Origin of the sequence: Lujinxingia vulgaris, from assembly GCF_007997015.1 — a bacterium.
Classification (GTDB): Bacteria; Myxococcota_A; Bradymonadia; order Bradymonadales; family Bradymonadaceae; genus Lujinxingia; species Lujinxingia vulgaris.
This window is the reverse complement of the sequence record NZ_VOSM01000005.1, coordinates 57167-114837: the sequence shown is the minus strand read 5'-3', so window position 1 is coordinate 114837 and position 57671 is coordinate 57167. Positions and strand designations below refer to the sequence as shown.

General features: G+C 65.4%; 38 protein-coding genes, 1 tRNA gene and 1 pseudogene (2 of these 40 running past the window's edge). 17 read left to right on the top strand and 23 right to left on the bottom strand.

Features of this window, described 5'->3' with window-relative positions; genetic code table 11:
* Window positions 1-3631: the 3' portion of a VIT domain-containing protein gene (locus tag FRC98_RS11890; RefSeq protein WP_230467533.1), read on the top strand. 113 nt of this gene lie to the left of the window's left edge; only the last 3631 of its 3744 coding nucleotides appear in the window; the start codon falls outside the window, past its left edge; its stop codon occupies window positions 3629-3631.
* A 105-nt stretch (window positions 3632-3736) separates the two neighbouring features.
* On the top strand, window positions 3737-4288 hold the full coding sequence (locus tag FRC98_RS11885; protein WP_146981660.1) for a hypothetical protein: 552 nt from the start codon (window positions 3737-3739) through the stop codon (window positions 4286-4288).
* A 23-nt stretch (window positions 4289-4311) separates the two neighbouring features.
* On the opposite strand, the gene FRC98_RS11880 is transcribed toward FRC98_RS11885, so the two are convergent.
* The 3 genes from FRC98_RS11880 to FRC98_RS11870 form a co-directional block, all read right to left on the bottom strand.
* Window positions 4312-5424 (bottom strand): Gfo/Idh/MocA family protein, encoded by a 1113-nt coding sequence (locus FRC98_RS11880; protein WP_146981659.1) that lies wholly within the window; start codon window positions 5422-5424, stop codon window positions 4312-4314.
* A 114-nt stretch (window positions 5425-5538) separates the two neighbouring features.
* Window positions 5539-6150, bottom strand: coding sequence for a hypothetical protein (locus FRC98_RS11875; protein WP_146981658.1), 612 nt, complete (start codon window positions 6148-6150; stop codon window positions 5539-5541).
* 122 nt (window positions 6151-6272) lie between these two features.
* Window positions 6273-7991 (bottom strand): hybrid sensor histidine kinase/response regulator, encoded by a 1719-nt coding sequence (locus FRC98_RS11870; protein WP_230467532.1) that lies wholly within the window; start codon window positions 7989-7991, stop codon window positions 6273-6275.
* Window positions 7992-8558: 567 nt separating this feature from the next.
* On the opposite strand from FRC98_RS11870, the gene hflX reads away from it, so the two are divergent.
* The 6 genes from hflX to FRC98_RS11840 all read left to right on the top strand — a co-directional run bounded on the left by hflX (window position 8559) and on the right by FRC98_RS11840 (window position 14523).
* The gene (gene hflX, locus FRC98_RS11865) at window positions 8559-10799 is read left to right on the top strand and encodes a GTPase HflX (RefSeq protein WP_146981656.1); all 2241 of its coding nucleotides are present in this window, start codon (window positions 8559-8561) and stop codon (window positions 10797-10799) included.
* A 362-nt stretch (window positions 10800-11161) separates the two neighbouring features.
* Window positions 11162-11434, top strand: a complete 273-nt coding sequence (locus tag FRC98_RS11860; protein WP_146981655.1) for a hypothetical protein — start codon at window positions 11162-11164, stop codon at window positions 11432-11434.
* Window positions 11435-11611: 177 nt separating this feature from the next.
* Window positions 11612-11953, top strand: a complete 342-nt coding sequence (locus FRC98_RS11855; RefSeq protein ID WP_146981654.1) for a type II toxin-antitoxin system RelE/ParE family toxin — start codon at window positions 11612-11614, stop codon at window positions 11951-11953.
* Entirely contained in the window at window positions 11950-12252 is a 303-nt protein-coding gene (locus FRC98_RS11850) for a helix-turn-helix domain-containing protein (protein ID WP_146981653.1), read from the top strand. Before FRC98_RS11855 ends, FRC98_RS11850 begins: the two co-directional genes overlap by 4 nt.
* 187 nt (window positions 12253-12439) lie before the next feature.
* The gene (locus FRC98_RS11845; RefSeq protein WP_146981652.1) at window positions 12440-13090 is read left to right on the top strand and encodes a hypothetical protein; all 651 of its coding nucleotides are present in this window, start codon (window positions 12440-12442) and stop codon (window positions 13088-13090) included.
* Entirely contained in the window at window positions 13087-14523 is a 1437-nt protein-coding gene (locus tag FRC98_RS11840) for a golvesin C-terminal-like domain-containing protein (RefSeq protein WP_146981651.1), read from the top strand. Before FRC98_RS11845 ends, FRC98_RS11840 begins: the two co-directional genes overlap by 4 nt.
* Window positions 14524-14596: 73 nt before the next feature.
* On the opposite strand, the gene FRC98_RS11835 is transcribed toward FRC98_RS11840, so the two are convergent.
* The 4 genes from FRC98_RS11835 to FRC98_RS11820 all read right to left on the bottom strand — a co-directional run bounded on the left by FRC98_RS11835 (window position 14597) and on the right by FRC98_RS11820 (window position 18815).
* Window positions 14597-14668 (bottom strand) — tRNA-Gly (locus FRC98_RS11835).
* Window positions 14669-14725: 57 nt separating this feature from the next.
* Window positions 14726-17515, bottom strand: a complete 2790-nt coding sequence (locus FRC98_RS11830; protein ID WP_146981650.1) for a tetratricopeptide repeat protein — start codon at window positions 17513-17515, stop codon at window positions 14726-14728.
* Between the two features lie 208 nt (window positions 17516-17723).
* Entirely contained in the window at window positions 17724-18287 is a 564-nt protein-coding gene (gene efp / locus FRC98_RS11825) for an elongation factor P (protein WP_146981649.1), read from the bottom strand.
* 171 nt (window positions 18288-18458) lie between these two features.
* Window positions 18459-18815, bottom strand: coding sequence for a roadblock/LC7 domain-containing protein (locus FRC98_RS11820; RefSeq protein ID WP_115605807.1), 357 nt, complete (start codon window positions 18813-18815; stop codon window positions 18459-18461).
* Between the two features lie 292 nt (window positions 18816-19107).
* On the opposite strand from FRC98_RS11820, the gene FRC98_RS11815 reads away from it, so the two are divergent.
* On the top strand, window positions 19108-21723 hold the full coding sequence (locus FRC98_RS11815) for an ArnT family glycosyltransferase (RefSeq protein WP_146981648.1): 2616 nt from the start codon (window positions 19108-19110) through the stop codon (window positions 21721-21723).
* 44 nt (window positions 21724-21767) lie between these two features.
* Window positions 21768-23777 carry a proline dehydrogenase family protein gene (locus tag FRC98_RS11810; protein WP_146981647.1) on the top strand — a complete coding sequence of 670 codons (2010 nt, stop codon included), beginning with the start codon at window positions 21768-21770 and terminating at the stop codon, window positions 23775-23777.
* Between the two features lie 42 nt (window positions 23778-23819).
* On the opposite strand, the gene FRC98_RS11805 is transcribed toward FRC98_RS11810, so the two are convergent.
* From FRC98_RS11805 to FRC98_RS21525, 4 genes are all read right to left on the bottom strand, one after another.
* Window positions 23820-24692, bottom strand: coding sequence for a beta-keto acid cleavage family enzyme (locus FRC98_RS11805; RefSeq protein WP_146981646.1), 873 nt, complete (start codon window positions 24690-24692; stop codon window positions 23820-23822).
* Between the two features lie 17 nt (window positions 24693-24709).
* Window positions 24710-25588: a mechanosensitive ion channel family protein gene (locus tag FRC98_RS11800; RefSeq protein WP_146981645.1), complete on the bottom strand. Its 879-nt coding sequence runs from the start codon at window positions 25586-25588 to the stop codon at window positions 24710-24712.
* A 192-nt stretch (window positions 25589-25780) separates the two neighbouring features.
* Entirely contained in the window at window positions 25781-27262 is a 1482-nt protein-coding gene (ahcY, locus tag FRC98_RS11795; protein WP_230467577.1) for an adenosylhomocysteinase, read from the bottom strand.
* 307 nt (window positions 27263-27569) lie between these two features.
* Window positions 27570-28124, bottom strand: a complete 555-nt coding sequence (locus FRC98_RS21525; RefSeq protein ID WP_230467531.1) for a hypothetical protein — start codon at window positions 28122-28124, stop codon at window positions 27570-27572.
* A gap of 376 nt (window positions 28125-28500) precedes the next feature.
* Between FRC98_RS21525 and FRC98_RS11785 the strand changes: the two genes are divergently transcribed.
* The 3 genes from FRC98_RS11785 to FRC98_RS11775 are packed head-to-tail and all read left to right on the top strand — an operon-like array spanning window position 28501 to window position 33516.
* Complete coding sequence (locus FRC98_RS11785; RefSeq protein ID WP_146981643.1) at window positions 28501-30435, top strand: serine/threonine-protein kinase; 1935 nt, start codon at window positions 28501-28503, stop codon at window positions 30433-30435.
* Window positions 30436-30483: 48 nt separating this feature from the next.
* Window positions 30484-31482, top strand: a complete 999-nt coding sequence (locus FRC98_RS11780; RefSeq protein ID WP_230467530.1) for a PEGA domain-containing protein — start codon at window positions 30484-30486, stop codon at window positions 31480-31482.
* Between the two features lie 6 nt (window positions 31483-31488).
* Window positions 31489-33516 carry an Eco57I restriction-modification methylase domain-containing protein gene (locus FRC98_RS11775; protein WP_146981640.1) on the top strand — a complete coding sequence of 676 codons (2028 nt, stop codon included), beginning with the start codon at window positions 31489-31491 and terminating at the stop codon, window positions 33514-33516.
* A 14-nt stretch (window positions 33517-33530) separates the two neighbouring features.
* Here FRC98_RS11775 and FRC98_RS11770 read toward each other — a convergent pair whose 3' ends face one another.
* The 11 genes from FRC98_RS11770 to FRC98_RS21520 all read right to left on the bottom strand — a co-directional run bounded on the left by FRC98_RS11770 (window position 33531) and on the right by FRC98_RS21520 (window position 45375).
* The gene (locus tag FRC98_RS11770; RefSeq protein WP_146981638.1) at window positions 33531-34271 is read right to left on the bottom strand and encodes a hypothetical protein; all 741 of its coding nucleotides are present in this window, start codon (window positions 34269-34271) and stop codon (window positions 33531-33533) included.
* A 68-nt stretch (window positions 34272-34339) separates the two neighbouring features.
* A complete protein-coding gene (locus tag FRC98_RS11765; RefSeq protein WP_146981637.1) occupies window positions 34340-35179 on the bottom strand; it encodes an OmpA/MotB family protein in 840 nt (279 codons plus the stop codon).
* Window positions 35180-35355: 176 nt separating this feature from the next.
* Window positions 35356-36774 (bottom strand): SDR family oxidoreductase, encoded by a 1419-nt coding sequence (locus tag FRC98_RS11760; protein ID WP_146981635.1) that lies wholly within the window; start codon window positions 36772-36774, stop codon window positions 35356-35358.
* The gene (locus tag FRC98_RS11755; protein WP_146981633.1) at window positions 36749-38509 is read right to left on the bottom strand and encodes an ATP-binding protein; all 1761 of its coding nucleotides are present in this window, start codon (window positions 38507-38509) and stop codon (window positions 36749-36751) included. Before FRC98_RS11755 ends, FRC98_RS11760 begins: the two co-directional genes overlap by 26 nt.
* 164 nt (window positions 38510-38673) lie before the next feature.
* Complete coding sequence (locus FRC98_RS11750) at window positions 38674-39483, bottom strand: CheR family methyltransferase (RefSeq protein ID WP_146981632.1); 810 nt, start codon at window positions 39481-39483, stop codon at window positions 38674-38676.
* Complete coding sequence (locus FRC98_RS11745; RefSeq protein ID WP_146981630.1) at window positions 39483-41132, bottom strand: amidase; 1650 nt, start codon at window positions 41130-41132, stop codon at window positions 39483-39485. The genes FRC98_RS11750 and FRC98_RS11745 overlap by 1 nt, the downstream gene beginning before the upstream one ends.
* Complete coding sequence (locus FRC98_RS11740; protein ID WP_146981629.1) at window positions 41132-41923, bottom strand: enoyl-CoA hydratase-related protein; 792 nt, start codon at window positions 41921-41923, stop codon at window positions 41132-41134. Before FRC98_RS11740 ends, FRC98_RS11745 begins: the two co-directional genes overlap by 1 nt.
* 105 nt (window positions 41924-42028) lie before the next feature.
* A complete protein-coding gene (locus FRC98_RS11735) occupies window positions 42029-43138 on the bottom strand; it encodes a tRNA-queuosine alpha-mannosyltransferase domain-containing protein (protein WP_146981627.1) in 1110 nt (369 codons plus the stop codon).
* 6 nt (window positions 43139-43144) lie between these two features.
* Window positions 43145-43729, bottom strand: coding sequence for a hypothetical protein (locus FRC98_RS11730; RefSeq protein ID WP_146981626.1), 585 nt, complete (start codon window positions 43727-43729; stop codon window positions 43145-43147).
* Window positions 43730-43849: 120 nt separating this feature from the next.
* Window positions 43850-44461 carry a 30S ribosomal protein S4 gene (gene rpsD, locus FRC98_RS11725; RefSeq protein ID WP_146981624.1) on the bottom strand — a complete coding sequence of 204 codons (612 nt, stop codon included), beginning with the start codon at window positions 44459-44461 and terminating at the stop codon, window positions 43850-43852.
* A gap of 257 nt (window positions 44462-44718) precedes the next feature.
* Window positions 44719-45375, bottom strand: coding sequence for an NAD-dependent epimerase/dehydratase family protein (locus FRC98_RS21520; protein WP_230467529.1), 657 nt, complete (start codon window positions 45373-45375; stop codon window positions 44719-44721).
* 192 nt (window positions 45376-45567) lie between these two features.
* Between FRC98_RS21520 and FRC98_RS11720 the strand changes: the two genes are divergently transcribed.
* From FRC98_RS11720 to FRC98_RS11705, 4 genes and pseudogenes are all read left to right on the top strand, one after another.
* On the top strand, window positions 45568-46968 hold the full coding sequence (locus tag FRC98_RS11720) for an NERD domain-containing protein kinase family protein (protein ID WP_230467528.1): 1401 nt from the start codon (window positions 45568-45570) through the stop codon (window positions 46966-46968).
* Window positions 46969-47487: 519 nt separating this feature from the next.
* The gene (gene rpoB / locus FRC98_RS11715; protein ID WP_146981621.1) at window positions 47488-51705 is read left to right on the top strand and encodes a DNA-directed RNA polymerase subunit beta; all 4218 of its coding nucleotides are present in this window, start codon (window positions 47488-47490) and stop codon (window positions 51703-51705) included.
* A 90-nt stretch (window positions 51706-51795) separates the two neighbouring features.
* Window positions 51796-55896, top strand: a pseudogene (gene rpoC / locus FRC98_RS11710) (DNA-directed RNA polymerase subunit beta'); the annotation flags it as partial.
* Between the two features lie 330 nt (window positions 55897-56226).
* Entirely contained in the window at window positions 56227-57282 is a 1056-nt protein-coding gene (locus FRC98_RS11705) for a hypothetical protein (RefSeq protein ID WP_146981618.1), read from the top strand.
* Window positions 57283-57357: 75 nt separating this feature from the next.
* Here the strand turns inward: FRC98_RS11705 and mtnC are convergent, their stop codons facing one another.
* A protein-coding gene (mtnC, locus tag FRC98_RS11700) for an acireductone synthase (protein ID WP_146981617.1) crosses the window boundary here: on the bottom strand, window positions 57358-57671 show its 3' portion. The gene runs 433 nt beyond the window's last position; only the last 314 of its 747 coding nucleotides appear in the window; the start codon falls outside the window, past its right edge; its stop codon occupies window positions 57358-57360.

Sequence of the window (57671 nt, the reverse complement as noted above, 5' to 3'; positions counted from 1 at the left end):
CGTGGTCAGCATTCCGGCCCGCGGGGAGGTGGATCGCGCGCGCCTTGTCCCCCGAAGCGTGGCGCCTGGCGAGCAGGTGGACGCGCCCTACGGCTCCACACAGCATCTCACCCTTCCCGGCGCTCAGGAGGTGGTGCTCTCGCCAGGGGCCACGGTGGTGCTGGGTAACAAGAAGACGCCGTCAGTTGAGGTGCTCGACGGGGGCGTGTGGGTCGAGGCTTCCGACGCCCCGCTTGAGGTGAGCCTGGGCAAGAGGCGCACGCTTCGGCTCGAAGGCCGCGTCAAGATCGTGCGCAATCACGACATCGCCGAGCTGACCCTTCGCGAGGGGCAGGCCACCGTGCGCACTACAGACGAAGAACGCGCGCTGACGCGCGCACTCCCCCTGCGCATCGAGGCTGATGGCACCCTGGTGGAGCTTCCGCCTCTGCACCTCGATCATATCTTCGCCGGGCAGACGCGCGAGGAGCCCCTGGGCTCGCCAGTGCGACGCCTCGGTGAGCTGCGCACCCACCGGGCGGGTGAGGTGCTCGAAGAGCCCCCCGTCGAGCATCTGAAGATGGAGGTGCGCGCGGGCGTCCACGGCCCGGTCGCCTACACCGAGGTCGAAGAGACCTTTGCCAACCGCGGTCGCGTCTCGCTCGACGCCACCTACACCTTTGCGCTTCCCCCCGGTGCCGTGCTCACGCGCATGGCGATGAAGGTCGGCGCCGATAACGCGTGGCGGGAGGGGCGCATCGAGACGCGCGAGGAGGCCAAACGGACCTGGGAGGCCGCAAAAGCCCTCGGCCTGCAGCAGGCCCAGCTCGACCAGGGCACCACCGCGCGCGGGGAGCTTCGGCTGGGCAGCGTGCCACCCGACGCTCAGGCCAGCGTGCGCATCGGGTACTACCACCGCCTGGAACCCTCGGCCGGAGGCTACCGTTACGCCTACCCGATGGGCATCGCCCAGGATCCGATCGATAAAATCGGCTTCAACCTCAAGTTCTACGACGTGCCCACCGACGCGGTGATGGTCTCCGGCTATGAGGCCGCGCTCGAAGCCTCCAAAACCCCGGGCGACGTGGCCTACGCGCATGTGACGATGGAAGAGGAGCGCTTCTGGGCGGAGGGGGATTTTGTGGTGGAGGTGCAGCACGCCGAGCGAAGCGAGGCGCTCAGCGCCCAGATCTTTGTGGAGCCGCGCCAGCCCGACGACGACGCCTACATGCTCCTGCGCGTGCGTCCGCCCCTTCCCTTAAGCGCGGCGAACGATCCGGATGATGTGCTGCTGGTCTTTGACACCTCCTACCGCAGCGGTGAGGCTCTGCTCAACGTCCAGCGACGCCTCGCGCGCGCCATCCTCACCGAGATGGAGGCCCCTCGCCGCGTCGCCGCGCTCAGCTGCGCGGAGCAATGCGAGGTACTTGGAGATGGGTGGACGACCGCGGCCGACGCGACCCTGCGCGATGCCCTCTCAGCCATGGAGCAGGGAGGCGCCCAGAACACCCTGGAGACGCTCCGCGCCATCCTGGAGGTGGCCCACGCGCGCGCGGCTCAGGGGCAGGGCGAAGCCCCCCCGATGAGTGTGGTCTATGTCACCGACGGCCACACCAGCGTGGGGCCTCTCGATATGGCCACCATCGTCGACGAGCTCGCGCCGGCCTTCAACGCGCTGGGCGTGCGCCTGCACGTGGTCGACCCGGGCGGGGCGGCCAACCGCGACGCCCAGCGCTTGCTCGCGCGCACCCTGGGCGGCACCGAGCCCGTGGTGCTCGACCCCACCCGCGGTCCCACCGCCAACGCCTGGCGGGTGCTCGAGCGCCTTATCTCCGAGTCACTCCGCGACATCGAGGTTCACGTCAGTGCTCCGGCTGAGATGATCCCCTTGCCCGCGCCCCCCTCGCTGCGCAGCGGCGAAGAGCTCTTGCTCTACGGCCGTCTCCCGCTGAAGGCGTTGCAGGAGGATGTGCCCCTTGAAGTGCGCGTCACTGGCCAACATCGCGGCCAGCCCTGGGAGTGGACCTCCCAGCTCCGGCCGGCCTCCTGGCAGAAATCCGATGCCCTGCACCTGCCCGCCCTCTGGGCCAGCGAAGAGATCGCCCGCCTCAGCGCCATGCGTCCCGACGACCCCGAGCGCAGTGATGCGCTGACCATCGAGCTCTCCAAATACCACAGCGTGCTCAGCCCCCTGACCACCTGGGTGGTCCTGGAGAGTGAGATCGAGCACCTCGATCGCCGGCGCGAGCACCCAAACGCAATCCAGGCGATCGAGCTTGTCCGCGGTGACACATCTCGCGCGCCACGGGGCCCCTTGCCGCAGGTGGAATCGCGTACCCACACCCTCGATGTCTTTCCTGTCGAAGATGTGTTTGCGACACGTGACCTTCCTCATGGCATCCCCATGTCTGGCGAAGGCCCCGCCGACCTCGGCATGCGCGGCGGCTCCGGCTCCGAGCCGAAGGAGGCCCGCGCCGAGCCGCAGCAGGCCGCCCCGGCCCCGGTGCCCTACAAAACGATGCAGGCCCGCCGCGCCCGCAACGCCCCCAAACCTCGGGCGCGCCGTCGCGCCTCAAGCTCTGTCATGCGTGGCCCTTCGCCCGAAGAGCCCCTCGCTGGAGATGACGAGGGCGTCGAGTTCATCCCCCTCTTTGGCAACGCCACAGCCCGCCCCCGTCGACCCACCCCTCGCCGGCCCGCACCGGTACAACGTCCTCCCGAGCTCTTGTTGCCGGTCTCCGAGGTGACCCTGAACATCGATCGACGACTCCGCGCCGGCGGTGATCCTCGCCACTGGACCTCACAAAAGGCCCGCTCCTACGCCCGACTCTCCCGAGACATCACCCGCGACCGCAGCCGCCGCGACCTGCGCCGTCGCCTGATCGACGACTACGCCCCCTACACCGGGGGTCGCGCCCGCATGGAGCTCGAAGACTGGCTGGAGTACGACCGCCTCGACCCCGATGCGCTCCTCTTCTACAGCCACCACCTGACCTGGGCTGGCGAGGACGAGCGCGCTCGGGTGGTGCTCTCAGGCGTGATCGACAGTGCCCCGGAGAACGTTGAACTCCAGGAGTTGCTGGCACGCGGTCTGCTGTTTAGCGAGCAGCCCGCCCGGGCCTGCGCGCACCTCCAGAGCGTGCGCAGCCTGCGGGAGCGGGCCGGCGAGTATGCCCGCTCTCGGGCTGAGGCAATTCCGGAGCCCGGAGTGGCCGACTGCCCGCTCGTCAGCGATCTGAGCGCGCTGGGCGTCGATCCGCCCTCACACGAAGTCTCACTCGACGCCTACGCGCCCCCCTCGCCAGCCGAGCACACCCTGACCGAGACCCAGGTCCGCATCACTCTGCGCGCGCCGACCGCCAACGCGCCCGCTCCGCAGCTTCTACTTGTCTCCAGCGACCATTTTCAGATCAGTCGCTCCTCCTACCCCCTTCACCTCCTGGCTCTGGAGCGCTCCACCGACGCCGAGGGCTACGCCGTGCTCGACGCCATCGTCGAGGTTAAAAGGGGCGATGATCTCCACCTTTATGCCCGCGCCCCCGAGGGAACCCGGGCGCAGGTGCGTACGGCTGGCACGGCGAATGAGCAGGTCATCCTGACGGAATCCCTGAGCGGGTTGGCCTACGCCTTGACGGCGCGTCGGAGTTGGTGAGGCCCGGGGAAGGTCCGAACGCTGGCGCGCAGCTGGCTCCCTGCGCTAGAGTGCGCCCGCTTCTACGGCGTCGTCATGTCGCTTTACCCTGTCCCGAGACCGACCATGCTTGAACACGCTCAGCGTCAAAAAAAGCGGCAGGCCCGTGTGCTGTGGATCTGGTCCTTCGCCATGACCCTCTTCAGTCTGCCCTGTGTGACTTTCGCGCTTTACGAGGTCATCATCGGAGCACCCAACGTTGAGGGTAATCTGATGATGGCCCTCTTCTTCGGTGTCATCCTCGCAGCGGCAATCACCCTGGGCGTCAAAGCCCGCAAGACGGGTCTGCAGGCCAACGAACTCCACATCCCCGAAGACCTGGAACGCTTCATCCTGCAGCTGGCCCAGAAGGGCGGCGGCGAGCTCAGCGCGGCCACCCTGGCCCTGGAGAGCAAGCTCAACCTGGACCAGTCCGCCCACGTGCTCGCTGAGTTCGAAAAACGCGGCCATGCCTACTCCGTCGTCGTCGGGGAAGGCTCGCGTCGCTACATCTTCCCCGATCTCAAAGCCAGCGCGCTACCCTCCGACCCGCACGCCGCCGGGACCGACGACTTCATGCGCCGCCTCTCCGAGCGAGAGGTCGTCGAAGAGCCGCACTACCACAACCACGAGAGCTGAACCCCGCTCGTTGGGGGTGTGCCTTAGCTGGCGCTCGGCCCGGAGGTGTTCACCTCCTCGGGCTTCTCCACCGCCGGGCGCACAATGATCTGGGAGACCTCCGGCCGCTCGCGCTGCTCCACCGGCTCAAGCTCTACCGCCTCGCCAAGCTCTGCGGCATGGTAGATCGCCTCGATGATGCGCACGTCCGCCAGCCCCTCATACCCGTCGGGCTCCGGGGGGCGATCCTTCGCGATGCAGTCGGCAAAGTAGGCCAGCTCCGCCCCGAACTGGTCGTGTTTGGGAAAGGTCCGCTCAAAATGCTCCGGCGTCTCCACCTGCATCGTGATGGGCTGGGCGTAGCTAAAGGCCGGACTTAAGCTCAGCCGCCCATCCTCCCCCAGCAGCTCCAGCCGGCTCACCGACGCGCTCCCCAGGCTGGAGATAAAGGTCGCCAGGCGATCCCCCTCAAAGCGCAGCGTGACACTCGTAGACTCATCGCAATAATCAAATCGCGCATCCCCCGGGCGCCGCTGGCTTGTCGCGATCACCTCAATCGGCTCCCCCCCGAAGAGGTAGCGCGCCGCGTTGATGCAGTAGATCCCCATGTCGTACACGCTGCCTCCCCCCTTATCGAGCGGAGAGAGGCGAATATCCCCCTCGACCACATTCTGCCCGAACGCAGCGCTGATGTAGCGCAGCTCCCCCAGATCGCCGCGCTGCGCGATGTCGACCGCGTGCAGGTGCGCCGGATCAAAGTGCAGCCGATACGCCGTCATCAGGTGCACCCCGGCCTCCTCGCAAGCCCCGATCATCGTGCGACACTCCTCCTCGGTCACCGCCAGAGGTTTCTCGCAGAGCACGTGCACGCCGGCACGGGCCGCTCGTACGACATAGTCGCAATGCAGGTGGTTGGGCAGGGCGATGTAGAGGGCGTCGATATGCCCCCCTTCGATAAAGTCGTCAAAATCGTCGTAAGCGATGCAGTGGGCCACATCGTAACGCTCCCCCAGCACGCTGAGCTTCTCGGCATCGCCGGAGATCAGGGCGTTAAGGCTGGCGTTCTCGGCGTTGGCAAACCCGGGCAAGACCGCGACCTGGGCGATATGCCCGAGCCCGATCACTCCGTAACGGATCGGTGTGCTGGTGGTGCGCATAAACTCCTCGGCGCTTTGGGTTGAGGTCGGCTGGCGAGCGTTGCCTCAAATCTGCGCACACCTCGCCAGGCGCGAAACCCTCCTCCCCCACGCCCCGAAGGTCAGCCTGACGCCTTAGAGCATCCCCACGATCAGCTCCACATCCTCATCGCCCAGCGCCGCCTCAAAGCTCTGGCAGACCATGTCTTCTCGCGAGATGAGATTGTCCTCTTCGCTATCCAGCGCCGTGGCATAGCAGAGCTCCGCGCTGAACGACGCCTCGCCAACCGAGCTGGCCTGCGTGCACGACGGCTCCTGCGTGAAGTCCACACGGTAGTAGATGCCCTCCCACGTATGTCGAACCTCCTCGCCAGGAGCCAGCGCGATCACCGAAGGCAGCGGCGCATCACAAACCCCGCAGGGCTCCGGATCCCCGCAGCTACAGGGCATGCACGTATCGCTGAGCGCCAGCTCCTCGCCATCAAACCTCACCTCCAGCCACGCCAGCCCGTAGTCGGCATACGAGTTATCCTGAACGTAAATCGTCGACTCGCCAGCGTTGCGAATCACAAAACGCACCGGCTCGCCAGGCTGGACATCGGCATCGCGATCCGCATCAGGCTGCTCCGAGCTGTCTTCCACCCCGACATCGTCCGAGCCCTCTTCCGGATCGCTGCTGCAACCCGCCAACCCCAACCCGCTCGCCAGCACGAGCACCGCCATCCACCTTCCCATCCACATCCTCATCTCAACCTCGTCGTAGAAACTCGATTCCAGAACGACCGCACCACCACGATCGCCCCTGGTCGTTCTCTGCTCCCCAGAGAGAGCACCTCCCCAGCCTGACAGAAGGTGCGGGACGTTTAAATCTACCCCGACACCATCCGCCCCCGCCCCTCGCCAGAGCGCATCACGCGCTCAACGGCATCCTGAAGCGCCTCGCCATCAAAAGGCGCCGCGATCACCTGTGGCCTCTCCGTAAAGGTCGCGGCGATCTCGGCGTCGTCCGCAGACCCTCCCACCAACACCAGCCCCAACCCCGGCCGCACCTTCATCAACTCCGAGGCCAACTCCACCCCCGAGGCATCCAGCAGGTGCTGCGCGCAGATCAACACGTCCAGCGGCGCATCGATTTGCACAAGGCAGCGCGCCTCATCGGCAAGCGCACAGTCGATCACCCGAAAACGCCGCCGCTCCAACACTTTCCTCACAAGCCGCCGATCCCGCTCTCGCCCCAGCACGACCAACGCCGTGGGCTGACGCCGCCGCAGCGGTGAAAGACTTCCCGAGGGACGCTTCGTCTCCCGGGGATGCGTCTGGACCTCCTCCTCCTGAGGGGCCCCTCCCACCTCGGTCGTCTCCTCGTCCAACCCCTGCGCCTGCCCCTCCAACATCTCTCCGGCCCTCAACCACACCAGCACCTCCGTGCCCGCCCCGGGGGCCGTCTCCAACTCCACTCGCCCCCCCGACTGCGACACCACCCCGTACACCGTCGCAAGCCCCATCCCCGAGCCCTGCCCGGGGGCCTTGGTCGTGAAGAAGGGCTCAAACGCCCGCTGCGCCACCTCCGGCGTCATCCCCCGACCCTCGTCGCGAATGCTCAGCAGGAGCACAACCTCCCCCTCAGTCTTCACCTCCTCGGTGCGCACCACCACCCGACCCTTGCCCTCCATCGCCTCGCTGGCGTTGATCATCAGGTTGAGCACGATCTGCTCCAGCTGGCTGCGGTCCGCACGCACCCCGTAGCTGAGCGTCCCCGGCCGCCAGTCCACGCTCACCCCCGGCATCAGCACCCTGGCCAACCCCGTGAACTCCTCCATCAACCCGTTCAACGAGAGCGATACCGGCGCCTGATGCTGCACCTTGCCCACCGCCAGCAGGTTCTGCGTCAGCTCGACCGCCCGCTCCGTCGCCTCCCGAATCTCCAGCAGGTCGGCGCGCAGCCCCGGATTCCCCCCGTAGTCGGCCAACACACAGTCGGTCTGACTCAACACCACGCTGAGCAGGTTGTTGAAGTCATGCGCGATCGCCGCAGCCATCCGCTCCACGGCCTGCATCTTATGCTGCTCCCGCAGCCGGGCCTCCACCTCCGCCAGCGCCTGACGCGTGAGCTGTAAGGCCGAAACATCAATGAGCGTCGTGAGCAGCCCGATGGCCTCATTCCCGTGAAAAATCGGGTGGCAGACCAGACTCACCCACACCGGCTCCCCCTCCGCCAGCGCCACGCCCACAAGCCCCTCCTGCACTCGCCCCGTCATAATCGCCCGTCGACCCGGCAGCTCCTCCGGCGCAAACGCTCGCCCCTCCTCATCGAGAAGCCGCCAGGTGTAGCTCTGCGGCGCAGCATCGATAAGCTCCGTGGCCGGCATTCCAAAGAGTCGATCCGTATCCCCCACGCAGTCGCGAATGGTGCCGTGCATATCCTGCACCAGCACCACCGCACGCTTATGCTCGCACAGCCGCTCCACCGTCGAGCGTTTCTCCAGATACGCGCGCAGTACGTTGATGTCTCGCTCGCTCACATTCACACCGCTCTCCCCATCCTCAAAGACCCGGGAGACAACCCCCCACGTAACTTCATGTCGCATAACCTCCGCCCCCGACGATAAAGACCACCCTCCCCGCGAGCAAGCCCACCCCCTCATCTTCACACCTTCACTCGCCAGCATCTTCGCCGACTTGACATCCCCTCCCCCCCATCCCTACCTTTCTGCAGGTGCGATGCTTTTCGATGGCATCCCCCTGAGGGGCCCTGTGGCCCTCCACGCCGCGCGCGTTGAACGCCCACCCCGGCCCAACGCCCCGCGCCCACCTGATGACGACGATGATCGATCTCTTCCACATCCGCTTACGCTGAGCGCGCCCCCGCCTTGAGCGGGCGCCTCACCCTTCGTTCTACACCCTCGCCGCAGAGCAGGGCGTAGCAATGAGGATTCTGTTTAGCGCGCTGCGCCCCTCTCAGGGCGACGTCACCCGGCACCTTTGCCCGGACGTCCGCCCTCACGGGCGCCGATGTGGACGTTTTCGCTGTCACGATGCCGGCACTCCCCTGTGTTGCCAGGCTCGCGTCGCTCCAAAACTCCCACCCGCGACTCGCCAGAAGTCCTCGTCCCGCTCCGCCCCTCGGCCGGTGATATCACCTGCAAGGAGGCCCTATGCGCCATCGAGATAACGCCACACCCGATGCCACCGAGCATCGCGACGCACCTTCGATCCACGACACCACCCCGACCCCTGAGCGCGCCCTGATCATCGCGGTGCAACTCTCGGGCACCGACGACGCAGAGCTTCACAGCTCCGCCCGTGAGCTCGAACGCCTGGCCAACACTTTGGGCATCGAGGTGCTCGGCTTTCACTCCCAGCGCCGCAGCAGCGGGAAGTCCGCAAAACTCCTCGGCTCCGGAAAGCTCGAGGAGGTCGCCCACGCCATCGAAGAGCTCGGCATCACCCGCGTGCTCTTTGACGGGGAGCTCACCCCCCGCCAGCACGAGAACCTCGAAGACGCCCTGGGCGTGAAGGTTACCGACCGCTCCGGCGTCGTGCTGCGCATCTTCGAAGAACGCGCCCAGACCCGTCAGGCCCAGCTGGAGGTCGACATCGCCCGCATCGAATACGAACTCCCCCGGGTGCGCCGTGGCCACGTCGCCGATGACCGCCGCGGGGGCGGCGGCCGCGGCGAAAAAGGCCACACCAACGTGGAGCTCGCCAGGCAACGCCTGCGCGAGCGCCTGGTCACCCTGCGCCGCGAGCTCACCGATCTGCAGCAGCACGCCGCCACCCAGCGCGCCCGGCGCTCCAGCGCCTTCCAGGTGGCCCTGGTGGGCTACACCAACGCCGGCAAGTCCTCGCTGATGCGCGCCCTCACCTCCAGCGAAGTTCTTGTCGAAGACAAACTCTTTGCCACCCTGGGCACCACCGCCCGCAAGCTCGACCCCCCGCTGCAGCCCGAGGTCGTCGTCAGCGATACGGTCGGCTTCATCAAACGCCTGCCCCACGAGCTTGTCGCGTCCTTTAAGTCCACCCTGGATGAGGCCCACGACGCCGACCTGCTCCTCTACGTCCTCGACGCCTCCGACCCGGAGTGGCCCGACCATCTTCAGGTCACCCGCGAGACGATTCAGGACATCGGCGCCAACCCCCACTCCCGCGTCGTCTTCAACAAGGTCGACCGACTCGATGACGCCGAGCGCGCCAGCCTGCGTATGCGTATGCCCGACGCGCTGCAGGTCAGCGCGATGCGCCCCGAACTCGTGGCGCTTCTGCACGCCGAGATCGCCCGCATTCAGGAGACCTCCTTCGTCGAAGAATCCCTGCTCATCCCCTTTGAACTCGGCCATGTTGTGGGCGCGGTGCATGAGGGCGCCCGCGTCGTCGAGCAGCACCACGGCCCCCGGGGCACCGCACTCAAAGTCCGCGCGCCGGCACACGCCATCCCCCTCTGGCGCGCCGAACTCCCCGACCCACCCGTCTTCGACGATGCCGACAGCCTGCTTGAGCGCGCCGCCGACTTCGGCCTGGAGCTTATGATGGACGATGGCGACGAGTCGTTGGAAAGTGGTTTTGATGAGAGCGGCGCAGATTATCGGGTGCTGCACGCCATCGATCAGGAGGGCGACTCCTGGATTCTGCGCACCCCCCGACGCTTGGGGCTCTACGAGCCCGCCCGCATCGAGGCCCGCGCGCTTCGCGCGCTCAGCGATGAACTCCCCGTCGAACTCCCACGTTGGGCGCTCCACACCCCCGAGATCATCGCCTACCGCCGCCTTCAAGGCCGTCCCGGCTGGCAGATCTCACCGGCCGGAGCGCTCACCTGGAACCACATCGACCCTCAAGATCCCTCCGAGACCTTCCTTCGCTCGGTGGCCCGCACCATCGCCGCCATGCACCGCCTCCCGGGCGACGAGCTCCGGGCAGCCGGCATCCCGCAACGCACCCCGCATCAGGAGCGCGATCATCTTAAGGCCATGCTCCCCCGCGCCCTCTCCGTACTCAAGCCGGCCCCCGAGGTCCGCGAGCGCTGGGAGCGCTGGCTGGCCGCCGACCACCTCTGGGCCTGGACGCCGAAGCTGGTGCACGGCGACCTCCACCCCGGCCACCTCCTGCTTGATGAGCGCGGCCAGCTCAGCGGCATCATCGACTGGTCAGAAGCCCACCTGGGCGACCCGGCCATCGACCTGAGCTTCTTCGTCGGCGCCTTTGCCCCCGGCACACTCGAGCGCCTGCGCGATCTTCTTGACGAAGAGGGCGCAGAGCCGGGCTTCGCCCTGGTGGAGCGCTGCCGGGAGCGCTGGGCCTACTACGCCGTCATCACCACCGACTGGGCCCTCGACAACGACCACGACCAGGCGCTGGCCCACGCCCGTAACCTCACCAAATCTCTGGAGTCCGCGGAATGAGACGCCTGCTGCGGCCCGACCTCCGCGCTCACCCCACCTTCATCCCCCCGGGCCTCACCTCACCCGCGGCCTGACCCCAGATCACCACCCCCGAATGAGGGGTTATCCCTCATTCGGGGGCATGATCCACCCCTCCGGTCGGGACTCGACCCTCAGCCGGCCCCCTCGATCACCCCTCGGGTTGGGACTCGACCCCCAGCCGGACTCCTCCACCACCCCTCGGGTTGGGACTCGACCCTCAGCCTGACCCCTCCACCACCCCTCGGGTTGGGACTCGACCCTCAGTCTGACCCCTCGATCACCCCCGGCGCCGACATTGATAAACGACGAGCACAGCTCCACGAGGGGAGGGCGCCACACGCATGTGCCAGAGACATCTGCGCCCCGGCCCGCTCGGCCACCTGGAGCTCGCCCGCCTGGAGCGTGACGCCGCCCGCCGCGCCTACGACGAGCTGGCCGATGACCTCAACACCACGATCCACGAGCTCGTCGACGCCCTGGAGTTTTATGCCGACTATGCCACCTACGTGATCCCCGATGAATCCCGACTGAGGCTCGTCAAGGCTGGCTACCGCTGCCCCATACTCGCTGACGGCGGTCGCAGAGCGCGTGTCGCGTTGGGCGAGGAGTTTTAAGCCCGATCTGGCAAGGAGGAGGGCCGTCCGATGGGCCACGTCAGCGTCGGATCTGGCACCACTCACCTTGCGCGACGAACATCAGGACCAACGTTCGCGTAGGTTGCTCGATAGAATATTGATTTTATATAACTCTGGAATTATATTTCTGTTGGCACGTTGAAACCACGGAGACGCATGAAGACCCAGATTCTTGTCACCGATGAGTACAGCGAGTGGTTTGGTAGCCTGGACGCCACCGAGAAAAAGGCTGTCCGTCGCGTCGTCGGGATGTTGGAGCAGATGGGGGTCACATTGCCCTTTCCTTATTCTTCATCGTTGAAGAACACCTCGCACCCTCTTCGCGAGTTACGCGTCAAGGCCAAAGGTACGCAGATTCGCGTGGTCTACGGGTTTGATCCCACGCGAAACGCCCTTTTGCTCATCGGGGCAACAAAGGCCGGAAGCAAACGCTTCTACGAGCAACTCATCTCCCTCGCAGAGAAGATCTGGGAGGATTTTCAACAGGAGACGCCATGATCCGCACTTTGGAAGAACTCGACCGTGAGCACTTCACCGACGACGAACTCAAGGAGATTCGTCAAGAGGCCCTTGCGGCCGTCATGGAGTTGAACCTCAAAGCACTCCGCAAAGAGATAGGGCTGACACAGCAGGAGTTGGCAGACCGCCTGGAGATGGCGCAGGCGCAGGTGTCTCATATTGAGAACCGAGACGATTTCTTGCTCTCGACTCTTCGACGATATGTGGAGGCCCTGGGGGGGGATATTGAGATGTTCGCCACCTTTGGCGAGAAGCGCATCAAGCTCTCTGGAATCTGAGATAAAAGGTGCCCTGCTAAATTTGGATCTTTAAGAAATCTGCTAAAGCTCCCAGGTTGATGGTATGTGAGGTGTTGCACCCACCACTCCGATACACCTCTGGCGCTGCTTTGTATTAAAACGCTCCGGCCGACCTCGCTGCTCCACCCCGCTAAATACCCCGCCGGCACCCCACCCGGGAGTTTGTATGGATGTTGCTACCCCCACTCGCCGCTTTTGCCTGCGATGCGCCTCGCTCGGCGTACTCAGCGCCCTCGCCATGAGCGTGGCCTGCGCTGAGCCCGAGCCTCCCGCCGACGCGCAACGCTCAGCCTCCCAACCCCTGGTGACGTTGGAGCGCTCCGCTCCGAGCGGCGATGATGCCGCCGCCGCGTCAGTCAAAATCATCGAGCCCGACTGGGAGGCCGCAGACCAGGCCGAACGCCTCTCCCCGAACCGCGTCTCCGACGACGCGCTGAAGCTCGCCGAGGCGTCGCCGGTCCCGGTGCTCTTGCCCGACGATGATGCCCTTTTGGGCACCCTGCAGCTGACCACCGGCCCCACCTGGTACGGCGCCTCGATGCGCGGCGAGGACTTCGGGGTTGTGATCCACGGCACCAACGCGCAGCACAGCCTCCCGGGGAGCGGCGCCAAAGAAAAACCCGACGCGCAGGCCGGTCGCCCCGTCTTAAGTCGCACCCACGCCATCGTCACGGTGAGCTTTCAGAGCTTCGGCGTGGCCTATGCGCTGGATATCGACTGCCAAAACCCGCACACCAACCCGCGCTGCGCCGAAGATGCGTTCGCCTGGGAGCTGGTCGAAGGGCTGAAGGTGCTGAGCGCGGAGGCCACGCGATGAAGACGACGACGTTGAAAACCTTCGAGAAGTTCGCATCTGGCGCGGTCTTCGCCCTGGGCGCCCTCCTGCTCGCGGCGCCCGCCCAGGCCGAAGAGTTCACCTACCAGCCCCCCGGCCAGCTCGTCGCCGGCAGCGGCACCGGGCGCGTCGACTACACGGTCTATGTGCCCGGGATGCGTTTCCCCATCGAGCAGGCTCCGGCCTACCCCAACTCCCAGGTCTGGGGGCACGGGGGCATGAACGGCCCCGGCGGCGGCCAGTGCGACTCGGGCAACTACAGCTACCCCTGGTGGGATAACTATTGCGAGACCCGAACCTGGGACATGCCCCTCTGCCCCGGCGGGCAGGGCCACCAGGGCCAGGACATTCGCGCGGCCACCTGCGACAACAAGACCCACTGGACCGTCGCCGCCGAGGCCGGCACCATCACCAACATCGGCACCTACTCGGTCAACCTGATGACCGCCGACGGCACCCAGCACCGCTACCTGCACATGGACCCGGGCACACTCGCCGTCTCCGTGGGCGATACCGTGGCCGCCGGCGACCGGCTGGGGCTGGTCTCCAACGCCTTTGGCGGCACGCCCACCACCATCCACCTGCACTACGACATCCGCCGCAACGTCAGCCCACATGGTCAGGTGTACATCCCCACCTACATGTCGCTGGTGACCTCTTACCAGGATCTGATCGGGCAGCCCGCCGAGCCCTGCGGCCTCATTGGCGCCGAGGGCGGGCTGATCGACAACGACGACGCCTGTTTTCAACTTCTGGGCAACGTCGGCACCTGGCGCACCGAAAACGTCGGCCACGGCGGAAGCCTCAACTGGACCTACGCCTGGGAGGCCCCTGACCCCGATGGCTACGCCCGCTGGAGCCTGCACGTGGAAGAGCCCGGCGACTACGAGCTGGAGGTCTACATTGAGGACAGCATCGCCAGCAGCGCGCGTGCGCGCTACAGCCTCTTTGCCGATGGTCAGCAGCACGATCTTCGCGTCGACCAGGGCGCGGCCAGCGGGTGGACCTCGCTCGGCACGTTTCGCTTGAGCGGGGAGAGCGGCGAACGCCTCGAGATCTATGATAACAGCGGCGAGGCCTTCGCGGATCGCCTGCAGTTCGTGGCCGACGCGTTGCGGCTGACGCGCCGCGGCGTCGAAGAGCCCGAAGTCGACGCCGGTGAGCCCGACGCGGGTCAACCCGATACCGGTGAGCATGACGCGGGGCAGGGCGACAGCGGCACCGACGTCGCCGACGCCGGCCCGCAGCCCGACGCCGGCGACGCCCCCGACTCCGGCGTCGCCTCGGAAGATCGCATGCTGGAGGAGAACTCCTGCGTGGGCTGCTCCTCCACCGACTCCGGAGGCTCCTCCGCGCTGATGCTGCTGCTGATGGCCGGGCTTTTGGCCAGGCGGCGCATGCGCCGCGTCGCCTGAGCGCGCCGAAAAGCTCCCTGAACGAAAAACCCCGACGCCGTGTGGCGTCGGGGTTTTTTGATGCTCTGCATGAAGCGGGTGATGGGATTTGAACCCACGACCTTCAGCTTGGGAAGCTGACACTCTACCGCTGAGTTACACCCGCAGAGGGTTCGATTAGCTTAGGCAGTTGCGCAGAAGCGTCAAGCCTAAAGTGCGCGCTTTACGACGCCTGCTGCTCCATTGCTTCGAGCTGCTCTTTGACGGCCTGTTGCATGTCGGCGCTGAGCCCCTCGCGCGCCTGCAGCTCGGTGAGGGTGTTGCGGGCGTCGTCGGTATGACCCAGCTCCAGCTCGCAGAGCGCGATCTGGAAGGCGGCCGCGTCGCGGGCGTCCGGATCGTCGGCGGCCTGACGGAACTCGTCGAGAGCCTCGTTGAGAAGTCCCATCTCGCGGTAGGCCACGCCCAGCTCCAGGTTGGAGTTGACGACCTCTCCGAAGTTCGGCGCGGGGACCTTGCCGGTGGGGTTGGCCGCGTTGGGATTGAACTTCTGCGAGAGGCTGCGCGCGCCGAAGGGGTTGTCGGCTGCGCCCAGACCGCCGCGCACCTGCATCAGCTGCGCGCGCCGTTTGGCCAGACCCGGGTGGTTGGGATGCTGATCCTCAAAGGAGCTGATCGCCTCGGAGGCCTCCTCGGTCAGCCCCTGCTGGATGAAGAAGTCGATCTCGGCCATCTCGCCCATCGGGTCGTCGCCGCCGATGTTGACGTCGCCGCCGGAGAACATGTCGCCGAAGAGATCGTCGAAGATGTCGTCGGCCTCCACGTCGGCGAAGAGCGCGTTGACGCTGGGCGCCTCATCGCCCACCGGGGCATCGTCGAGGGCCGAGAAGTCCATCTCGTCGATACCGCCGACGTCCTGGCCCAGATCCATCTCGACGACATCGTCGGTATCAAAGGCAAGCTCCTCGTCGGAGACCACGCTGGAGGCGATGTCCAACCCGTCCATCAGGCCGGCATCTTCGACGCCCTCAAACGTGCCGATCTCGGCCACATCCATATCGTCGAAGTCGGCGATCTCCTCGATCGACTCGATGTCACCGAGGGAAAGCGGCTCGGCCTCGGTGGCCTGCGCAAGCCCGCTCTCAGGGGCATCGCCGAAGGCGTCGAAGGCCGAATCCAGGGTCTCCAGCGCGGCGTGCACCGCGTCGTCGGCCTCAAACTCCTCGGAGGGGGGCAGGAAGTCGACGACCGCCTCATCGAGAAACTCCAGCGAGTCGGAGACGGGCTCGGGCTCCACGTTCACAAATTCGTCGATGTCGTCGACGTCGACCTGCATCGTGCCCGGCTCGTCGCTGACCTCCACCACTTCGATGGCGTCGATGGAGATCTCGGCGATGCCGTCGGTGGGAGGCGGTGCGTTGAGGTCGACGCCCAGCGCCTGCGCGCGCACGTGCACCGCCTGCGGGTTGGGAGCCACCTCCAGCGCCTCGGTCAAAAACTCATAGGCCCGCAGCGGGGTCTCGGCGGTGAGCTCCGCCAGGGTGATCAGCGTGCGGTAGGCACCGGCCTGATCGCGGGTGGCACGCGCCAGATCCAACTTCTGCTGGTGGGCCACCACGCTCTGTGGCGAGCGCTCCAGCGCGGCTTCAATGGCGGCGACGGCCTTGTCGTAAAGTCCGTACTTTAAGAAGACCTGGCACTCGCTGAGCATCTGCCGGATCTCGGTCTCGCTGGCCGGCGCGGGCTCCACCTCCTCGATCGCAATGAGCCCGGAGGAGGTGCCATCGTCAAGAAACTCCACCTCGTTGGTGATGTCGACAAAGGCTTCGACCGACTCGGCAACCGGCGCCGGTGGTTGAGGAGCAGGCGGCTGCGGAGCGGCCGGCTGATAAGCCTGCGGCGCGCTCTGACGCGGGGGCGCCTGGGGTTGCGATGCGGTGCGCGCGGCCGATTGCGCCGGCGCCAGCGCGACCTCCAGGTCGTCGTCCAGAAACTCGATGTCGTCGTCGAGGAACTCCACCCCGCCGAGGTTGTCGGCCGGAGGCGGCGTGCTCTGGCGAGCGCGCAGCGCGTCGGTGGAGGGCGCGTCGGCCAGCACCCCGCTGTCTTCGGTCGATGGCGAGAGCCCCAGCGCCTCTCTGGCCTGGGCGTTGTTCGGATCGAGGCGAGCGATGCGCCGCCAGGCGTTCTCGGCGTCGGCGCGTCGGCCTGCTGCCGTGTAGAGCGGCGGCAACGAGAGCGCCACCATCACGGCCTTATCGCCGCGCCCGAGCCGCTCAAAGGTGTCGCTTAGAAGCTCCAGCGTCTCCACATCTTCCGGGGTCTCCCGAAAGAGGATCTGAAGATGCTGCAGAGCTGTCTGCTCATCGCGTCGCTCCAGGTGCAGGCGCACCACCTGCTTGCGCAGATCGTGGCGCTGCGGCGTCAAAAAGAGCACGCGCTCAAGCACCTGCAAAAGCTCATCGTGGCGCCCCTCCGCCTCGAGCTTGCCGGCACAGAAGGTAAAGGCCTCGACCGCCTGGGCGTTGAGCCCGTCACGGGTGTAGCGCTCGGCGAGCTGAATGCGCAGGCCCACGTCTTCGGGGTCGATGCGCACCATCTGCTCGAGCATCTGGCGCTGGCGATCGGCATCTCCCAGCTCTTTGTACATGCGCTGGGCTTGATGGAAGGAGCGCACCGCGTCTTTGAGACGCCCCAACCGGAAGTAGCACTCCCCGATGGCGTGATGCAGGGCCACGTCGCTGTCGTCCAGGCGCTGGGCCTGTTTGTAGACAGCGATGGCCTTCTCGTACATGTCTTGCTGGGCGTAGCGGTCGGCCACCGTTTTGTAAGCCGAGAGCGCCTCATCAACGCGCTCAAGCTTGACGTAGAGGTCGCCACACTTGAGCAGCGTGCGCAGATCGGATGGATCGTCTTCGGCCAGGAGCAAGTACTCCTTGAGTGCCTTATCCCAGTTGCCCTTGCGGATGTGTTTCTGAGCCGCGTTGAGCACTTTGTTGCGGTTGATCGCCACGGAGTTCCCTGCGCGTCGCAAGACGATGAAGCCGGGGGACGGGACGGCAAAGGGTGCGGCCGCCCGGCGCGAGTTTCAAAAGGCTTCGGGGGGTAAAGGCCGATGATACGTTGGCCTTTTCGAGAGCGTCAAGGTGGCCGGTGAGCATACGCTCACCGGCCCGAAGCCGGGGATAGAATGCATAACCCCGACCCTTTATTTTCGACGCTTACTTGTTGACGCGCTCCACAAACTCGCCGGTGCGCGTATCGACCTTCACCATCTGGCCGATCTCCATGTAGAGGGGCACCTGCACGGTCAGGCCCGTCTCAAGGGTGGCCGGCTTGGTGGCACCCTGGGCGGTGTCGCCCTTAAAGCCCGGATCGGTCTGGGTGACTTCCAGCACCAGGAAGGTCGGCGGCTCCACGCTGATCGGCTTGCCGTTGTGGAAGAGGATGTCCACCTCAAGGTTGTCTTTGAGGTAGGGAAGCACCTCTTCGACCGCATCATTCGACAGACGGATCTGCTCGTAGGTCGAGGTGTCCATAAAGACGTAGAAGGCGTCTTCCGGGTAGAGGTACTGCATCGTGCGCGACTCGAGGTTGGGCTGATCGACCTTATCGCCGGAGCGGTAGTTCTGGTCGAGCACGCGCCCCGAGATCAGGCTCTTGATGCGGGTCTTTACAAAGGCGACGCCTTTGCCCGGCTTCACATGCTGGCAGTCGATGATGACGTAGGGCTCACCGTCGATCTCGATCTTGAGGTTTTTACGAAAGTCCTGGGTGCTGATCATGGGTCGCTCTCAAAAGGTAGGCGTGCCCCGGCCGGGGGCGTCGTCGGGTGTTGATAGGGCAGGGCAGGCTCTCCACGCGAGTCGGCGGCGCCGCGCGCCGCGTTTTGAGCAAGCCCCTTAACTTCATTCAGGTCTGGGTTGGCCCGCTGCGGGCCTTATGCTGCGCCGGCTTCAGCGCATCTCGCGCTCAACAAATGGCGAGATCAGACGCAACATCGTCTGACCCCGGTTGACGTCTCCCTCAGCGGTGAGGGCAAGAATAAGCAGATATTCTTCGGCGACCACCTTGGCCAGCGCCGTAATCGATCCGGCGGTGATGCTGACCTCGTTGACCTCGCCGACGTCGTAGATCTGCAGGCGTCGAAACTTGTCCAGGAGGTTGCTCAGCTCGATGGCCACCGCGCTCATCTGCGGCAGCTCCTCGTCTTTGTAGACGCTGTCGATGGGGATGCCGTCAAAGCCAATGAGCAGGCAGCCGATGGCGCCCTCGACGTTGTTGACCACGCTGGTCAACTTCTGCTTGAACATGAAACCTCCAAATCTGGCAAACCCCCGGTCTTTGCCGTGGGCCTTTTACGGCGGTGCAGCGGGGCAACTCTCCAACAGAGCGGTGTTCAAGGTCAAGAGCCTACCGCGTCAAATGGGGGCCTGTACAGCGCTTTAGCAGGGGGCGGTTGGCCCTCAATTGCTTGAGCCTTGCCCGCTATGATACCACCGGCGCCCCCGAGAAGGCCCACGCGCGCGAGGAGCGCGTCGGGGCGCCTGCGGGCATCGAACACTGGGATGTTGACGCGCGGCCAGGAGCCGCGATGAGGATAGCATGATGGCGAGAGTTGCAGCCGCCCTGGTCGTGGCGTTGAGCGCGGTGTTGGTCTTCTGGGGTGCGGGAAACTTCGGGATCTGGGAGCCCTGGGAGTCGGGCGCGTTGCGCCTGGCCATTGAGGTCAGCGAGCCCGCGACCCCGGCCGACGACGACGCTTCCGCCGAGTCGGAAGAGGATCGCAAGGTCGCCGAAGACGACGCGGAGAGTGCGGAGAGCGCGGAGCCGGAGGTTGCCGCCGGCGATGGACTCGACGCCCGCGCCCGGGCGGTGCTCGGCGAAGAAGAGGGGCGTTTTTCGGGCCTGCGCCTGTGGTGGTTGACGCAGACGGTCGACGATGAGCCCGTTGTGGAGTCGGGCGAAGTCGGTCAGGCGGAGCGCGGCGTGCGCGCGCTGATGATGCTCATGGCGCTCTTGCTCGTGGTGGGCGTGGGCCTGTGGGCCCGACGTTTCCTGGGTGAGCGGGCCGCGCTGCTCAGCGCAGTGATACTGGCGACGACGCCGGCGGTGCTCCTGGGCGCGATCTTTGTATCGGGCCCGATCGCGATGATGCTCAGCTCCACGCTCGCGCTCCTGGCCTTTGTGGGCGCGGCGCTCGAAGAGGAGCGCCGCCGCGATCGAGACGACGCGGCGATGAGCCGCCAGGCCCTGGGCTGGCTGGGTGCGGCGATGCTGGGGCTTATGCTCTCGGTGTGGGAGGGCGGCGTCTTTGGCGCGCTCGTTCCCGTGCTCACCGCCCTTGTGGTGGCGCTCTTGGAGTGGCGCAGCCCGCAGGCCGGCCGCCCTCTTGCCAGAACGCTGCTAAACTGGCGCGGCGCCCTCTGGGTCGGGGCCGGTCTGCTCACGCTCGTCGTGCTCGCTAGTGACACCGGCTGGGCCTACCTGCTCACCCAACATGGATTTGCCGACGACGTGGACTTCGCCAGCCGCTTTGGCTGGTGGTTGCGCCAGATCGGCTTTGGCTTCTTCCCCTGGTTCGCGCTGGCCTTTGCGGGCTACGGCTACATGAGCCAGCGCCTGGCCGGGAGCGCCCCCGCTGAAGACGCTTCCAAATGGTCTGAGGCCGACGCCTCCACCGCCTTGATGGCGCGGGTGCTGATGCTCTGGCCGGCGGTCGCCTTTGTGGTGATGGTGGTGGCCGGGCGTTTTGGCCACGCCACCTTTGCGGCCTTTGTGCCCCTGGCGCTCGGTGTGGCCTGGGCGCTCTCCGACAAAGATTACTGGGCCGAACTTCGCCTGCGGCCGCAGCTTTATCTTCTGCTCGCCCTCAGCGCGATCTTCATCGTGATGATGCTCGGCAAAGATATTGAACGCTTCCCGCCGCGCCTGGTCGAGCTTGTGACCGCCGGTCAGGATGAGCTGGGCCTGGGCGAAGACTACGAGTACGGCCGCGCGCTGAAGGTGTGGAAGTACGGCTACGTGGCGCTGCTCGCGGCTTATTTTGCCGGGGCGATAAGCTGGCTGGTCTTCTTCTGGCGCGACCTCAAGATCTTCTGGGGCTGGCTCAAACGCACCTGGCGCGCCTGGCGAAATAAGGGCGACGCGAGTGCCTCCGAGGCCGCTGAAAGCACCACCGTGGCGGCCGACGCCGAAGGGGCCGATGCGGCATCTTCAACCTCGGCCGCACCCATGAGCCCCGGAGAGGCGCGCGCCGCCGAGCGCGAGGCCTACCGCCAGGAAGATGGCAAACTGGCGCGCCTCGCGGCCTTTGCCGAGGGCTACACCGGCCTGCTCATTGTGGCGACGCTGGGCGCGGTGAGCTGGGCGGTGATCGTGGTCGGCGTGTTTTTGCCCGACCTCGATTCCAACCTCTCCAACCGCAAGATCGTGGCGAGTTACCTGGAGGCGCGCGAGAACGATGAGCCGCTGCTGCGCTACGGCTACGACACCAGCGAGTCGGACTTTTACCTGCGCGGGCTTGAGTCCATCCCGCACTCCCGGGCGTTTAACGCGCGTTTTGATGAAGAGGAGCGCTTCTTTGCGCTGATTCCGCGCGACCGCCTGGCGGCGGTCCACTCTGACGTGCGCCGCGCGCATAAGGCCGATCTTGTGGTGGTCGATAACAGCTCGTCGTCGATGGTGCTGGTCAGCAACAAGCTCGGGGAGGGCGAAGAGGATCAGAGCCCCCTTGCCGGCGCGCTGTTGGATGAACTTCCCGAGTCCGCGACCCCCATCACCGTGGAGGGCGACGCGGAGAACTCGCCGGCGTTTAATCGTCAGATTGAGCTGATTGGCTACGAGCTCAACAAGAAAGCCGAAGGCGATGAAAATCCGCGCTACAGCTGGGGCGAAGAACTGACGATGACGCTCTACTTCGAGAGCCTGCGGCGAGTGACGAGCGAGCAGGAGATCTTCGTGCACATCGACACGCCGGGAAATCGCATCGGCGCTGACCACGAGCCGGTGGGCGGCAACTACCCGACCAGCCGCTGGCTGCCCGGTGACATCGTGCGCGATGAGCACACCCTGACCATCGATCGCTACTCGACGCCGGGGACCTACACGATCTGGATCGGCTTCTACAAAGGCTCCGACCGCATGGACGTAAGCCCGCGTAAGGGGCACGACGGGCAGAACCGCGTGAAGGTGGCCGAGATCGAGATCGAGGCGTTTTGATGCGGCGTTTGCAGCGGGTATGCGCGGGTTGCCTGGCGTTGCTGATGGTCCTGTGGACCGCTTCTGCTGCGGCCGATCCGCAGGTGGGTGAGGAGGCCAGTGAGGCTGAAGCGGCCCCCGGCCTCTGCGTGCTGGAGGCGGTGGAGGGGGGCGTGCGCTGCGTGGGTGGGGCTGGCGAGGAGGTGCAGCTTGAGCACCCGGCGCTCTACGGGGATCCCAACCGCTATCGCGAGCGCCAGGGTGGGCGCCGCCCGGTGGGGCCGGTGCGTCTCAGCGATCGTTATTATTACGGGGTGCGCGCTGAGCTTCTGGTCTTCGATGCGCAGCAGCGCGCGGTGATCGAACGCGTGGCGCTTCCCACGACCCTGCGCGAGATCGAGGCGGTGCGGGAGGGGGAGACGCCCTATCTGCGGCTGCATCTGGAGGGGGAGTCGACCCCCGCGCTCCGATACACCCCCGGCGTTTCTTCCAACGCCGCGGCCTACGGCGGCCCCTGGTCCTGGCCCGAGACGCTCGGGGCGATGCAGGACGCCCTCTGGCGCGAGGAGGTCGCGCTGGGCCGTGAGCCCGGCGCGGTGCAGGCCCCCGATCCCGAGCTTGAGGCCGAGCAGCCCGACGATGGCGCGCTCCTCGAAGCGATGAGCGCCCGCGCCGAGCTCGACCGCACCAACATCTACTACGCCCTTTACCGCGCCGAGGCCCTGCTCCGACTTGCCCGACCCGAGGAGGCCCGCAGCGCCGCCATGCAGGCCGCCGAGCGCGATGCGCCCTGGTACGATCTTCTGCGCGCCAGCGCCCGACTTCGTTATTTTGGGCTGGATGCGGCCGCCGACCTCGCGATGGGGCGCGGCCTGGAAGCGATGCGCGACGCCGGCGTTCGCCCCGGGGCGATGACCAGCCCGGTCGCGGCGAGTTTTATGTTCATCTGGTTGCGCGAGGCGCTGGACCGCGTGGCGGGCGCGCCGCGGGTCAATGAGGCCGACGCCACAGTGAGCGCAGCCCGGGTGCTGGAGCAGGCCGAGGAGGCCATGCCCAACGCCGAGGGTCTGCGCGCGGCCTGGCGCGCACTCGGCGCCGAGAGCGTCGCCCACCTCACTCGCCCCGGCCCGGGCGCGATGGTGGAGGAGGCGGTCGATGAGGTCGATGAGCACCTGGTCATCGGCCTGGGACTTTTGCTGGCGATGCTCGGCGGCGGCGCGGTGGTGGGACTGGGCCGCGGTCGCGGTCGCTGGGTAGCGGCCGATGTGCTGGTGCTGGCGTCGCTCCTTGCGATCAGCGCCTGGAACCTCGGAGAGCTGGGCCGCGCCGCCCAGCGCGCAGCCTTTGTGTGGGAGGCGCCCGTTGAGATCGGCAGCGACGCGCTCAACGCGCCCGGGGCGCGGGCCTGGCTCGATGGGCTGGCCGACTCCGGCGCGCGCTCCCAGCTCCGAGAGATCATCGGCGTGCAGGAGCTCGCCATGACCCGAGGCCGACCTCTGGAGGGGGGCATCGATGGCGACACCATCGCTCGCCAGCTCGAAGACGCCATTGACGCCCACCTCGCCGCCCACGCCATCGACTCGCCAGCCGAGCTGGAGGTTTCGCCGGCGGTGCGCGAGGAGTTTGGGTGGCTCGACGCGGTGCGCGCTATCGATCTTCGGGGCGGGCGCGGACTGCTTGTGGCGGCGGGGCTTGTGCTCAACGCCTTGATGCTCGGCGGGCTGGTCTGGGTGCTCCTGGGTCGCTCGCCAGCGCTGGGTCGCAGGCTGCGGGGGTGGTGGCCCGGAGCGCCGGCGGCGCTGGGCCCGGCGCGCGTGGGCGTGTGGGCGGCCTTCTGCGTGGGGCTGGCCGGGGTGACGCCGCTCGCGAGCGCGGTGCGTGGGGTCTGCGGGGAGGTGTGGGCCGGCTATTACGGGCTGGCTCCCCTGGCCGAGGCGCCCGGGCCCCAGCCCTGGGCGGTGACGCTGCTGGTGGGCGCGCTGGCGCTGCACCTGGGGGCGGTGGTCCAGGAGCGGGCCAGTGCGGCGCGGCGCGCGCGCCGGGCGGCCTCCGCAGCCCCTGTTGACGCGACCTGAGGCACGTCGGCGTTTTGCGCGCTGAGCGTTGCTCTCCGATGCTCAGCGCTTGTGGATGCCCAGAATCTCCCGGGCCTCCGCCGGCGTCGCCGGCTCCCGACCCACCTCCCGGGCCATCTGTGCCATCGCCTCAATGAGCGGGCCGTTGCCGTCGACCTTGCTGCCGTCGGGCAAATAGAACGTGTCTTCGACGCCGGTGCGCAGGTTACCCCCGAGCTCGGCGGTGCGCCGGTGGATCGGCCAGACCTCCTCTCGCCCGATCACGATCGACTGCCAGGGCCGCCCCTGGGGCATCTCATCAAGCAGGATCGGCAAGAGATCTTCGCGGGCGGGCATCCCGCTGGCCACCCCCTGCACAAGGCTGATGGTGTAGGGAGGTTTGAGAATGCCGTGAGCCTCAAACATCGCCAGCGAGCGCAGAATCCCGGTATCAAAACACTCGCACTCCGGCACGATCTGATGGGCGTGCATCACCTCCAGAAACGCGCTGATCTTGGAGACGGGGTTATCGAAAAGCATCGGCGGCCAGGCCCACTGCCCGTTGCTGCGCACCTTAAGGTAGTTGAGCGAGCCGGCGTTCATCGCGGCCATCTCCGGCTCAATGGCCTCCAGGCAGGCGCGCGGCCCGTTGATCTCATCGCCCACCACACCCGTGGTCAGGTTGAGGATAAGCTCCGGCGCGGCCTCCTTGATCGCGTCAACCACCTCCCGAGCGAGCTCCACCTCCCAGGAGGGAAGCCGCCCGCTGGCCTGGTCACGAAGATGCAGGTGCACCACCGACGCCCCGGCGTTGTAGGCCGCGCGGGCCTCCTCGGCCATCTGCGCCGGGGTATAAGGCACCGGATGCTGCGCCGGGTCGGTGAGCACGCCGTTGAGCGCGCAGGTGATCACAACGGTATCGGGGCTTGGGGCCATAGCAGCTGCTCCGCAATTCAGGCCGGGACTTCGGCGCGGGTCGAGGTGGAGGATTCGCGCTTGGTTTTATCGAAGAACTCCACGGTGCGGTAGGGGTAAGGGATCTCGATGTCGGCATCATCGAGCGCGTCTTTGATGGCGGTGGCCACCTGGTCGCGGGCGAGCACCTCGCTGCGCTTCTGCGAGTCAGTCCAGTAGAAGATGTCGAAGTTCACCGAGCTGTCGCCGTGGCCGCTCACCAGCACATCGACCGAAGGTTCGCTCAGCACGGCCTCACAGCCCTCGACGGCCTCGCGGATCACCCGGCGCGCCTCTTCGATGTCTTCGCCGTAGCCGATACCGGTGGAGAAGGTCGAGCGCCGCTTCTTCTCGGAGGTCTGCACGGTCACCGAGCTTGTGTAGATGTCGGAGTTGGGGATGACGATGTCCACGCCGTTGTACGAGCGCATGGTGGTGGAGCGGATATCGATCGAGCGCACCGTGCCCTCATGACCGCCGACTGCGATCTGGTCGCCGACGATGAAAGGGCGCTGCAGAAGCAGCAGAATGCCGGCCAAAAAATTCTGAAAGATATCTTTGAACGCAAAACCAATTGCCACACTGGAGAGGCCCAGTACGCCGACCAGATCGCCGGCCTCAAGCCCCGGAAAGACGATGGTGGCTGCGGCGAAGATGCCGATCACAGTCAGCAGCACCGAGGCCACCGTACCCGCCAGGCTCTGCAGGCTGGGATCATCGAGCACTCGCCCCACAATATTACGCGCGGCCTTTCGACCCAGCTTCGAGAGCATGATGAATGCGCCAAAGACCAGGGCGGCCATCACCAGCGTGGGCAACATCTCCAAAAACGCGTTGGAGTACTTCTGCAAGACTTCCATCAACGACACCGTGGGCACACCGAACTCCTTAAGTTGATTGAGGTTTCAGGTTTCGCGCCGCCAAAGCTCACCGCGATCGTCACGATGTCAAAGATGGGTCGGGAAGAGGTGCGGGCATAAAAAAACGGCCTCCCCGAAAGGGAGGCCGTTTTTGATGCTACGTCGAGGCAGCAGCGCATCGCGACGACGCGAGGCGCTGCTGCTGCGGAATCAGTAGCGGTAGTAGTCGGGCTTGAAGGGGCCCTCGATCTCCACACCGATGTACTCGGCCTGGGAGTCGCTGAGCCTGGTCAGGGTGGCGCCCAGCTTGTCGAGGTGCAGCTTGGCGACCATCTCATCAAGGTGCTTCGGAAGGGTGACAACGTCCTTGCCGTAGGCTTCGGCGTTGGCGTGAAGTTCCATCTGCGCGAGCACCTGGTTGGTGAAGGACGCGCTCATCACGAAGCTGGGGTGGCCGGTGGCGCAGCCCAGGTTCACCAGGCGGCCTTCGGCCAGGATGATGATGGAGTTGCCCGTCTCCTTGAACTTCCACTCGTGGACCTGCGGCTTGATCTGGATCTTCTCGACTTCGCCGCGCTCGCGCATCGCTTCGAGACCGGCCATGTCGATCTCGTTGTCGAAGTGGCCGATGTTGCAGACGATGGCGTTATGCTTCATCCGCTTCATGTGGTCGGCGGTGATGACGTTGAAGTTACCGGTGGCGGTCACATAGATGTCGTAGCCCATGTCCAGGGCCTGCTCCATCGTGATGACGTCGAGGCCGTGCATGCAGGCCTGCAGCGCGCAGATGGGGTCGATCTCGGTGACGGCCACGCGGGCCTTCTGGCTGGAGAGCGACTGGGCCGAGCCCTTGCCCACATCGCCGTAACCGGCAACCAGCGCGCGCTTTCCGGCGAGCATCACGTCGGTGGCGCGCATGATGGCGTCGACCAGGGAGTGGCGGCAGCCGTAGACGTTGTCGAACTTACTCTTGGTGACCGAGTCGTTGACGTTGATCGCCGGGAAGAGCAGCGTGCCTTCTTTCTGCGACTGGTAGAGGCGGTGCACGCCGGTGGTGGTCTCCTCGCTCACGCCACGGATGTTGGGCGCGGTGCGGCTCCAGTAGCCCTTATCGAGGGTCTGAAGCTCTTTGAGCACCGAGAGCACCACGCGGAACTCCGCGTTGTCGGTGGAGGAGGGGTCGGCGGTGATGTTGTTCTGCTCGAACTCATAGCCTTTGTGCACGAGCAGGGTGGCGTCGCCACCGTCGTCGAGGATGAGGTTGGGGCCCTTGCCGTCCGGCCAGTTCAGCGCCTGGAAGGTGCACCACCAGTACTCTTCAAGCGTCTCACCCTTCCACGCGAAGACCGGCACACCCTGGGGGTTGTCGACGGTGCCGTTGGGGCCGATGGCCACGGCGGCGGCAGCGTGATCCTGGGTCGAGTAGATGTTGCAGGAGGCCCAGCGCACGTCGGCGCCCAGCGCGACCAGCGTCTCGATGAGCACGGCGGTCTGAATGGTCATGTGCAACGAGCCCATGATGCGGGCGCCTTTAAGAGGCTGCGCGGCGCTGTACTGCTCGCGAAGCGCCATCAGACCGGGCATCTCGTTTTCGGCCAGCTCGATCTCTTTACGGCCAAAAGCCACCGTCTCCGGGCTGAGGTCGGCGACCACAAAGGGGTCGTCGCTCAAGAGCGGGCGGCCGGTGTTCATGAAGGGGGGGATGGCGTCGACGGGCGAGCTGGTCATGTGAAGCTCCCTGCAAAGAGGTGGGTATACGTAGGACGCGCCGAGGCGCGAAAGTTCCGCTGTTCTGGGGGCCGGCGCACATTGCGAAAGGCCTGGGTGCCGCAAACCTGTGCAGCATTCAGGCGAAGTCAACAGCATGTGAGACTTCGGCCGGCAACTCTGGCCAAAGGGTTGACCAAAAGTGCTTATTCCTGTCAAGCGCGCGCCTCAGATCGCGGTCTTCATCGCCGAAAAAGCGCAGACTCAGGTGGTGTTCGCGCCGAGGTGAAGATCACCGGTTGCCGGCGTGCTGACAGGTGCCCACGTTCTCGCCAGCCTCTTTGATGCAGACCTGCAATTCGGTGCAGTTATGCTCTGAGAGGCACCCGCTGCTGCATTGCCCGAAATAATCGCTGGAGCAGTACTGGGAGGGGTGGCAGATCGCAAAACGGGAGGGGTTATCCGGGTCGCCACAGGCGGTGTAGCCCGGCTCGAGGTCTTCGCCGCGGCGGCGGTCTTCGTAGGTGGCGTGGTCCACGCAGGTGCCCACGCGCTGGCTGCCGGTCTTCAGGCAGAACTGCTCGTGGCTGCAGTTATCCTGCGAGAGGCAGCCGTTGTGACAGATGCTCAAGATCTGGGAGCTGCAGTACTGCGAGGGATGGCAGATAACCCCGCGGCTCGGCTCGGGGAAGTCGTTGCAGGGGGTGTAGCCCTGAGCCAGCGTGCGGCGCTCATCTCCCGGGCCCGGCTCGCCATCGAAGAGGGGGCCGCAGCTACTCAAAAGCAGCGCAACACCAACACTCAGCAGCATCGTCACAGGAGGGAACATCGGCAGGTTCGTGGGCATCATCAGCTCGTCGCGAGGTTTGCGAAACGCGAAGTGAATAGAGACGCAGGCGTCATCGTTGGTCTGTGCGCATCTGACGGCGCGCCCCGCGCGGGCATTCAAAGTCCTGGCGGCAGGGCCGGTGCCCACGAAAGAGGGATGGCTCAGGGCCGCATAAACCCCGATTGTGCGCTGGCCCGGCCATGTCGCTAACATTGACCCAGAGCGGGCCTCGCCATAGAGTGGGCGCGGTGTGCCCGACGATCGACGCAGCTCAAAAACGCCCGCCCCCGAGGTAGGTGTCAGGCCGGCCACACCTCCGCGCTTTTGCGGCGCTTTTTATGAACCACGCGGAACGCGCGCTCCCCGGCGGGAGACGCGCGGCACCGAGGCATCAATGACCCTTTATTGTCCACAATGTCAGCAGCGCTTTGACGGCGATCTGGAGGTTTGCCCCTCCGATGGCAGCCGTCTTTTTAATCTGGATTCGCCGGGTGATGCCCCCGATCCGCTGCTGGGACAGGTCATCGATGAGCGTTTTCGCATTGAGCGTCTGCTCGGGGTGGGCGGCATGGGTGCGGTCTACGCCGGGGTGCAGCTCTCGGTGAACCGCGAGGTCGCCATCAAGGTGCTGCGCCCGGAGATGAGCGACCGCGAGAAGGCGCTGGAGCGCTTCTTTCGCGAGGCCAAGGTCGTCTCTGAGCTCAGCCACGCCAACATCGTCAGCCTCTTTGACTTCGGGCAGGATCGGCAGCGCGATCTTCTCTACCTGGTCATGGAGCTTGTGCGCGGCATCAACCTGGGCGACCTGCTGGAGCGCGGGCGCTTTCGCGTCAACATGGCGCTGGAAGTCGTCTACCAGGTCTGTGGCGCGCTGACCGAGCCGCACGCCCGCGGCATCATTCATCGCGACTTAAAGCCCGATAACCTGGTGATGCTGCCCGTCTCCGACGGCACGGTGCAGGTCAAGGTGCTCGACTTTGGCATCGCGCGCGCCCTGGAGCAGAGCACGCAGATCACCAAGACGGGCATGATCTGCGGCACCCCGGCCTACATGGCCCCGGAGCAGGCGCAGAACCACGCGATCGATGCACGCACCGACCTCTATGCGCTGGGCATCATCCTCTACGAGATGCTCAGCGGCATGGTGCCCTTTACCGGCGACACCAGCCTGCAGATCCTCTTCAGCCATGTGCAGAAGAGCCCGCCCTCGCTGCGCCATATCCTGCCGGCCGGAAGCCTCCCCGAAGACATCGAGGCGCTCTGCTACCGCATGCTGAGCAAAGATCCGGCCGAGCGCCCGCGCTCAGCCCGCGAGGTGCGCGATGAGATCGATCATCTGCGCATGCGCCATCAACTTCGGCCGGTGCGCCTGGATGTGGATCGGCAGGGGACGGGGGCCTTTGAGCCCTGGCTGATGCCTCATCTTGAAGGCACCGGCCGCGGCGGCCCCAGCTCCACTGAGGCGCTGCGCCAGGCCCCGCAGACCGGTGGTTTTGGTCTGGCTCCGAGGACGGGGGAGCTGGAGTCGATGCCGACGATCGAGCGCCACACCCCCACCGACATCGATCGGGTGCGGGTGGGCGCCGACGCGCGGCCCTTCAGCAGCACCCAACCTCAGTTTCAGGCCTCACCGGCGACTCAGGCGCCCGGGCAGCGGCGCACCGATACCATCACCGGGGAGTCGAAGGTCGAAACGCCGGCGGCGGTGATTAGCGGTGATTCGGGCAACACCCTGAAGATGGAAGCCGAAGGCGGCGCGCGCTCGCGGACCGGGCTGCTGGTGGCGCTGGTGGTGCTGCTGCTCGGAGGCGGAGCGGTGGCCGCGTTTGCCCTGGGAGGTGATGAGGGCGCAGGCGCCGAGGTTGAGGCGGCGGTGGTCGAAGAAGAGGCCCCGGCGGCGCCTGTGGCTGATCCGGCGCCAGAACCTTCCGAAGATGCGCTGCACGCTGAGAGCGCCGGCGCGCGCGTGGGCCTTGAGGCGATGATCGCTGCGCGCCTGCTCACCGCCGAGAGCGCTGCGGTGGCCGCCGTCGCCGAGGAGGCTGCTCGCCAGCAGGCCACCTCGCGTCAGCAGCAGCGCGAGCGCCCGCGGGTCAGCGCCAGTGATTCTGCCGCCGAGCGGGAGGCCCGCGCCGCCGAGCGCCAGCGCGCCATCGAAGAGGCCCGCGCCGCCGAGGAGGCCCGTCAGGCCGCCGCCCGCCAGGCCGCCGCCGAGCGCGAAGCCCGCGCCGCCGAGCGCGCCCGTAAGGCCGCCGAGGCCCAGGACGATTCGTCGAATACCGACTCCGCGCTGCGCGACAGGTTGCGCCGACTGCGCTCCGGGGAGTAGTACCGGCGCGCGGATGCGACCCGGTGGCTAAGTGACAGGATGATGTTCATGAAGATGCGAGTGTGTGGGGCGGCGCTGGCCGCGATGGTGGTCTGGCTTTTCAGCGCGACGGCGTTTGCCGCCGATCCCGATCAGATCTTTGAAGAGCTGAGTGAGGCGGAGAAGGTCCAGCTCATTGAGCTTATCGATGAGGGCAGCGCGGCCTATGACGACGGGCAGTTTCAGCAGGCCGCCGACACCTTTCACGAGGCCTACGAGCTTGCTCCCCTGCCGGACTTTCTCTACCGCCTGGGGCTGGCCTACGAGCGCCTGGGCGAAGATGCCCGCGCCGTCGAGTACTACCGAAGTTTTCTCAACCAGGTGCCGCAGGCCGAAGAGCGCGGCCGCATTGAGAGCACCATCGCGGTGATTGAGCGTCGCCTGGCCTCGCGGGCCAAGACCGCCGTTGAGGTGATCACGCGCCCCGAAGGGGCGCGCGTCTACGTCGACTCCAAAGAGTCGGGCATGCGCGGGGTCACCCCCATCGATCTCAACGTGGAGGCGGGAAGTTACACCCTCTTCATCGAGCTTGACGGGTATGAGCCCATCGAAGAGCGCGTGCAGGTCCCCGAGGGGCAGACCGTGGTGCTGCGTCTGGGGATGGAGCCCGAGGGCGGCGTCGGTCCGGCCGAGCCCTCCTTTATGCGCTCGACCTGGGTGCCGGTCACCCTGGCGGTGGTCGGGGTGGGTGCGCTGGCGCTCACGCCGGTCTTCAGCAGCCAGGCAGAAGCCGCCGGCCGCGAGGGCGATGAGATCCTGCGCCGCGCTGACGGTCGCACCGCCGCCAACAACGCGGCCAAAGAGGCCGCCGACCGCCGCGAAGCGACCTACAACGGGCTCGCCATCGCCTCGCCAATCGTCGGCGCGGTGGCCCTGACCTCGGCCGGGGTGATCTTTGTATGGCAGATCCTCTCCGACGATCCCGCCCCTGAGCGGGGCGTCAGCGCCATGGGCGTGGGTCCGATGGGCGAAGACGGCATGGGTGTGGGCATTCAGGGGCGCTTCTAACTCGCTGTGACCCGTCCCCCTCAAACCCAGGAACAGGCACTCGCCGCCGAAGTGATCACGCGCACCGAGGCGCTGCTGACCCGCGCGCTCGACCGCGGCGAGCGGGTCGATGAGGCCGGCTGGCACCGGGCGCTGATTGAGGCTGCGGCCAGGCGACGCGCGCGCCGGCTCGGGGTGAGTGAGACTGGTGTGGGTGCAGGCGATGGCCTGAGCGCCGCATGCCAGGCCGACCTCTCCACATGGCCCGACGCGCTCTTTGGCGATGCTCATGTGCTCGGGTGGATGCACCAGGGGTGGTCGGCGCTCGGACGGCTTAAGAGTTTTGAGGCCCACGTGCAGCGGGGGGAGCGCCACGACTCGGCCACCGTCTCCACCCAGCTCTACACCCCGCGTTGGGTGGCCGACGCGCTCGCCAGGCAAGCGCTTGAGGGCGCCGATCTCGGCCGCGCTCGGGTGCTCGACCCGGCGGCGGGAGGCGGGCAGATGCTGCTCGCCGCGCTCGATGCGCTCGTCGACGCCGGGCTCGCACCGGCTGAGGCTGCGACGAGGCTGTGGGGCTGGGAGCTCGATCCGCACGCAGCCCGGGTAGCGCGCTGGACCCTGAAACTGGAGGTGGCGGGTCGGCTGGGAGGGCGCGACCCGCAGCTGGAGCACCAGATCGACGCGCAGATCGTTTGCCGCGACGCGCTCCTCGGCGACGCCCCGGGCTTTGAGGTGGTGTTGACCAATCCGCCCTATATGGGCTGGCGCTCCATGCCCGCGGAGCTGCGCGAGCATCTCAAAGCCCATTACGCGCCCTTTGAGCGCGATCTTTACGCGGCCTTCATCAAGCGCTGTCAGGATGTGGCGACGCACGCGGTGGGGCTTCTGGTGCAGCAGGGCATCTTCTACCTCAAGCGTTTTGAGGCCGCGCGCGCCGAGCTGCTGGCCGCCGGCGCGCTGACCGACTTTTTACACCTGGGCCCCGGGGCCTTCTGGGGGTTGACTGGCGAGAAGGCCAGCGTGGTCGCGTTTGTGCAGCGCCTCGATGGGCGGTGTGATGAGGCCACGCGCGTCTGGGATCTGCGCCGGGCGCGCGATCCTTTTGCCAAGGCGCAGGTCTTTGCCCGCACCGCGCCACAACTTTTTCTGGCGAGCCGGGCCGCCTCGGTGCCCGGTCGACCGTTTTGTTATGAGCTGCCCGAGGGGCTTCTGCGCTGGTTCGACGAGGCTCGGCCCCTCTCGGCCATCGCCGAGGTGCCCGGGAGCCAGAACAAGACCGGCGCCAACCGCCGCTTCGTGCGCCCCTGGGCTGAGGTTGAGGCCGCGGAGATCGCCGCCGCCCCCGGGCTCTTCGAGCCGCCCCGGAGTGCGGCGGGGGGCGATGAGACACGCCCGGGGCGCTGGCGTTTCTACAGTAAGGGCGGGCGCTACGCGCCCTGGTGGGGAAACTGGGAGTGGGTTGTGGATTGGTCGGAGCCGGCGCGTGACTTTTACGCGTCCAACCGCACCTCCAACCTGCTCCACGAGCGCTATGTGGGGCGCGAGGGCATCTGCTACACCGATTTTGCCGGCGGGCGTTTTAACGCGCGGTGGATGCCCCCGGGATGTGTCTTTGACATGACCGGGCCGGCGATCTTTGTGCGCGAGCAGTGGTTGCCGGGCCTGAGCTTTAAGGAGCGCAACGCCGCGCTCCTGGGCATCCTCAACAGCGCGCCGGCGCGGCGGCTGCTCAAGGCGCTCAACCCCACGTTGCATTTTCAGGCCAGCGACGTGCGCGCGCTGCCGGTGCCCGAGGTGAATGAGGCGAAGGCGCGCCGGATCGCCGCCCTGGTGCTCGAGCTCGTCGAGGGCGTGCGCGCGCTGCACTGGCGAGTGGAGGGCGATGCGCTCTACGACCCGCGGGCGCTCAGCGAGGGGCAGGCCCGGGCGTTGCTCGCGAAGCTGACCGAGCTGGAGGGCGCACTGGAGGCCGAGATCGCCGGGCTCTATCAGGTGGCAGTGAGGCCGCTTGAGCGCACCTCGCTCAGCCATCATCACGCGCTCGCCAGGTGAGCGCGCGTGTGGGTTCAGCCCATGCGCGAGAGGCGGAAGTAGACGGCGGTGACCAGGGTGTCGACGCGCGCTGGCCAGTCCGGGTAGGCGGCGGTGAGCTCGTCGAGGCGGGCGTCGAACTGGCGCAACAGGCTTCGCTGATCGCTTAAAATCTGGTTGACCTGCGACCAGCCCGCCGCGCTGAAGAGGGTGCGCCGGCGGGCGTAGTCGGCCTCGATCTGGCGCACGTTGGTGCGGCTGGAGGCGATGAACTCGCGGTGGTCGGCGATCTGCTCGGGCATCGCCGCCAGGCGCATGCGCAGGCTGCCTTTGAGAAGGCGGATCTGGTCGATGAGAAAGAGCAGGCGCAGCGCGTCGTTGCGCGCTTCCAGGGGCATCAACGCGATCTCGGCGTTGAGGCGATCCAGGTGGGCCGGCCGGCAGGTCAGCGGCGCGGCGGTGGCCAGGACCGGGGCTGTGCCCTCGCTGCCGCGATACTCGGTGTTGAGGCAGGCCACCGCCACCAGCCGAAAAAGATCGATGGGGAAGGCCTCGCTGCGCTCGCGGTTGGTGAGCGTGGAGAGCGAGAGGAGCAGGCTGTCGAGGCGCTCAATATCCTGGATGATCGCCGCTTCGGACTCGTGCACCGAGGCCAGGCGCGTGACCGTCTCGTTGCGATCAAGCTCCAGATCGGGGGGAGGCGGGTCGGGGACGCTGGCGCAGGACGCCAGAAGCAGCCCGGTCAGGGCGATGAGGAGCAGTGAGGCAAAACGCATGCGGTGTCTCGGTGCTGCGAGCGCCACCGGCCGCACAGGGCCGGCGCTGCTCGCAGCGAAGATGAGGCTTAAGAGCCCTCAAAGACATCGTCGGGCACCGAGGGCAGCTCTTCGATGTTGGGCATCAGGATGATTTCAATGCGGCGGTTGAGCGCGCGCGTCTCACGATCTTCGTTATCGGCCACCGGGTCAAACTCCCCGTAGCCGGCCGCAGCGAGGTTGGTGGGATCGACGCCCTGCTCCTGCAAATATTTAACGACCTCGACCGCACGCGCCGTCGAGAGCTCCCAGTTCGAGGAGAAGCGCCCCGAGCTGATGGGCACGTTATCGGTGTGACCGGCCACCAGGAAGTTGCGATCATCGACCTCCTGAAGCACTGCGGCCAACTCTTGCAGCGCCATTCGGCCGTCTTCTTTGATGTCGGTACGACCCGAGTCAAAGAGGATGTTGTCGGCGAGCTCGATGACCATGCGTCCTTCGCGGATCTTCACGGTGAGCTGGCCGGACTCGACCATCGAGGCCAGGCGGCTGGCCAGGTTGCGGTACTCTTTGAGGCGCTCTTCGGTCTGGGCGCGGGCGCGGCGCAGCTCATCGAGCTCGGCGCGCGAGGCCTCCAGGGCTTCTTCCAGGCCGCCGGCGCGTGACTCATAGAGGTCCAGGTCGCCGCGGGCCTCGCTGAGCTCGGTCTCCAGGGCGAGCTTGTCGTTCTCGAGTTTGGCGATGCGCGCTTCCAGCGTCTCGATCTGGCCGCGCAGCTCTTCCTCCACCTCGGCCTTCTCGCGCTCGGTGGTGGCCAGCGCGACCTTGGTGTTTTCCATATCGCGCAGCATCGCTTCGTGTTCGTCTTTGGGGACACCGCAGCCCACGAAGAGTGAGGCGGCGATCAGGGCGACAAGCGTCTTTTGCATGACGTACTCCTGGCAAGTTGTACCATCGACGTGCAGATCTCCCCGGGCCGCGCGAGCTCGCCATCGAGGCGAAACGTCATCTTCATCTGCGCGGGGAAGGGGAGGGACATAGCGTCAAGGGTACCGCCAGAAGGGGGGGCGCGAGAAGGCCGACACGCGGGCCTTTACGTTCTTTTTCACGCCGCGCGCTCGCTGAGGCGCGCCAGGTGGCGTTTGAAACGCTCAACGACCCAGAGGTGAAAGAGGGCCTGGGTGAAGCGGTAGAGCACCCAGGGAAGGCGCGGCTCGAAGTCATGGATGGCGACGATGACACGGTCGGTGTGAGCGATCTGGCGAAACTCCAGCCGACCTTTCTGGGATCTTCTGGCAAGCATTCCGCCGGTGATCCAGAAGAGTTGACGGTCGGGCGTGCTGACCTGTGGCGCCAGCGTCAGCTCGAGGATGGGCCAGGGAATCGGGCCGATGAAGAATCGCGCGACCGAACCGCCGCTCTCATCGTGGGTGTGAGTGGCGCGGATCAGAAAACGCAGCGCGGTGGGCAGCCAGCGCACGTACTCGTGGGCGGTCCAGCGGGCGTCGCGGCCGGCAGGCAAGGGAAGTCGTTGCACCGAGCGCACGAGCGAGGGCAGCGGAGCCGGCGATGCGGCAACCTCCGCCAACTCTCCGGCGTCTTCATCGGGGCTGAGGCAGGCGTCGAGGGCGTCGTCTAAAGGTGTGAGCGCGCGGTGGCAGCTGTCCTCAAAGGGGAAGGTGCGGGGGTGCCGTGTGGGCGTCTCCAGAAGTTCCTGGAGGATGTCGAGCCACTCCTCGCCCACCGGTGAGGAGGAGGGAGTGAGGGAGGCCAGCAGGCCCGGCTCGCGCCACTCTGGTGTGTGGCGCTGGCGTGTGGCGAGCGCCTCGACGAGGGCTTTGAAGCTGAGCGTTTCGGGGCCGTGAAGTCCGTAGGTGCCGGCGAAGGCGTCGGGGTTGGCGAGGATCGCCGCGCAGGCATCGATGACATCGCCGATGGCGATCGGGGCGGTCTCGGCATGGTAATAAGGCTGGAGGCGAGGGTGGTTGCGGCTCGCCAGAGCCAGGGCCTGGCGGGTCAGCGCGCTCTGCGGATCGAGAATGATGGGGAGGCGCAGCGTGATAACGGGCACACCGTGGGCGCCGAGCGCGTCGGCGATCTCGCGGGTGCGGCCCAGGTCGTGGGCGGCGTTGGGCGGGGTGTCGCAGCCCGGGTAGACGATGTGCGAGAGCCCGTGATGGGCGGCGGCGCGGCCGAAGTTGTCGGCGCAGAGCACGTCGAGGTCGTCGAGGCGGGCCTGGGTCAGGCGGGCGCGGAAACGGGATTGATGGACGGCGTAGACCGCGAGCTCGGTGTCGCGGAGCCCCTCGAAGGTTTCTTTGCGAGAGAAGAGGTCGACCTGGCGTGTGGTCGTTGCCCCAGGCAAGGTCTCATCGGGGCGCCGGCTCAGCGCGATGATGTCGAAGTCGGGGTTGAGTCGTTGAATCAGCGCGCGGCCCAGTGCGCCGCGAGCGCCGGCGATGACAAGCCTGCGGCGTTGCCTCGCGTTGCGGGATGTCTCATCCGGGGGGAGGGGCGTGGTCACTGCTGTGATCAAAGCTCGGTGTGGGGGCGTTGGGGGGCGGCTCGATCAGCGTCGCCACGACTTCGACGAGGCGCTCCGGCGCAAAGGGCTTCTCTAAGAAAGGGGCGTCGATGTCGATGCCGCGCTCGCGACAGACCGACTCGTGATCGTGGCCCGAGATGTAGAGGACGTGCGCGTTGGGGTGGGTCTTGAGCACGCGCTCGGCCAGCTGGCGACCGTTCATCCCGGGCATGGTCACGTCGGTGAGGATAAGATCGATCGCGCCGGGGTGAAGCTCCGCGATCTCAACGCCCTCGGCCGGAGAGCACGCGCTGAGCACGCGGTAGCCGGCGGTGCTCAGCACCATGGTGGCCAGCTGGCGAAGATCGGTCTGGTCTTCGACCAGCAGGATCGTCGGTGTGGGAGCCGGGCGCTCTTCGGTGCGCGCGGCGTCGACGCGCGGGGCGTAGATCAAAAACGAGGTGCCCTTGTCGATCTGACTGACCACGTCGATCACCCCCTGGTGCTGCCGCAGGATCCCCTGGGAGGTCGCCAGGCCAAAGCCATGGGTCTTGTCGGAGCTCTTGGTGGTGAAGGTGGGATCGAAGATCCGCGAGACGGCCTCCTCCGGGATGCCGTAGCCGGTGTCTTCGACCTCGACCAGCACAAAGGGGCCGGGGTCGATGTCGAGTCGGGAGGCCGCGCGCTCGTGCAGTTGAATGTTGCGCGTGCGCACGGTGAGCCGGCCCCCTTGAGGCATCGCCTCACAGGCGTTGATCACCAGGTTCATCAGCACCTGCTTGAACTGCGCGGCGTCAAAACACGTCTCACCGAGCGACTCGTCGAGCGAGAGGTTGAACTCAATGTCATCGCCGGTGACCCGCCGCAGCATCGACTCGATGTCGCGGATGGTCTCGTTGAGCACCATGCGGGTGGGCGAGGGGGCGCGCTCGCGGCTGAAGGATAGAAGCTGGTCGATGAGCTCGGAGGCGTGGTGGCCCGCTTTGTGGATCTGCTGGGCGTGCGCGAAGAAGGGGTTGGAGGAGGGGAGCTGATTCATGGCCAGCTTGGAGTAGCCGATGATCAGGGTGAGCAGGTTGTTGAAGTCGTGGGCGATGCCGCTGACCAGGCGGCCGAGCGCCTCCATTTTATGAGCCTGACGAAGCTGGTCCTGAAGCGCGATACGTTCGCGCTCGGCGTATTGCTCGTCGTTGATGTCCATCACGATGGTGCGGCATTGGGCCGGGGTGTCTTCATCGCCAGCGACCACGACACTGGTCAGCCGAAGGTGGGTCTGGCCCCCGTCGGGGAGGCGCGCGACGACGTCGCATTTTTGCAGATCTCGAGAGCTGAAAGTCCGCGCCAGGTGGCTCTGAAAACGCTCGCGACTCGACGGGGTCAGCAACTCGCCGAAAGAAGCCCGCAGGAGCTCCTGACGGGTCAGGCCGAGGTGATCGGCGGCCATGAAGTTAAGCTCATCGATGATCCCCTCCGGAGTGAGCGAGGCGTAGCCGATGGGGGCATGAAAGTAGAGGTCGATGTAGCGCTCGCGCGTCGACTCGAGCTGGGATTGGTAACGTTTGAGCTCCTTATTCTGAAGGTCGAGCTCGATATGATGCAGCTGCAGCTCACGGATCACCTCTTGAGGATCGCGGGCCGGGGTTCCCATCGCGTCGCTGGAGCTGAGGATGGCCTCGGCGCGGGCCCGAAGGTCGAGTTGGGAGAGGCCTGCGATGCCGCTTTCATTTGGATTCATAGCGTTACCGTGGGCAAACAAGAAAGGTCAGCCAGAGGGTGGACGCTCCCCGCCACGAGAGTCGACGCGGTACAGACGGCGCTTATTAATGAGTGACCCCAGATTATGACAGAAAACGTTGATGTGCAACCGTGTTAGCATCCCTCCTTACGCTGACGAAGGGCTTAAGGGCGGCGGGCGTAGATGCTGTGGTCGGCGTCGACGAGCGCAAAGAGCGCGGGCAGCGGCGCGGCCGACTCATAGGCTCCCAGAAAGAGCAGCCCGCCGGGGCGCAGCGCGTTATGAAGGCTGTTTAAGAGGTGCAGCTGCGCGCGAGGTTGAAGGTAGATAAGAAGGTTGCGGCAGCAGATCAGCTCGAAGCGCCCCGGCGGACGTTCGCGGAGGACGTCGCTGACCTGATAGCGGATGCGGCGACGGTAGCGCGGAAGCAGACGACATCCCCGGGGATGAGGCTCGAAGAATTGATGGCGCAAGGAGGAGGAGAGGCCGCGGAGCTGGTCGGCGGTGTAGACGCCTTCGCAAGCGGTCTCAATGGCGTGGGGGTTGATGTCGGTGGCGACCAGGGGAGCGGGCTCTGGGAGGCCCATCGCCTGGCGCAGCCGCTCCAGCAGAATGAAGATGGAGAGCGCCTCCTGACCGGTGGAGCAGGCGGCAACGTAGGCGCGCAGCGGCGATGGATGCTGGCAGAATCGACGCGTCAGGTGTTCGGAGAGTGCGTCGAAGGCCTGCGCATCCCGGAAGAAGCCGGTCACGCCGACAAAGGCCTCGTTGAGCATGGCGTAGGCTTCGTCTTCGTCACGCTCCAGGTGAGTGAGGTAGGCCTCGTACGAAGATAAATCCAGCGCGCGCAGCCGCCGCTCCACGGCGTCGCGGAAGTGTTCGGTGCGGTAGGGGGCCAGATACTCGCCAGTGATAGTTGCGGCGCGGGTGATGATCTTGCCCAGGATGTCGGTTCCAATGCGCAGGGTATGCATCAGATAAGCTTCAGGTAGTCGGTGGGAGCGGGGAGGTGGTTTAAGCCCATGCGCTCACCGTGGGCCAGCGCGGCGATGACGGAGGCCTCATCGAAGGCCGCGCCGACAAACTGCAGGCCGAAGGGCAGCTCCTTATGTCGGCCGATGGGCAGGTTGCCGGCGGGAAGCCCGCTGATGTTGGCCATGAAGGTAAAGCGGCACATATCGCGAGTGCCCTGATCGTCGAGAAGTTCAGCGCCGGTGAGGCTCAGGTCGTAGGGGAGTGCGGTGGTGCGCGTGGTGGGAAGCGCCAGCAGATCGATGTCGTCGAGAAGATCGCGCAGGCGTTCTTTGAGAAGTTCGCGGGTGCGCTGCGCGGCGAAGAACTCGTCGGTGGTGATGGTGCGCAGTGAGGCCATCATCACGCGCACCTCTTCTGAGAAGTCATCGGGGTGCATGATGAGGTGGTCAGCGAGGTTGGCCAGGGTCTCCAGGCCGATGGCGAGCACGCCGATGGCCAGGGCGTGGGCGGCCAGCGGGAAGTCGACCTCGACCAGGGTCGCCCCTTCGGCGGCGAAGCTGCGGAGTGCCTCGAGGGTGGGTTGCTGAAGAGCGGGATCGAGCGCGTCGATCTCTTCGGGGATGTAGCCGATGCGGCAGCCGCGCACGCCGCGCCCCAGAGCGGCGCGCCACTGTGAGGCGCGCTCCGGGTTATGCGGCGCCCAGCGGCTTGCCGGATCGCGGGGATCGGGGGCGCAGGCGGTGCTCAAGAAGTCGACGAGATCGGCAGTGGACTGGCCCAGCGGGCCCATCGAGGAGACGGTGCCCGCGCCGAAGGCGTCGCCGCTGCGGCTGATACGACCGAAGGTCGGTTTGATGCCGACAAGTCCGTTGAGCGCCGAGGGAATGCGGATAGAGCCGCCGCCGTCGGAGCCCAGCGCCACCGGCGCAAGCCCCAGAGCGACGGCGACCGCCGAGCCGGTCGATGAGCCCCCGGCGCCATGCTGGGAGCTGTAGACGTTGCGGGGCATCGCAAAGTGTGGCGAGAAACCCGAGGGGTTCATGCCCCACTCGGTGGTGTGGGTGCGACCGTAGAGGAGCGCACCTTCCAGACGCAGCGCCTCCACCACAAAAGCATCGCGTCGGGCGACTTCGCTGAAATAGCGGGTGCCGCAGCGCAGCGGCAAACCCTCCATCTCCACCTGATCTTTGACAGGCAGCGGGATGCCGTCGAGCGCGCCCAGGGGCTCGCCACGTGCCCAGCGCTCCTGGCTGGCGCGGGCGGCTTCGGTTGCACGCTCAAAGTCGGTGCAGACGAAGGGGGAGTGTGCGGCGCGGCCCAGTCGCCGGGAGCCGAGCTGATGCTGGATGGCCTGAAGCACCTCTACGGGAGAGGTGGTGCCGGCTTGAAAAGCGTCGCGAAGCATCGCAGCGGTGATGCGCCCCGGGGCGCTGGTGGGCGCGCCGAGCCCCTGATCCTGCCAGCCGCGTTTGCGAGTAGGGTGCAGCGGTTGCGGGTCAAAACGCAGCGGGCCGCGCTCGCCAGGCGGAAGATCGAGGAGGCGGTCGATGCCGAAGTCGCTCAGCGCCTGGCGACGCAGCAGGAGCGCGCCGGCCGGGGTCTCGGCGGCGCGTCTGGCGAGCGTGAGCGCGGGTCCGGTCAGGCGCATTACGACTCCTTGCGGCTGTGGATGCTGTTGAGAAGCGTCTCGACGGCATCTTCGTGTTCCTGGGTGCTCTGGATCAGCCCCTGAAGGGCGGCGGTGATGTGCAGGGCGCTCTCCAGGTCGCGATTGACGCTGCGGTAGAGGGCGGTCTTGGCCATGCGCACCGCCTTGGGCGGCAGAGCGGCGATCTCACTGGCGAGCGCGTCGACGCGGCTCTGAAGTTGGTCGTCGGCGACAACCTCGTGGACCATGTCGATCTTGAGCGCAGCCTCGGCGTCGATGACGCGCGCGGTGAGGATCAGCTCCAGCGCTTTGCTAAAGCCGACGGTGCGTGTGAGCAGGTAGGCACCCCCGTCGCCCGGGATGAGCCCGACCTTCGCGAAGGTCGAGCCGAATTTGGCGCGCTCGGCGCTCACCCGAAGATCGCACATCAACGCCAGGCCCAGCCCGGCGCCGATGGCCGCGCCGTTGATCTGGGCGATGGTGGGTTTCTCAAAGCTGTCGAAGCGCCGCGGCAGGGTCTGCATCCCGCGCAGGTAGCGCTGGCGAAGTTCCACCGGGTCACCCGAGAACATCCCGCTATGCTCGCGCATCGCCTTCAAATCGCCGCCCGCACAAAACGCCGAGCCCTCGCCACGGATCACCACGACGCGCACCTCGGGGTCGAACTCGGCCTCATCAAGGCTCTCGGTGATGCCCTTGATCATGGCGTCGGAGAAGGCGTTGCGCGCCTCGGGGCGGTTAAGCGTGATGCGGGCGATCGATCCATCAACAGCGTAGAGCACATCCGACATGGCAGACCTGAAGTCAGAGGGAAGAAAGCCGCGCGGAGAAGGCCGGCGGCACAGAGTCCATTTGCAAAGTGGCACAATAATGCGCACGACTGGCTGCAAAGAAAGTTAGCTAAGAGAATTTAACAATTGAGAGTATTCCCACTTTTGTCGCTCCCAGCGCAAGCTTGAAAGATCGGGTGGCGATAAAGCACGCACGCCGGCGGGGTCGCGCAGAAGAGGCTCCAGCGCGCCTGTAAGCGCCTGAACCTGGGCCTCGTGCCCATCGTGGGAGGAGTAGAGCCAGCGCGCATCAAAAAAGTCCGGGTAGGCCAGGCGCGCCGGCAAAAGAGGGCGACATCCCAGGGCGACGGCCTCCATCACGGCCAGGCCCTGAAACTCCTGACGGGCCGTCGACACGACGATATCGCCGCGGCGAAGCCAGTTCAGGTAGTCGGCACGGGTCTCGGCGTAGCCGAAGTGGTCGATGCGGTGGGCGAGCCGTTGGCGGGCTTGAGCGAAGATCGGGGGGGCGTTGCGAAAGCGCGGGCCGAGCACGACCAGGCGAAAGTCCACGCCCTGTGCGTCGAGGGCAAAGAGAGCCTCGAAGAAGGCGCGCGGATCTTTGTCGTGCTCCCAGCGGTGGTTCCACACCAGGCGCAGAGGGCGATGAGGATCGCGCTCAGAGGCCGGAGCCTCAACGTCTTCGGGAGGATCGAAGAGGGCGTCGGGCAGGGGCACGGGAAGCACCTGCGCGCGTGCTCTCAGCGCGTCGAGGGCGCCGGGGGGCACGCCGTCGGGCATCTTCTTGAGGAAGGCTTCGGTGCCCTCAAAGAAGGTGCGCTGGTTGAAGGGGGAGTTGAAGATCACGCGGTCGGCGGCCATCGCCGTATACAGGTTGGTGATGATGTAGTGGGCGCGATCGCGGCTCTCTTTAAGCGGGTAGACGGCCTGGTTTTCGTGAAAGTAGACCGCCGTGGGAAGCCGGCAGAGCTCGGGGCGCAGGCCGCGCAGCGTGGCCAGATCGACCATCGAGGTGACCAGCAACGCCTCGTATTCAGCCGCATCAAAGGAGGGATCGGTCGCGAAACTCAGCGCGTTTCCGCGCACCCGCCAGGGAAAATGTCGCGCGGGCAGCGCGCGGATGTCCACCTCGATGCCCTCGAGGTTCTCGGCCAGGCCGCGGGCCCACTGCGCGTGGCTGTGCGCGTGATACGCCGATAGGAGCAGGACTTTCACGCGCGCTCAGGGGGCCGGGGTGAGGTGAATCTCCACGGGGACTGTGGCCTCAGCCAGCACCTGCCCGAGCGCCCCGAAGAGCCGATCGAAGCGCTGCGGCGCCGGCAGTGGCGTGATGATGATGCGGAGGCGATCGGCCGGCTCCAGGGCATTGAGGGCGTCGGTGAGCGCGGCGACCAGCGCATCGTGGCTCTCCGTGCGGTCGATCGCCTCGGTGGCGTCCCCGGTGGTTTCGGATGCCCCGGCGTCCTCGGCCGCCTCAGAGCTCAGATCGAGGGGTTGGCCGTCGATCACGAGCCGGCCCTCCTGGTCAAAGCTCAGTCGGAGCTCGGAGGTGGAGGTCGCCGTGGCCTCTTCGGCGTTTTGCTTCGACTGGAGCGACTTCGCCGGAGCATCGGGGCCACGCTCGCTCGAAGCGTAGATCAAACCCTCCTGGCCTGCGCGGGTGCGCTCGCCGGCGGCGCGGGCGGTGGCCTCCGCGCTGCGCTGCTCCTGCTGGTCGACAGGGCGGGGGGCGGGACCTGTGCCGCAGGCCACCGGGGCGAAGACGAGCAGGGCGGCCAGCAAGCCACCGAGAGGCATCCAACGCATGAGCAGCTCCTTAAAAACGCCAGAACGCGAGGCGTCCCCAAAACGGGGTCGCGCTCGCGCCTGGTCGTGCTTCCAAAAAACAAACGCCCCGCCGTGAGGCGGGGCGCGATGCTGCGAGAATCAGAGGCGCGGCGAGTAGTACTCGACGACCAGGTTCTCCTGGACCTGCACCGGAATGTCTTCGCGGCTGGGCAGCGCCTGCATCCGACCGGTGAGGGTCTTGGAGTCAAAGCTCAGGTAGCCGGGCATACGCAGGGTGGGCTGGGCCACCGACTCCTGAACGATGTTCAGGTCGCGGCTCTTGGCGCGGACCGAGATCTCGCGGCCGGGCTCAACGCGGTAGCTGGGGCGGTCAACCTTCTTGCCGTCGACGACCACGTGACCGTGGACGACCAGCTGGCGAGCAGCCGGGATGGTCGGGGCAAGACCAAGGCGGAAGACCACGTTGTCGAGGCGCTGCTCAAGAAGACGCAGCAGCACAAGGCCGGCCGGGTCTTTGGAGCGCTGCGCTTCCACAAAGAGGTTACGAAGCTGACCTTCGCTCAGGCCGTAGTTGTAGCGCAGCTTCTGCTTCTCATAGAGCTGCTTCTTGAACTCGCTGAAACGCTGGCGGCCCTGGCCGTGTTGTCCCGGCGGGTAGGGGCGGCGGTCAGCAAGCTTACGGGTCAGGCCCGGCAGGTCAGTGCCGAGGCGACGGGCGATACGAAGGCGCGGTCCAGTATAACGAGCCATAGTTGATTCTATCCACGGGTGCGTTGACGTTTTTTGGGTCGGCGTCGTGATGACGCTTGAGCGACCCATCCAAAGGGGTGTGATGCTTTATAGGTGCGTCGAGCCAGCCACGCGCTGCTCGAATCGGCAGCAAAGGGCGCATACCATAGGGTCGGCGCCGCTCGAATGCAAGACCAGAGCGTGAGAGGGGCCTTGCGGTTGGGGCTTTTTGCATAAAGCTGCCCCGGGCGCAAGTCAAAGCGTCGCGCCGCGCCCGATCAGCGTGTCTGGGCGTACATGGCGTCGCCGAGCGTGGCGACCTCCGTGGCGAGGAGCACCCCCTGGTGTTCGGGCTCCAGAGCCGCGCGCAATAAGGCGATGGCGGCTGTTTCGACCCGCATCGGCGGCGCGTATATCTTCGGTCGCAGGCTGGCGGCGAGCCCGACGATCGCCGCGCCGAGCACGCTGTCGGGGCGATCGCTGCCGTAGATCAGCGGAAGGCGCAGGCTGACGTGATCGGGGTGATGCTCTGCGAGCAGCGCCTCGGCGCGGCGGGTGCTCTGAACATAAAAGGAGGGAACGAGCGGGGTGAGGGCGGCCGATCGGTAGACGATGCGGCTTTTGGCCAGGCTCCCCGCTCCGATAAGCCCCCGTACCCCCTCGACGTTGTGGCGCTCCAGGCGACCGCGGGCGTCATCGAAAAAGGTTGTGGCGCAATAGATCACCGCCTGCGGTGTTTGAGTTACCCCCCAGCGATCGGGCTCAAACGCGCTGGCCTGCACCCACTGTACACCGGCCACCCAGGGGGCGTGGGGCCGGGGCACAACCTCATCGCTCACCGCGATCACATGGTGGCCGATCGCCCGTCCCAGCCGGGCGACCTCCTGACCCAGGTAGGTCTGCACGCCAAAAATAAGCAGTGTCAGGGGTTCCATCGCGCTCCAGAGGGACAATTATTGTGTTGTTTCGATTCAATTCGATCAAAAAGGGATTTTGACTTATCCCGGCCAGGGGGCAAACTCTACCTCCCCGATCAAGTAAAGCGTTTTCGCGCTGAGGGGACCTGCGAACCAGCCGCCCGGCACCCGCGTCGGGCTACGAGATACCCCACACACGAACATCTGCGTATGGCAACTTATATCCCGATTGGCGCTCCGGCCAACGACGCCGAGACCGAGGGAATCCGACTTCTGCGTGACTTGCTCCCGGATCACTATGTGGTGATCGGCAACTTCGATCTTCGGCTCAAGGGCCGCCGAAACTCACTGGAGTTCGACGCGGTGGTCATTGGCGAGCACGGCATCTACGCGGTCGAGATCAAAGGGTGGAGCGGCCCCATCACAGGCGACGCCCGCCGCTGGACGACGCCCTGGACGACGCTGGACAACCCGCTGACGCATCTGGAGCGCAAGACCAAGGCGCTGCGCCAGTTTGTGGCGGGGCGCACCGAGGGCTTCGACCCCGCGATCTTCTGTGCGCCGGTGGTGCTCTTTCCCCGACAGGTCGAAGGGCTGGAGCTCCCCGAGGAGCAGCGCCGCCATGTAGTGCAGCCCGATGAGATCTACGGCTACTTCGTCGACCTCGAGCTTCTGCATAAGCACGGCCCGGGGCCGCTTCGCGACGCAGCGCTGCATCGGGCAGTGGTCGAAGCGATTGTGCCAGAGGCCAACGCCCTCAAAGATCAGGTGACCATTGAGGCGTATGAGATCGAGGAGGAGCTTGAGGTCGGCCATCGCCACTGGCGGGAGTTTTTGGGCCAACATCGCTACGTGAAGAGCCGCGGCAAGGTGCGCATCAAAGCCTACACCATGGATCTTCTCGGCGACGCCGAGCGCCAGCAGGCCGAGCTTGCGCGCGCGGTGCGCGACACCGAGGCGCTCTCGGTGCTCGATGATAACCCGTATGTGGCGCGCTCCTACGATATGGTGCGCGATAAAGATGATGAGCTGATCTTTTATATGATCAGCGAATATGTCGGCTCCAAGACGCTGGGCACGTATCTGGAGCGCGCCCGCGAACACGGCTGGAAGTTGGCGCGGCGCCTTAAGCTCGCCTGTGAGCTGGTGGAGGCGGTGAAGAGCATTCACCAGGCCGGCATCATTCACCGCAACCTGCATCCGGGGGTGTTCTACATGACCCGCGGCGGAGCGCGCGTGCCCTTTAAGATCGCCGACTTTGATTTTGCGCGGGTCCAGCAGCTTGATTCCATCTCCGACGATCTCAACAGCATCGGCACCGAGGGCTATCGCGCGCCGGAGCTGTGGATGGGCGAGCCTTACGATCATCGGGTGGATATCTTCTCGCTCGGCGCGATCCTCTATGAGCTGATGACGCTGGAGCGCCTTTTTGAGGGGATGGGCGATCTCCTGCAGATCGATGAGATCTGGTCAAAACGCCGTCAGGCGATCATCTGGCCACAGCTGGCCGAGGCGATCGGCGAGATGATTCGGTCCAGCGCTGATGAGCGCGTCGCCAGCCTGGAGGCGGTCGCGCGGGCGCTTGACGGGATTGAGCCAGGCCAGGGGTAGGGCGAGGGGGAAATTTCCCTTGACAGAATCCTTCATTTGTTCTTGACACCCCTTGGGCGCGCTCATACTCTACGGCGCCTTACCCGCCCTGCGTCCGCGCGAGGTCCGTGCGGCATGGGTCGCCCCGTAGAAGGTGGCCCGGGGCTTAAAGGGTTGGACACAGATAAATGCACACCCCGCTCGGCCTCCAACACGCCAGCGGCGGTACACGTGATAAGAAGGTTCCCCATCGAGAGCTCCCAGCGTACACCCGGCACCCATAAAGAGCTGGATCTCGACGAAGGCGGAGCCTTTTTTGTACGCAAAAGAACAGGTTGGATGAGGTAGGGCGCGGTGAACCGCGACCCGCTTATGGCGAGTGAGTTCGCCGAGGCGGGAATTGGACATTTCAGGCAGGCAATTGATGTCACCGTCCTGCGGAACTCAAAGGGCAACCCGAGCGCGTTTTAGCGCTTCTCGGGGCCGATGAGGTCTGCGAGGCGGTGGATCGCTATTCTGGCAGCACTCCAAGGAGAGACGATGGGTCTAACGATCAAGTCGAACTTCCGGGTCCGCAAAGACTACGGTTCGATTAAGAAGATTGTCGACATTCCGAATTTGATCGCAGTGCAGCGGCGCTCCTACGACGATTTCCTTCAGACCGACGTGCCTCACGAAGAGCGCACCGACACCGGTCTGCAGGGCGTCTTCAAAAGCGTCTTCCCGATCAAGGACTTCAACGAGACCTCGACTCTGGAGTTTATCAGCTACAACCTCGAGAAGCCCAAGTACGACATCGACGAGTGCATCGCGCGCGGCATGACCTATGCGGCGCCGGTCAAGGTGGTGATCCGCCTGGTCGTCTGGGATGTGGATGAAGACACCGAGACGCGCAGCATCCGCGACGTCAAAGAGAAAGAGGTCTTCTTCGGCGACATCCCCCTGATGACCGAGAAAGGCACGTTCATCATCAACGGCACCGAGCGGGTTATCGTCAGCCAGCTGCACCGCTCGCCGGGCTCCTTCTTCGATCACGATAAGGGCAAGAGCCACTCCTCGGGTAAGTTCCTCTACTCGGCGCGTGTGATCCCTTACCGCGGCTCCTGGCTCGACTTTGAGTTCGACGCCAAGGACATCGTGCACGTGCGCATCGACCGCAAGCGCAAGATGCCGGCCACCGTGCTGCTGCGCGCGCTGGGCTACTCCACCGAAGAGCTGCTCAACTACTACTACGACACCGAGCAGATCTTTTTGGAGGGGACCAACTTCTTCAAGACGGTCAACCTCGATCTTCTGCCGGGTCAGGTCGCCTCGCGCGACGTGGTCGACGAGGAGGGCAACGTCCTCGTCAAGAAGGGCAAGAAGTTCACGCGTGGCTCCACGCGCCGCATCTCCAAGGCCGGCCTGACGCGTATCCCGATCGCGCTGGAAGAGGTGCTCGGCAAGGTCGCCGCCGAAGATATCTTCGACATGGAGACCGGCGAGATCCTGGTGGAGTGCAACGAAGAGCTCACCGAGGCCAAGCTCGAAGAGCTTTTGACGCGTGGCATTGAGTCGATCAACGTGCTCTTCATCGACAACGTCAACGTCGGCCCCTACCTGCGCAACACGCTGCTGGTGGACAAGATCACCAACGCCGAAGACGCGATCCTCGAGATCTACCAGCGTCTTCGCCCCGGCGATCCCCCCACCCAGGAGCAGGCGCAGAACCTCTTCGACAACCTCTTCTTCAACCCGGAGCGCTACGACCTCTCGGACGTGGGTCGTCTGAAGCTCAACTACAAGTTCCACCGCGAGATCGTGGTGCCGCTTGAGGAGCGCGAGAAGGCGCTGCTGGAGAAGATCGAGTCGGCGTCGAGCAAAAAGGCCCGCGAAGAGGCCGAGGCCGAGCTGGCCGAGGTCACCGAGGAGCTGGATCGTTGGCGCATTCAGACGCTTCGTGAAGAGGATATCCTCGAGACGATGCGCTACCTCATTGAGCTGCGTAACGGCCGCGGGACCGTCGATGACATCGACCACCTCGGTAACCGTCGCGTGCGTACGGTCGGCGAGCTGCTGGAGAACCAGTACCGCATCGGTCTGGTGCGTATGGAGCGCGGCATCAAAGAGCGCATGAGCATCTCGCAGGACATTGAGACGCTGATGCCCGACGACCTGATCAACGCCAAGCCGGTGAGCGCGGTGATCAAGGAGTACTTCGGCTCCAGCCAGCTCTCGCAGTTCATGGACCAGAACAACCCGCTCTCGGAGGTCACGCACAAGCGTCGTCTCTCCGCCCTGGGACCGGGCGGTCTGACCCGCGACCGCGCCGGCTTCGAAGTGCGCGACGTTCACGTTACCCACTACGGCCGAATTTGCCCGATTGAGACGCCGGAAGGTCCGAACATTGGACTTATCGCGTCGCTCTCGACCTACGCACGCATCAACAAGTACGGCTTCGTGGAGACGCCTTACCGCAAGGTGGTCGACGGCAAAGCCACGACCGACGTGCGTTATTACTCGGCGCTTGAGGAAGAGAATAACGTCATCGCTCAGGCCAACGCCGAGCTCAATGACGACGGCAGCTTCGTCAACGACCAGGTCGCTGTGCGTGATGCCGGTGAGCCGACCTTTGTGACGCCGGATCGGGTCACGCTGATGGACGTCTCGCCCAACCAGCTTGTGAGTGTGGGCGCCGGTCTGATTCCTTTCCTGGAAAACGATGACGCCAACCGCGCGCTGATGGGCTCGAACATGCAGCGTCAGGCGGTACCGCTGATGCGCTCGCGCTCTCCGCTGGTCGGTACCGGCATTGAGGGGACCGTGGCGCGCGACTCCGGCATCACCATCGTGGCCAAGCACGCCGGTGTGGTGGAGAGCTGCGGCGCCGACCGCATCGTGGTGCGTCCCGATGACACCGGTGATCAGCTCTTTGTGAAGCCGGACATCTACAACCTGCTCAAGTTCACCCGCTCCAACCAGGGCACCTGCTTTAACCAGCGTCCGCTGGTCGATGTGGGTGACCGCGTTGAGGCTGGCGAGATCCTGGCCGACGGCCCCTCCACCGAGCGTGGGGAGCTGGCCCTGGGGCAGAACTGCGTCGTCGCCTTCATGCCCTGGAACGGGTTCAACTTCGAGGACTCCATCCTGCTCAGCGAGCGCCTGGTCAAAGAAGACTGGTTCACCTCGCTGCACATCGAGGAGTACGAGGCCACTGCGCGTGACACCAAGCTCGGGCCCGAAGAGATCACCCGCGACATCCCCAACGTGGGTGAAGAGGCGCTGGCCGATCTCGATGAGGCCGGCATCATTCGCATCGGCGCGGAAGTGACCGCTGACGACATCCTCGTCGGTAAGATCACGCCCAAGGGTGAGTCGCAGCTCTCGCCGGAAGAGAAGCTGCTTCGCGCGATCTTCGGTGAGAAGGCCGGTGACGTCCGCGACACCTCGCTGCGCATGCCCCCGGGCACCTCGGGTACCGTGATCGGTGCGCAGGTCTTCTACCGCGAAGGCGCTGAGAAGGATGAGCGCACCATCGCGATTGAAGACGCCGAAGAGGCCAAGCTGCTCAAGGATCAGAACGACGAGATCCGCATCCTCCGCGACGCGGCGTATCGCAAGATGCGCGACATCCTCGGCGGCAAGAAGACCCGCAGCGATCTGGTCGACGAGTCGCGCCAGGTGCTGGTTAAGGGTGGCACCAAGCTCACCGAGAAGGTGCTCAACGAAGTTCCGCGCCGCTACTGGGCCGACTTCGACATCGATGAGGATACCTCCTCGAAGCTCATGCAGATCCTGGGCGACGTCGAAGACCAGATCCTCGTCATCCGCACCAACTACGGCGACAAGATCGCCAAGGCGCGTAAGGGCGACGATCTGCCCCCGGGCGTCATCAAGATGGTCAAGGTGTACGTGGCGGTGAAGCGCAAGCTTCAGGTCGGCGATAAGATGGCCGGTCGCCACGGTAACAAGGGTGTTATCAGCCGCATCCTCCCCGAAGAGGACCTCCCCTTCCTGGAAGACGGCACGCCGGTCGACGTGGTGCTCAACCCGCTGGGTGTTCCCAGCCGTATGAACATCGGTCAGATCCTTGAGACGCACCTGGGCTGGGCCGCTCGCGGGTTGGGCGTGCGCATCACCGAGATGCTCGAGGAGATGCAGAAGCCGGAGAACCTGCGCGAGTACCTTCTGAGCGCGTTCAAAGACGAGGAGACTCGCCAGATCATCAACGATGTTGATGACGAGAACTTGCTTGAGTTTGCCCGCTCGATGAAGGGCGGCGTGCACATGGCGACGCCGGTCTTTGACGGGGCGCCGGAGAGCGAGATCCGCGAGATGCTTGAGCTGGCTGACCTAGATATCAGCGGTCAGTCCATCCTCTACGACGGACGCACCGGTGAGGCGTTTGATAGCCCGGTGACCGTCGGCGTGATGTACGTGCTCAAGCTGCACCACCTTGTTGACGATAAGATTCACGCTCGCTCGATCGGGCCCTACAGCCTTGTGACCCAGCAGCCGCTCGGTGGTAAGGCGCAGTTCGGTGGTCAGCGCCTGGGTGAGATGGAGGTCTGGGCCATTGAGGCTTACGGCGCCGCCTACACCCTGCAGGAATTCCTGACGGTGAAGAGCGATGATGTGCAGGGTCGTACGCGCATCTACGAGTCGATCGTCAAGGGTGACTTCTCGCTGGATCCGGGTCTGCCGGAGAGCTTCAACGTGTTGATCAAAGAGCTCCACTCGCTCTGCCTTAACGTCGAGCTTCTCGAAGACGTGGCGTAAGTGCCGAGCGCAGGATCGCCGGGAGCCGATGCTCCCGGCGCTCAACGACGATGATCGTATGTACCTCTTGAGTCCCTGAAGGAGGGTACCTTGAAAGATATCTTCAGCTTCTTCGAAAAGCCCAAAGACCCGTTAAGCTTCAGCGCGATTCGGGTTGGAATCGCCAGCCCGGAGAAGATCCGCGAGTGGAGTCACGGCGAAGTTAAAAAGCCCGAGACGATCAACTACCGCACCTTTAAGCCGGAGCGCGACGGCCTCTTCTGCGCCAAGATCTTCGGCCCGGTCAAAGACTACGAGTGCATCTGCGGCAAGTATAAGCGCATGAAGCACCGCGGGGTGGTCTGTGAGAAGTGTGGTGTGGAGGTGATCCAGTCCAAGGTGCGTCGTGAGCGCCTGGGCCACATCAACCTTGCCACGCCGACGGCGCACATCTGGTTCTTGAAGAGCCTGCCCTCGCGTATCGGCAACCTGCTCGACATCACGCTTAAGGATCTGGAGAAGGTCCTCTACTGCGTGGCGTACATCGTCACCGACCCGGGCTTTACGCCGCTGACCAAGGGTGAGGTGCTCTCCGAGCAGAAGTACATGCAGTACCTCGAAGAGTACGGCGATGTGTTTGAGGCGCGCATGGGCGCCGACGCCATCAAGGATCTTCTGGCCGAGCTCGACATCCTGCGCATCGCCGAAGAGCTGCGCGCGGAGATGAAAGAAGCGACCAGCCAGGCCAAGCGCAAGCGCATTGCCAAGCGCCTCAAAATCGTCGAAGCGGTGCGCGACTCGCAGAACCTTGCGGAGTGGCTGATCCTCGACGTTATCCCGGTGCTTCCGCCCGATCTTCGCCCGCTGGTGCCGCTGGACGGGGGCCGCTTTGCGACCTCCGATCTCAACGACCTGTACCGCCGGGTGATCAACCGCAACAACCGTCTCAAGCGCCTGCTCGACCTGCACGCCCCGGAGATCATCATCCGCAACGAGAAGCGGATGCTCCAGGAAGCGGTCGACGCGCTCTTTGATAACGGTCGCCGCGGCAAGACGATCACCGGTCCGAACAAGCGTCCGCTTAAGTCGCTCTCGGACATGATCAAGGGCAAGCAGGGCCGCTTCCGTCAGAACCTCCTCGGTAAGCGCGTCGACTACTCGGGTCGTTCGGTTATTGTGGCCGGACCGACGCTGAAGCTGCACCAGTGCGGTCTTCCCAAGAAGATGGCGCTCGAGCTCTTTAAGCCCTTTATCTACAACCGTCTCGAAGAGAAGGGTTACGTCACCACGATCAAGAGCGCCAAGAAGATGGTCGAGCAGGAGCGCTCGGAGGTCTGGGACGTGCTCGACGAGGTGATTAAGGAGCACCCGGTGCTGCTTAACCGCGCGCCGACGCTTCACCGTCTGGGCATCCAGGCGTTTGAGCCGGTGCTTATTGAAGGTAAGGCCATTCAGATTCACCCGCTGGTCTGCGTTGCGTACAACGCCGACTTCGACGGTGACCAGATGGCCGTGCACGTGCCCCTCTCGCTCGAAGCGCAGATGGAAGCACGCGTGCTCCTTTTGAGCACCAACAACATCCTCTCGCCGGCCAACGGCGGGCCGATCATCGTGCCGACGCAGGATATCGTCCTGGGTTGCTACTACATGACCAGCGAGCGCCCCTTCGCGCGCGGTTGCTACCGCGAAGATGAGAAGGGCCGCCCGATCGCCGGTCTGTATTCGAACCTCGAAGAAGTTCGCATGGCGCATGATGCCGGTCAGCTCGATCTGCTGGCCAAGATCCGCGTGCGTCACGAGGGTGAGATCGTGGAGACGACCTGTGGTCGTGTGCTCTTCTACGAGATCATCCCCGATGAGCTTCCCTTCTCGCTGGTGAACCGCTCGCTGACCAAGAAGGCTTTGGCCAACGTCGTGGACACCTGCTACCGCCTGGCGGGCAACAAGATGACGGTCCTTGTGGCCGACGCCATCCGTACCATCGGGTACACCTATGCGACGATCGCGGGCATCTCCGTCTCGATCGGCGATATGGAGATCCCGGGTAATAAGTGGACGGTGGTCGACGCGGCGCGCGAAGAGGTCAACGAGATCCAGGCGCAGTACACCGAGGGTCTGATCACCGACGGTGAGCGCTACAACAAGGTCGTCGATATCTGGGCCAACGCCACCGAAGAGGTCGCCAGCCAGATGTCGCAGGAGATCTCGACGCAGAAGTTTGTCGACAAGCTCACCGGGGCCGAAGAAGTCAGCAAGTCGTTCAACCCGGTCTTCATTATGGCGGACAGCGGGGCGCGTGGTTCGGCCCAGCAGATGCGTCAGCTCTCCGGGATGCGCGGTCTTATGGCCAAGCCCTCCGGTGCGATTATTGAGACGCCGATTACGGCGAACTTCCGTGAAGGTCTGACCGTTCTCGAGTACTTCATCTCGACGCACGGTGCCCGTAAGGGTCTGGCCGATACGGCGCTGAAGACGGCGAACTCCGGTTACCTGACCCGTCGTCTGGTCGACGTGGCCAACGACTGCGTGGTCATCGAGTTTGACTGCGGCACGCTCGACGGCATCGACCTGACCGCGCTCTATGAGGGCGGCGAGGTGATCGAGTCGTTGAAGGATCGCCTGCTGGGTCGTGTGGCGCTGGAGCCGGTCTGGGATCATAACGACGAGATGCTCGTCGATGCCAACGACACGATCGAAGAAGACGTGGCCGAGGCGATTGAAGACGCGGGCATCGAGAAGGTGCGCGTGCGCTCCACGCTGACCTGCCAGTCTGAAAACGGCGTGTGTGTGCGTTGCTACGGTCGCGACCTTGCACGCGGTCGCCTGGTCAACGTCGGTGAAGCGGTGGGCACGATCGCCGCGCAGTCGATCGGTGAGCCGGGTACCCAGCTGACGATGCGTACCTTCCACATCGGTGGTATTAGCTCGCTTCGCGTTGAGCAGTCCGCCCACGAGGTGCGTTTCAGCGGTAAGGTCAAGCTGGTCAACGTGCGTCTGGTCGAGCGCGATGAGAACGGCACCAAGGTCAACATCGTGATGACCCGTAACGGGGAGGTCTCGATTGTGGACGATGAGGGCCGTGAGCGTGAGCGCTACCCGCTGGTTTACGGTGCGCGCCTCTACTTCAGCGACGGCGATGCCATCGAGCAGGGCGCGACGCTTGCGGAGTGGGAACCCTTCGCGACGCCGGTTATCACCGATGTGGCCGGTCTGGTGCGTTACGAAGACATCGTCGAAGGCGTCTCCATGGAGGAGCGCGTCGATGCCGATACCGGTCTCTCGCGTAAGGTGATCATTGAGAGCCGCGACTCCAGCGTGCGCCCGAAGATCGTCGTTCGCGAAGATAAGAAGGGCGGCAAGGTCCTCTCGACGCAGTTTTTGACCGCCGGCGCGGCGCTCTTCGTCAACGAAGGGCAGCCTGTGGAGCCGGGTCAGATTCTGGCGAAGGTCCCGCGTGAGACCACCAAGAACAAGGATATTACCGGTGGTCTGCCCCGTGTTGCCGAGCTCTTTGAGGCCCGTAAGCCGAAAGAGCAGGCGATCATCAGCGAGATCGACGGCATTGTCTCCTTCGGTCGCGAGACCAAGGGCAAGCGCACCGTCATCGTCACCCCGGATGTGGGTGAGGAGAAGGCGTACAAGATCCCGAAGAACAAGCACATTACCGTGCTTGAAGGGGACCGCGTGCGTGCCGGTGAGGCGCTGATGGAGGGCTCGGAGAACCCCCACGACATCCTCAAGGTCAAGGGCCGCAAGGATCTGGCAAAATACATCGTCGATGAGATCCAGGAGGTCTACCGACTTCAGGGCGTCGGCATCAACGACAAGCACATCGAAGTTATCGTGCGTCAGATGCTGCGTAAGGTGCGCATCGTGGAAGTTGGCGACAGCGACTTCCTGACCGATGAGCAGGTGGAGCGCTCGGAGTTTGAAGCGGTCAACCGCAAGCTCGTGGAGAAGGGCGGTCGCCCGGCGGTGGGTCAGGATCTCCTGCTGGGGATCACCAAGGCCTCGCTCTCGACCGAGAGCTTCATCTCGGCGTCGAGTTTCCAGGAGACCACCAAGGTGCTCACCGAGGCCTCGCTTGCGAGCAAGGTCGACCACCTGCGCGGCCTGAAAGAGAACGTCATCATGGGTCGCCTGGTTCCGGCCGGTACCGGCGCCACCCAGTACCAGAAGCTTCGCCACAAGGTGGATTCGCCTGAGGAGCTTCCGGAAGACATTCGCCGTCGCTTCGGTACGCTGGACGAAGAGATGGCCGCCGGGGAGTGATCGCTCCCTGAGCTGCACGGCCCGGGCGTAGAGCCCGGGTGCTGAGAGCCTGACGCGCCGGCGGCGGACCTTGAGAGTGAGGGCCGCCGCCGGCGTTTTTTGTTCATGGCGGGGGCTGCAGGAAGGAAGGGGTGAGCCGCCCGCTTTGTTGATGTGTTTGAGGGAGCGGGGCGTCGGGCGCGTGTGGCCGGTTGATGCTGGCGAGAAGATCCGTAGTTTTGAAGGGGGCTGTGCCTTGAGGCAGGGGCCGAATGAAGCTGAGGAGCGACGATGAGCGATAAAGATCACGAGTTGAACGACGATGAATACGCCGCGTTGCTGCGCGACCTGGAGGGGCGTGCGTCTTCGGGAGGCGGTGGGGGCGAAAAGGCGCCGGCGGCCGATGCCGGTGATGGGGGCGATGAGGATCTGGAGGCGTTTCTGGCCTCGCTGGAAGACGATGCGGAGTCGCGGGCCACGGCGAAGGTGAAGACGGCGACGGCCGAGCGGGCCGAAGATCCTTTTGCGGCGGAGTTTGAGAAGCTGGCCAAAGAGAGCGATCTGGTGCTGGCCGATGAGCCCGAAGATGCCGGCGCGGCGAAGGGTAAGGACGGCAAAGAGAAGTTGAGCTGGAAGGAGCGTCGCGAGCAGAAGCGCCAGGAGAAGGAAGCAGCGCGCGCCGAAGCGGCGGCGGCCAAAGAGGCCGAGCGTCAGGCCGCTCAGGATGCGAAGGCCGCCGAGAAGCAGGCCAAAGCCGAAGCGAAGATGAAGGCCGAGGGCGGGCGTAGTTTCGGGCAGCGGGCCGCCCGGGGGGTGGGGCGAGTGGCGTTGTGGTACGGGCCGGCGATGATCTTCTGGTGGGTGCTCGGGGCTTTTCTGGCCGCGTGGATCTCGGCCGGGTGGTTGATCGCGGCAGTGGTCACGATGTTTGTGTTCGGGATTCCGGCGATCTTGAAGAAGTTGGTGCAGCGCGGGGCGTATCGGCACTGGGTGCTGGGGATCTCGATTCTGGGTGTGGCGGGTCTTGTCGCGCCGATGCCCAATCTGGCGGGTGAGACGCTCTCGCATTACGGCTACTGGCCTTCGGCGGCGGTGGCGGAGGTCAGCGGTCAGCCGGTCGATAGCGGGCTTGTGCGGGCGCACGCCGGCGTCTCGGAGTTTGTGGGCGGGCTTTTGACCTCGGGAGAGGTGGAGTGGCAGGCGCGGCGTCTGGGCACGGATCTTCCGCTGGGGACTTCGGCGCCGGCGGTGGATATGCCTGCGGGTGATGCTCCGGCCGGTGATATTCCTGCGGGTGATGCTCCGGCCGGTGAGACTCCCGGCGGCGAAGATCCAGGCGCACCGTAACTAACGAGGGTTTTTTGAACGAAAAAAGCGCCGGGAGTGATCCCGGCGCTCTTTTTTTGATGGTTGTGACGAAGCTCAGTCTTCGAAGAGGGCGTCGAAGGTGGTGAGCGTTGTGTGGTCGTGGTCCGGAAGCGGAGCGTTGCCGGGGCGCAGCGCGACGCGGGTTTTCATGCCGGCGTCGGCCGCGGCGATGGCTTCATCGAGGTTGTCGGTGACAAAGACCACGTCTTCGGGGGCCTGGTGGATGAGGTGGGCGATGTCCAGGTAGCTCTGCGCGTTCTTTTTGGGGCCGGTGGTGGTGTCGAAGTATCCGGCGAGTTGGGGGCGAAGGTCGCCTTCTTCGGTGTGGCCGAAGAGGAGTTTCTGGGCGGCGATGCTGCCCGAAGAGT

Excerpts from the sequence above, each read along its gene's own strand:
- FRC98_RS11885 (WP_146981660.1), top strand. The coding sequence starts at position 3,737 with ATGCTTGAACACGCTCAGCGTCAAAAAAAGCGGCAGGCCCGTGTGCTG.
- FRC98_RS11880 (WP_146981659.1), bottom strand. The coding sequence starts at position 5,424 with ATGCGCACCACCAGCACACCGATCCGTTACGGAGTGATCGGGCTCGGG.
- FRC98_RS11875 (WP_146981658.1), bottom strand. The coding sequence starts at position 6,150 with ATGAGGATGTGGATGGGAAGGTGGATGGCGGTGCTCGTGCTGGCGAGC.
- FRC98_RS11870 (WP_230467532.1), bottom strand. The coding sequence starts at position 7,991 with ATGCGACATGAAGTTACGTGGGGGGTTGTCTCCCGGGTCTTTGAGGAT.
- hflX (WP_146981656.1), top strand. The coding sequence starts at position 8,559 with ATGCGCCATCGAGATAACGCCACACCCGATGCCACCGAGCATCGCGAC.
- FRC98_RS11860 (WP_146981655.1), top strand. The coding sequence starts at position 11,162 with ATGTGCCAGAGACATCTGCGCCCCGGCCCGCTCGGCCACCTGGAGCTC.
- FRC98_RS11855 (WP_146981654.1), top strand. The coding sequence starts at position 11,612 with ATGAAGACCCAGATTCTTGTCACCGATGAGTACAGCGAGTGGTTTGGT.
- FRC98_RS11850 (WP_146981653.1), top strand. The coding sequence starts at position 11,950 with ATGATCCGCACTTTGGAAGAACTCGACCGTGAGCACTTCACCGACGAC.
- FRC98_RS11845 (WP_146981652.1), top strand. The coding sequence starts at position 12,440 with ATGGATGTTGCTACCCCCACTCGCCGCTTTTGCCTGCGATGCGCCTCG.
- FRC98_RS11840 (WP_146981651.1), top strand. The coding sequence starts at position 13,087 with ATGAAGACGACGACGTTGAAAACCTTCGAGAAGTTCGCATCTGGCGCG.
- efp (WP_146981649.1), bottom strand. The coding sequence starts at position 18,287 with ATGATCAGCACCCAGGACTTTCGTAAAAACCTCAAGATCGAGATCGAC.
- FRC98_RS11820 (WP_115605807.1), bottom strand. The coding sequence starts at position 18,815 with ATGTTCAAGCAGAAGTTGACCAGCGTGGTCAACAACGTCGAGGGCGCC.
- FRC98_RS11815 (WP_146981648.1), top strand. The coding sequence starts at position 19,108 with ATGATGGCGAGAGTTGCAGCCGCCCTGGTCGTGGCGTTGAGCGCGGTG.
- FRC98_RS11810 (WP_146981647.1), top strand. The coding sequence starts at position 21,768 with ATGGTCCTGTGGACCGCTTCTGCTGCGGCCGATCCGCAGGTGGGTGAG.
- FRC98_RS11805 (WP_146981646.1), bottom strand. The coding sequence starts at position 24,692 with ATGGCCCCAAGCCCCGATACCGTTGTGATCACCTGCGCGCTCAACGGC.
- ahcY (WP_230467577.1), bottom strand. The coding sequence starts at position 27,262 with ATGAACACCGGCCGCCCGCTCTTGAGCGACGACCCCTTTGTGGTCGCC.
- FRC98_RS21525 (WP_230467531.1), bottom strand. The coding sequence starts at position 28,124 with ATGCCCACGAACCTGCCGATGTTCCCTCCTGTGACGATGCTGCTGAGT.
- FRC98_RS11785 (WP_146981643.1), top strand. The coding sequence starts at position 28,501 with ATGACCCTTTATTGTCCACAATGTCAGCAGCGCTTTGACGGCGATCTG.
- FRC98_RS11780 (WP_230467530.1), top strand. The coding sequence starts at position 30,484 with ATGAAGATGCGAGTGTGTGGGGCGGCGCTGGCCGCGATGGTGGTCTGG.
- FRC98_RS11770 (WP_146981638.1), bottom strand. The coding sequence starts at position 34,271 with ATGCGTTTTGCCTCACTGCTCCTCATCGCCCTGACCGGGCTGCTTCTG.
- FRC98_RS11765 (WP_146981637.1), bottom strand. The coding sequence starts at position 35,179 with ATGCAAAAGACGCTTGTCGCCCTGATCGCCGCCTCACTCTTCGTGGGC.
- FRC98_RS11755 (WP_146981633.1), bottom strand. The coding sequence starts at position 38,509 with ATGAATCCAAATGAAAGCGGCATCGCAGGCCTCTCCCAACTCGACCTT.
- FRC98_RS11750 (WP_146981632.1), bottom strand. The coding sequence starts at position 39,483 with ATGCATACCCTGCGCATTGGAACCGACATCCTGGGCAAGATCATCACC.
- FRC98_RS11745 (WP_146981630.1), bottom strand. The coding sequence starts at position 41,132 with ATGCGCCTGACCGGACCCGCGCTCACGCTCGCCAGACGCGCCGCCGAG.
- FRC98_RS11740 (WP_146981629.1), bottom strand. The coding sequence starts at position 41,923 with ATGTCGGATGTGCTCTACGCTGTTGATGGATCGATCGCCCGCATCACG.
- FRC98_RS11730 (WP_146981626.1), bottom strand. The coding sequence starts at position 43,729 with ATGCGTTGGATGCCTCTCGGTGGCTTGCTGGCCGCCCTGCTCGTCTTC.
- rpsD (WP_146981624.1), bottom strand. The coding sequence starts at position 44,461 with ATGGCTCGTTATACTGGACCGCGCCTTCGTATCGCCCGTCGCCTCGGC.
- FRC98_RS21520 (WP_230467529.1), bottom strand. The coding sequence starts at position 45,375 with ATGGAACCCCTGACACTGCTTATTTTTGGCGTGCAGACCTACCTGGGT.
- FRC98_RS11720 (WP_230467528.1), top strand. The coding sequence starts at position 45,568 with ATGGCAACTTATATCCCGATTGGCGCTCCGGCCAACGACGCCGAGACC.
- rpoB (WP_146981621.1), top strand. The coding sequence starts at position 47,488 with ATGGGTCTAACGATCAAGTCGAACTTCCGGGTCCGCAAAGACTACGGT.
- FRC98_RS11705 (WP_146981618.1), top strand. The coding sequence starts at position 56,227 with ATGAGCGATAAAGATCACGAGTTGAACGACGATGAATACGCCGCGTTG.